We start from the raw sequence: 56,075 nt of genomic DNA, 5'->3' as shown, positions 1-56,075 counted from the left end.
GGCGGTTATCGTGCCCAGCGCGGCCCACGAAGCTGGCAGCCTGGTCACATCGGACGTGGAGACGGTCAAGGCGCTGCTGTCCATAGCCGCGCAGGCAAGGCATTTTCAGTCCTCGTTGCCGTTTGTGGTGGCCGAGATCCAGGACGTCCGCAAACTCCCGGTGATAGAGCGGGCCTACCCCGGGGCCGTGGAGGTCGTGGCAGGCGATGCCACCATCAGTCGCCTGATGGTGCAGAACATCCTTCATCCTGGCCTGTCTGAAGTGTTCAACGAGCTGCTGACAGCCGGTGAGGGTAACGAGATCTATATCCGCGGAGGCGAGTCGCTGGCAGGCATGACGCTGGGCGAGCTGGCGGCCGCCCGGCCCGAAGTCATCGTGCTGGGGCTGTTGAAACCCAGCGGTTCAGGATGGGACGTCCAGTTGCTGGCGCCCTCAGACTCACCCATTGCATCGGCTGATCGGGTGGTCATCATGGCCCGGGATTACTCCGAGACCGAGCCGAATCCCAAAAAGGCGCCCTTGCCTGCCTTGGTGAGAGGGCAGGCGGTGCGGGTTGAGCGGCCCGTGGACCAGATGAATCACCGGGTTCTGGTCTTAGGCTGGAACCGACGCGTGCCCAGCCTGATCGCGGAGTTCCTCAGCTATGGCCACCGTCATTTTGAGGTGGATCTGGTCTCCGTGGTTCCCAAAGCCGAACGGGAACAGGCCATTGCACGCTATGTCGACAATTCGGACCGCCTGACCTGTCGGCATATCGAGGCGGACTACATGGTGGAGGGGGAGCTCCGCCGGATAGGGCCGGCGGGCTACGATACCGTGATCCTGCTGAGCAGTGACCGGCTGGCTTCTGGTGAAGAGGCCGATGCCCGGGCGATGGTGGGGTACCTGCAGCTTGAGGACATCCTGGCCGATTTTGCCCGGAGGCCTCAACTGATCATGGAGTTGAGCGACCCCGACAACCGGCACCTGCTGGATGGGCATCAGAGCGAGATGATGATCAGCCCCATGATTCTCAGTCATGTTCTGGCGCAGGTGGCGTTGCGGCGCGAGCTTCGCATCGTGCTGGATGAACTGTTCACCGTTGGCGGTGCCGAGATCCAGTTCCGGGATCCGGCGGATTACCCTTTGCCCGCCAGTGCGACGTTTCAGGTGCTGGAAAAAACGGTGGCGGCCGAAGGTGAACTGGCACTCGGGATATTTCGGCACCGTGCCAATGAAAGCGAGCGCCACCTGCAGCTGAACCCGCCCCGCAAGGACTACCTTGAGTTACAGCCGGGTGACCGGTTGGTGGTGCTTTGCATGACCTGAATGCCGGTCAGTCGATGCTGTCGAGCAGGGCCGCCATGATGTCGTCCATGACCACAAAGCCTTTGAGATCATTGTCGGCCAGCACCAGAAGGCGCTTTACCCGGTATTTGCTCATCAGGCTGGCAGCGTGTCGGACGTTCAGATTCTCGCCAACGCTGATGACAGGCTTGGCGCAGGCGTCGTAAACGTTCAGAAGGTCGATGTCGCCGTCTTCGGCAATAACCGTTTTTAGCACGTTGGTATAGGTGATCAGACCCCAGGCATCGTGCTCGCTCGTTTTCTCCACCACCAGCGATTTCACAGAGTGCTGTTTCATCTGTGACAGCGCCTCACGGATGCTGGCAAACGGAGAGATGGTCATTACATCCCGCACCATCACATCTTTGACCAGTTTCATGGCTGTTCTCCGGTTACAGTGAATCTTTCAGATGTTGTTCGAATTTTGCGACCTGGGACATGTCGATCCCGCCCAGGTGTTCCAGGGGAAGTGTGAACACCAGTCCCCTGGAATCGTTATGGTCGGGCATGAGTATCTTCTGGATAACCTTCAGAATATCGAGCGAGAGGCCCTTCTCCAGCACCATCAGCAGAACGCTTTGGCTGCCGTCGTAGGTCAGGCCGAAGAAGGTTTTTTTCGCGGTGTTGCTGATGCCGCGGCCGGGAATCACCGTGATACCACCGGCGCCAAGGTCCCTCGCGGCATTAACGCAGTCCTGTTCCTGATCCTCTGGAACAATTGCTACCAGAACCGAAAATTTCATGAGTCTGTTTTCCTCTGCTTGGCAAGCATTTCAACAATGATGGCGTAGCCCATCACCGTCACGATCGGAAAGATGGAGGCGAAGGCAATCAGGCCGAACCCGTCGATCAGCACGTTACGGCCTTCAATGCTGCTGGCCAGACCAATACCCAGTGCGGTTACCAGAGGTACGGTAACCTCGGAGGTGGTAACCCCGCCAAGATCGTACGCCAGCGGGATGATGTATCTCGGGGCCAGCGCGGTCAGGATGATGACCAGAATATAGCCGCCAATGATGTAATGGTGAATGGAGTCGCCACTGATGATCCGGTGGACGCCGAGGGTGATCCCGACAGCGACCCCGACCGCCACGATAATCCTGATGGCATTGCCGTTTATGGTACCGGCCGCGGCCTGTTCCGCCTGGTGTCCGATTGCGATCAACGCGGGTTCGGCCATGGTGGTGGCGAACCCGATCATGAAGGCGAAGAGATAGACAAAGACGAAGCCCTCCATGCTCATCAGTTGCCGGGCCATACTGGTGCCGATCGGGAACAGGCCGAGTTTCAGACCGACCACGAAGGCATAGAGACCGAGCACCACCAGCGCAAACCCGAACAGGATCTTGCGCGGGTTGGTCAGCCCCCGGCGCAACACCAGGTACTGGAAAAAAAGGATGGTGATAATGATCGGAAGTACATCCCGGATCATGCCGGCAAGATCGAGCAGCATCGTCAGCAGAACGGGAGTCTGATCGGCGGTTCCATTGTGTACCAGGGTTGGCACCGTGGTCGGATCGGTGGTAACACCGGAATAGACAAAAATCCCGTAAAGCTGAACGGTAATCATGGGAACCATCACCGCGAGGGCAACCAGTCCGAAGCCGTCCAACAAGGGGTTTCGACCCCGAATGGAAGCCGCGAGACCAATGCCCAGGGCGGCAATCAGGGGAACGGTGACGATGTTGGTGGTCACGCCACCTGAATCGTAGGCAAGACCAACAATCTCGGGTGGCGCGAACCAGGTAATGATCACCACCACGATGTAACCGATGATCATGAACCAGTGCAGCGGGTAACCAAATATGGTTCTGAACACGCCCAGGGCAACGACGAGGCCAACGGAAACGGCCACCAGTATCCTGAGTGTCAGGGCCTTTATCTTGCCCTCGCTGATTTCCTCCGCCTGCTGGGCCACGGCAATCAGTGCCGGCTCTGCCACCACCGCAGAAAAGCCCATTGCGAAGCCGAACGAGAGCAGAACCGGCACAGAGCCCCTGCGGGCAAACTGATTGGACAGACTTTTGCCAACCGGGAAGATGCTCAGCTCAAGGCCCTGGAGGAACAGGGCAACGCCGACAGCCACGATCAGCAGACCCGCTGCCATCGCAAACGTGTTGTCCGGCATTTGCCGGAGAATAACAAGCTGGAAGAAGACAACGACGGCGATGATCGGAAACAGGTTCTTCAGGGCATGCACAAGGGAGTGGCTGAAAGCTCGCAGGTAGAACACTGTTTGCGCCTGATGGGGTCGGGTGATGCTTGCTCACTGTTAACAGTAACAATAGCCACTTTTCCGATGTTGATCCAACTCAAGAATAAGGGGTTCTTACCATTCACCAGGAAAATGCCGAAAATAGATCATATAAATTTCAATTATAAATTTGAAACCACTAAAGTAACCATCAACGTCAGCGCTTCGCTCAAAAAGTGAGCAGGTTGTTGGCTTCGGAAGTGGCTGTACGCTTCTCCGCATCGACTTAGAAAACCAACGTAGAAAGGATTGAGACCATGCCCTACGCACAAGACGTTGACCAGATCGCTTCCCTGTTGAAGCAGCACCCGACCTGGAACGCCATCAACCCGAAGCACGCCGCTCGCATGCGCGCCCAGAACAAGTTCAAGACTGGTCTGGACATCGCCAAGTACACCGCCAAGATCATGCGCGAAGACATGGCGAACTACGACAAGGACACTTCCCAGTACACCCAGTCCCTGGGCTGCTGGCACGGCTTCATCGGTCAGCAGAAGATGCTGTCCATCAAGAAGCACTTCGGCACCACCAAGCGTCGTTACCTGTACCTGTCCGGCTGGATGGTTGCTGCACTGCGTTCCGAGTTCGGTCCGCTGCCTGACCAGTCCATGCACGAGAAGACTGCCGTATCTGGCCTGATCGAAGAGCTCTACACCTTCCTGCGTCAGGCGGATGCCTGGGAACTGAACCACCTGTTCCGTGCCCTGGAAGAAGCCGAGAATGCCGGCGACAACGCCAAGGCTGAAGAGCTGATCAAGCAGATCGACAACCACGAAACTCACGTTGTTCCGATCATCGCTGACATCGACGCTGGTTTCGGTAACGCCGAAGCGACTTACCTGCTGGCCAAGCAGATGATTGAAGCCGGTGCCTGCTGTATCCAGATCGAGAACCAGGTCTCTGACGAGAAGCAGTGTGGTCACCAGGACGGCAAAGTAACTGTTCCCCACGCCGACTTCCTGTCCAAGATCAACGCCGTTCGTCTGGCGTTCCTGGAGCTGGGTGTGGACGACGGTGTTATCGTTGCCCGTACTGACTCCCTGGGCGCTGGCCTGACTCAGAAAATCGCCGTGACCAACGAGCCGGGCGATCTGGGCGACCAGTACAACAGCTTCATCGACGGTGAAGTGATCGAGAAGGCAGAAGACATCAACAACGGCGACGTTGTGATCAAGCAGAATGGTCAGCTGGTTCGTCCGAAGCGTCTGGCGTCTGGCCTGTTCCAGTTCAAGCCGGGTACTGGCGAAGACCGTGTGGTTCTGGATTGCATCACCAGCCTGCAGAACGGTGCTGACCTGCTGTGGATCGAAACCGAGAAGCCGCACGTTGGCCAGATTGCAGCCATGGTTAACCGCATCAAGGAAGTGGTTCCCGACGCCAAGCTGGTTTACAACAACAGCCCGTCCTTCAACTGGACTCTGAACTTCCGTCAGCAGGTATTCGACGCCTGGAAGGAAGAAGGCAAGGACGTTTCTGCCTACGACCGCGCCAAGCTGATGAGCGAAGAGTACGACAACACCGAGCTGGGTCAGCTGGCCGACGAGTGGTGCCGTAACTTCCAGCGTGACGGTTCACGTGAAGCGGGTATTTTCCACCACCTGATCACCCTGCCGACCTACCACACCGCGGCCCTGTCTACCGACAACCTGGCCAAGGGTTACTTCGGTGACGAAGGCATGCTGGCCTACGTGGCTGGTGTACAGCGCAAGGAAATCCGTCAGGGTATCGCAACCGTTAAGCACCAGGACATGGCTGGTTCCAACATCGGTGACGACCACAAGGAATTCTTCGCTGGTGAAGCGGCCCTGAAGGCCGGTGGTAAAGACAACACCATGAACCAGTTCGGTTAATAGAACAGTTCAGTTGTCTCTTCCGGAGTAATCCGGAAGCCACAAAAACCCCGCCTCGGCGGGGTTTTTTCGTTGAGGCGAGGATATTTGGTGTATCGCTCGTGATGTGTTCGATACTGTAACCTGAAGAGAAACAAGCTCGGTGCCAACCGGAGGGAAGGTGTTGAACACGGATCAGGCCATTGTTTTTTCGATACTGGGTATCGCCCTGGTGCTGTTCGTCTGGAACCGAATCCGGTTCGATCTGGTCGCCCTGATCGCGCTTCTTGCTGTCTCGATTGCCGGGATCGTGCCTGTGGATCAGCTGTTCGACGGCTTTGGCCATCCCGCGGTTGTCACGGTGGCGGCGGTTCTGGTGATCAGCCAGGGGCTGGTCAACGGCGGTGTGGTTGACCGCCTGGCCAGGCTGCTTGGAAAGGTCGGGCACAGGCCGACGCTGCAGGTGCTGATGCTGACTTCAGTGGTGGCCCTTTGCTCGGGGTTTATCAACAACGTTGGTGCACTCGCACTGTTGATGCCGGTGGCGGTCTGGATGTCCAGGGAAGCCGGGCGGTCGCCCTCGCTGCTGCTGATGCCCCTGGCATTTGGTTCCCTGCTCGGGGGAACCATGACACTGATTGGCACGCCTCCGAACATCATCATTGCCAGTTATCGGGAAGCTGGTTCGTTCGGCATGTTTGACTTCGCACCGGTGGGCCTTGCCATTACGTTGGCAGGCATTGGCTTTATCACGCTGGTCGGGTGGCGACTGACGCCGCGGCGGGGTAAGCCCGACGACGGTGGCAAGCTGTTCAGTGTGGGCGACTATGTTACCGAGCTTCGGGTGCCTGAGGATTCCTCCCACGTTGGGGCAACCCTTCATGGGCTTCTGACGCGCGCCGATGCCGAGAAGGACGTCGTGGTTCTGGCGCTTATCCGGGATGACAAGCGGTCGCTGGCTCCCTCTACGTTCTCCGTCCTGCGCGGCGATGATCTGCTCCTGGTGGAAGCGGATACCGATGCCTTGCAGGACTTTCTGGACAGCACCGGGCTCGAGTTGGCGAGAGTGGAGGAAGCCTCTTCAGAAGCGTCCGATCAGGAAGAACCAGAGTCGGGAAAGCCGGGCGAAAAGTCCCTGTCTGAGGGCGACGTGCGTTTGATCGAAGCGGTCATCACGCCGGAATCGGGGCTGATCGGAAAAACCGCCAACAGGCTCAATCTTCGCGAGCAGAACGGTCTCAACATCGTTGCGATTGCGCGTCAGGGTCAGCGGTTGCAGCGACGTCTGGGTGATATTCGTTTTCAGGCTGGCGACATCCTTCTGGTCCAGGGCGAGGAGGAAACCTTGAGTGTCACGCTTCAGGGGCTCGGCTGCCTGCCCCTGGCCGAGCGGGGTCTCCGGTTTGGCAGGGAGCGCAACTCCCTTCTGGCTGGCGGCCTTTTTATCGCCGCCATAGCATTGATTGTGGTTGGCTGGTTATCGCCCCCCGTCGCGCTGGTCGCCTGCGCCGTGGTCATGGTTCTCAGCAAGGTTCTTAGCAACCAGGAAGCCTACCGGGCGATTGACTGGCCCGTTATCGTGCTGCTGGCCGCCATGATTCCTGTGGGGCAGGCCCTTGAGACTACCGGTGGGGCAGAATTGATCGCGTCCTGGATGCTGATGCTGGGTTCCGGAGGCGATGCCTGGGTGGTTGTTACCATTGTCCTCACGGGCACAATGCTGCTGTCGAACGTTGTGAACAACGCGGCAGCGGCCATCCTGGTTGCGCCGATTGCCTTGAGTCTTTCTGGGCAGCTTGGCATTGCCGCCGATGCCATGTTGATGGCGGTGGCGGTTGGCGCCTCCTGCGCCTTTCTGACCCCGGTAGGGCATCAATCCAATGCTCTGGTTATGGAGCCCGGAGGTTATCGCTTTGGGGACTACTGGCGGCTGGGGCTGCCGCTGTCTCTCCTCGTGACCGTGGTAGCTGTGCCGGTCATTCTGGCGGTCTGGGCGTGACGCCGTTTAACCGGTGTCTGTACTCTCTGTTATGCTGTTAGTCATCTGTTTTGATGGGTGACTGGCACGATGACAGTGATTGAGCAAATCGATCTGGCAAAGTCGGAATTGCTGGAGCAGCTTGAATGGACAAGGAAGCGAACCGAGACTCTCGTGTGTTCTCTTCCCGAGACCGCGCTGGACGTTCCCTACCATCCGGGCGTCAATCCACCGCTCTGGGAAATGGGGCATGCGGCCTTCTTTTACGAAGTCTTCGTCTTCAACCTGCTGGATGGCACACCGAGCCATGATCCTGCCATGGACGACCTGTGGGATTCGTTCCACATCGAACACCGGGATAGATGGAACCGGGAGTTGTTTCCCGGGTGGCAGAAAACCCTCGACTATTTCAATCTCATCTATGACCGCGTGGCCGAGCGGATTGAGAAGCAACCGTTAACCGACCAGGCCCGTTACCTCTACCGCTACGCAATCTACCACCAGAACATGCACATCGAGTCTATGATCTGGTGCCGTCAGACCGTCGGCTACCCGGCTCCGCCGGGTACTGATTTTTACCGACCGGCGCCAGGTGACTCGCATCAGGGAGACGCCTATGTTCCGGCAGGAGAGTGGTTGATCGGGATGCCGAGTGAGTCCGGGCAGTACGCCAGTGACGATTTTGCCTTCGACAATGAAAAGCCATGGTTTACCGTGACGCTGGAATCGTTCGCAATTTCAAAATGTCTGGTCAGCAACCGGGAATTTATGCAGTTTGTGGAAGACGGTGGCTACCGGCGGCCAGAGCTCTGGTCTTTTGGCGGGCGGAAATGGCTCCAGACCGAAACCGATGTTGCCCTGGTTCACGGCAGTGACGAGCCTCTTTTACGGGCGCCCCGCCACCCGCTTTACTGGCGCTGGCATGATGAGCAGTGGCAGGAGCGGGTGTTCGATCGCTGGCAGCCGCTCAATCCGGATGCACCGGTCACTCATGTGACATTCTGGGAGGCGGAGGCCTGGTGCCGTTGGGCAGGGCGTCGGCTGCCAACGGAATACGAGTGGGAAGTGGCGGCTCTGGGCAATCGCCCGGGCGAGCCCTTCCGGCGTTTTCCCTGGGGCAACTCGGCGCCGACCGAACAGCTGGCGGATCTCAACGGGCGCGCCATGGCGCAGAACCCGGTGTTCGATTTTCCTGCGGGTGACAGTCCGTTCGGCTGCCGGCAGATGACTGGCACGGTCTGGGAGTGGACCAGCGATCAGTTTCTGCCTTATGACGGTTTCAAGGTGGATATGTATCCATTCATGTCCACCCTGCAGTTCGGCGATCACAAAGTCACCAAGGGGGGCAGTTGTGCAACGTCATCCTGCCTTATCCGGGGTACCTATCGGCAGGCCTATCTTCCGCTTCGGAACGACGTATACACTGGTTTTCGAACCTGCGCGCTCGAAAAGCCCTGAACGTCGACTGTAATCGCCGATACCGTTAATCAGGTTTGCCGACAACCAGGGATGGTTTGGCGGGCTTTTTATCGATCAGATGACTGGCAAGGGCCACGCCGGTTTCACTCATGGTCAGGTAGGCTTCATCGGCCCCGGCTTCCCGGATCTGTTTTGCCTCATCTTCATACATGGTGTGGGCCACGATAAAACCCTTGAAACCCAGTTTGCGCAGCATTCGGGCGGCGATCAGTTTGCCCTCGATGTCGCCCATGGCCAGGATCACCGATTCAATGGCGGGCATGTGCAGACCGTTCCAGAAGGAGGCATCCTCGGCGTCCGCGAAGACCACGTTACGCCCTTCCTTCTGGTGCTGGGCGGCCTTTGCCGGATCGGAATCCAGGCCCATCAGTTTCGGCTGCTTCTCCCTCAGCCAATCGTAGGCAGCGGTGCCCGTTCTCCCCATTCCCATGATCAGGACCCGCGTATCGCCCAGCGACAGGGGCTGTTCATCCGGATGGTGTTTGCTGCCCTCATAGCGGCTGAGGCCATGGGCGAAACGCTCGTAAAGCGTGTGGGAGAAGCGGTTGAGTGGCGCGGAAAAGACAAACGAGAGCGACACCGAAATCGCCAGCGGAACCAGCCATTCGGGTAGCGCAACACTCGCGACAATCAGCCCGAACTCGCTGTAGTTGGTCAGGGCTAGCGAACTCAGGAAGCCGCTGCGGGCCCGCAACCGGAACGCCAGTAGCAGGAAAAAGAACAGGATGCCTTTGAGCGGCAGCACCAGGCCAGCGATGACCGCGAACAGGAGGGCCTCCCCATCGGGCAGGCCGCCAATGCCAATCTGCAGGAAGAACCCCACCAGAAAAACCTCTTTTACACTCCAGAGCGACTTGGAGAGTTCCTGGGATCGCGGATGATTCGCCAGCATGGCACCGAACACCAGTGCCCCCAGCTCCGAGCTCAGGCCAACGGATTCGAAGCCCAGCCCGCCAATGACAAGTGCCAGCAAGAGCCCGAGCAGGACCAGCAGTTCGTCGTGGCCGCTGGCATCCAGCAGGCGGAACAGCACAGGGCGTAGCAGGGGCAGGCCAAAGATAATCAGTGCCCATTGCGAGGGCGTCTGCCCGGCGGCCACGCTCATCACGACCAGGGCGATAAGATCCTGCATGATCAGGATGCCAATGGCCACTCGGCCGTGAAAGGCTCGCAGCTCCCGCTTGGATTCCAGGACCTTGGCGGCCAGTACGGTAGATGAGAACGAGAGCGCGATGGCCAGCAGAAAGGCGGTCTTCCAGGACAGTTCCATCAGCAGATAGAGGCCCGGCGTAAAGATGGCGCAGGTGATCCCGAAATGCAGCAGGCTTCCACCAATCACCTCCGGGCTGACCACGGACCGGAGTTTCAGCTTGAGCCCCACCGTGAACAGCAGAAGCAATACACCCAGGTGCGCAATTCGCTCAAGGACGTCGGTCTCTTCGATCACGACGCCGGTTGTTTCGGCAATGCCGCTCAGAACAAAACCCGCGGCCAGGTAACCGACGAGAGGGGGGAGCCCCACAAGCTTGACCAGAAGGCCAAGACCAAAGGCAAAAGTTATCCAGATTGCTTCAGGCATGAGTGGTCAGTTCAGAGGTCAGGGGCATAATGCTTGCTAGGCTACCCTGTTTTGCGGTGCCCTTGTAGTCGCTGAAGGTGGAATGCGGAAACTATTGCTCAAATGAGCCTCACTCGACCGGCTGCCCGATAAAGGTCCGGAACAGTTCTGCGGATTCCGCCGGGGCCTCCACCATCGGTGCGTGGCCGATACCGTCCATCAGTTCCAGCCTGGCATTCGGGATTGCTGCTGCGAACACCTCGCCGTTTCGGTAGTTGATCACCCGGTCTTCCTTGCCCCAGATGATCAGGACCGGGGCCTGAATCCTGGTGATGGCATTGCGGAAGTCCGACTCGAAACCGGCATCACGAATGGCGGCAAAGATGACCTCGTTGACCTCCCGGTTGGCGATGGCGCGCTCCTCCAGCACGCCCATAATGGGCCAGGGCACAAACGGTTTTTTCTCCAGTGCGAAGTCCATCAGGCGTTCAAAGTCACCGGGCTGTTTCGGAATCAGGGGGTTGTCACCGGCCTTAACCAGATCCACCAGTTCGCTCTCGTATTCCAGGATGCCGGCGGGACTGAACAGTACCGCTGATTGCACCTTGTCCGGATGATTGGCGGCGTAAAGCGCGGTAATCGCCCCGCCCATGGAGTTACCCATGACGTGTGCCTCATCAACCGACAGCGCGTCGAGGATGCGTGCGACATAACCGGCCTGATCTTCCAGGCGGTAGCCGATGTCGAGGGGCTTGCTGCTGTCACCATGCCCCGGCAGATCGATCGCATAGACATTGAAGTCGTCGGTCAGGTGGCCGGCCAGACGGGTCCAGTTGTCCTTGTTGGCCCCGAAGCCATGGATCATGACGATGGTGTCGCCTGCGCTCATTTCCTGGTTCCTGAGATAGGCGATGTCAAGGTTGCCCACTGCCACGCTCGCCGCCTCCAGACCCGCCGATGATCGTTCAAAATCAATCGCGGTCTGGTAGATGTCCTGACGAGAGCAGGCACTGAACAGCAGGGAAGCGGCCAGTATGATCAGCAGGTATACCGGTGACGGGCGGCGCATCGAAGGGACTCCTTTGGGCGATGTGGTCGGAACTTTGTGTCCGCAGTCTACCTTACTCTCGGGCCGGAGAATGGGAATTGCTTCCCCTGCCCGGCATAAAAAAAGACCCGGCCAACGGGCCGGGTCTCATCAGTGGGCCATTCACAGCGGGTTCGCCCGGAAACCAGGCCAACCCGGTCATTCGTCAGAAATTAACGCTTAACCCCAGTGAAGCGGTGCGCGGCAGGTTCGCCATGGCGCCATCGGGCAAACGTGAGACAATTTGCTGTTCATCGAACAGGTTGTCCACTTTCAGGAAGACATCGGCACTGGCGGTCAGTGCGTAGCGGCTGATGAAATCGACCAGGAACAGGGACTCGGTCTCGTCCAGTTTCGTGGCGGTGTTGTTGCATCCCGCGCTGACACACATCTCATCGACGTAGGTGGCCACAAGGTAGTTGTCCCAGCCACTCGGGTGTTCCATGCCTGTCCGGAAGCTCATCTGGTTTTCAGGTACGTCCTTGAGCTGCTCGCCTTTTTTCAGGCCCGAAGCGGCATTGTCCTTGCTGATTTCCGCCTGGGTAAAGGTGTAGGTAAGGCTGACCGGAAGGTAGAACTCGCCTGCCCGGGTGCCGGTCTGGAGCTGGAACTCAACACCGGAAATTTCAGCCTCGCCGGTTACAAAACTGCCAGAGGTGGCGCCATTGCTGCACGGCGAGCCCACGGAACAGTTTTCGGCCTTGTTGGAGAAGTCGCTGTAGAAGCCGATCATTTCCGCGAAGAACGCATTGCCAAAGTACCGGAGGCCGGCCTCCCAGTTCTTGCTGGTTTCCGGATCTTCGTTTGCCTTGGCACCACCTCCGAGAGGGGAGAAACCCCGGTGCACGCCACCCAGAACCTGCCAGCTTTGGGACAGGTCATAGGTAAAGGAAGCGCCGGGCAGGAGTTCAGCACTGTCATTGGCGCGGGTGCTGTCGACGGTTGTGCGGCCGGGATCCGCGTATTGGGTGCGGCTGGTCTGTACATCCTCGTAGCGCAGGGCGAGGTTAACGCTGAGCTTGTCCGTCGCCTGCCAGGTGTCGAGCGCCCAGAAGCTCAGGGCTTCGCCGGTCTCAAAGCGATTATTGCTGCCCGTGGGGGCGACAGTGTTCTGGAACACCAGAGAGCCGTTGACCTGGTCATAAACATCGACCGGCTGGAAACGATCCATTTCATCTTCGTGGTAGCGGGCGCCGAAATCAAACTGGTGGCTGCCCATGTCGACATCAAAGTTTACCTGCACGCCCTCGGACAGGTAGTCCCTGGCGTTGTTTTTGTAATCCAGGCCGCTGGCGTCAACTGTGCCGTCCAGAATACCCTGGGCATTGGCGTCGCCGCCGTTTGCCGAGTCGATGATGCTTCCGCCGCCGCTGAGCTTGAACCAGTTCCGCTTGAAGTCGTTGCGATAGAGGGTGGCCGTGCTGCTTACGGTATTACTCCAGTCGAACTGATGGGTCAGGCTGATACCGGAGTGGGTATTGTTCATCTGGTCGATGCTGGACAACCCGTAACGCCGGTTCGGATCCTGGCTGAAGTCCGCATCGGTCAGGCCGAGGTAACTGGAGTTGGAGGTTTCCTCGGAGTATTGCAGCTTGGCTGTCACGCTCTGGCGCTCTCCCTGCCAGCGCAGCTTGCCGACATAGTCTTCGATATCAAAGCCGGTATCGCGGTTACTGCGGTCAATCTCCTTGAAGCCTTTCGCGGAGCGCTGGACGGTCTCAAGCAGGTAGCCCCAGTCGCCGGCCGTGTCACCATAGGTTACATGAACGTCGGTGGAGCCGCGGTCGTTGGTGACTGTCTCAACATAGCCCTGCCGCTGATCGGGAATGGGTGTGGAAATCAGGTTGATGACACCACCGGTGGTTTGCGGGCCATAGCGCAGCAGCGGGGCACCCTTGAGTACTTCCAGCGAGGACATGCGCTTCAGTGTCGGAAAATAATAGGCGGCCGGATTGGAGTAGGGCGCCGGTGCGATCAGAATGCCATCTTCCATCAGGGTAATATTACTGCTGCGCTCGGCCGTGGCGCCGCGGATGCCGATATTGGGGCGCAGGCCCAGGCCTTCTTCTTCCCGCACATAGACGCCCGGGACGGTTTTCAGCACCTGGTTGATGTCGGTCTCAACCTCGGTTTTCAACTGCGCCTCACCAACGACGTAGCCTGACCCTGGCAAGGTCTGGGCTGCGGACGCATCGCCAATGATTTCCATGGGTTCAAGCATCTGGGGCTGATCATCGCCGACTGCCCAACTGGCGCCCGGGGCAAGGCTGACAGCCACGGCCAGTGATAAGCGGGAAGGTTTAAACATGTGGTTAATCTCCATTACCATTTGTTTTTCGAAATGTAAGTGACAATCATTACTATTACGTTCGGGCGAAACTTTACGGTTCCGTAACTATAAAGTCAATAGTCAGTGCTTATGACGCAGGCAGGTGTCAGGTCAGGCGAAGAAATCCCCGGTCGGCCGGGGATTGAGAATAGGATCGGATCGGTCGGCCAGGCTCAGTGGGTCTCGCGGCCGATGGCGCGGTGGCCGATGTCCTTGCGATAAAACACGCCATCCCACCGGATCCGGGAGGCCAGCTCATACGCACGCTTCTGTGCTTCGGTGACGGTATTGCCCAGAGCCGTGGCGCAGAGCACCCGACCGCCGTTGGTAACCACCTGGTCTCCGTTGAGACGGGTGCCGGCGTGAAACACTTTCTCGCCTTCGGTCTCGGTGTCCGGCAGGCCGGAAATGGCGTCGCCCTTGTTATAGCTGCCCGGGTAACCCCCGGCTGCCAGCACGATACCGACGGAGGCGCGGTCATCCCATTCGGAATCGCACTGGTCGAGCTTGCCGTCGATGGCCGCGTCGCAGAGTTCCACAAGGTCCGACTTCATCCGCAGCATGATCGGCTGGGTTTCCGGGTCGCCAAAACGGCAGTTGAACTCGATCACCTTGGGGGTGCCGCTGTTGTCAATCATCAGGCCGGCGTAGAGGAACCCCTTATAGGGATGGCCCTCGGCCGCCATGCCGCGCACGGTCGGATAGATCACTTCATCCATGATGCGCTGATGAACATCCGCGGTCACCACCGGGGCCGGCGAGTAGGCGCCCATGCCACCGGTATTGAGACCGGTGTCGCCGTCGCCCACGCGTTTGTGATCCTGGGAGGTGGCCATGGCCAGAACGTGCTCGCCATCCACCATCACGATAAAGCTGGCTTCTTCGCCTTCCAGAAACTCTTCGATGACGACACGGCTACCGGCATCACCAAACGCGTTCCCGGCCAGCATGTCGCGGATGGCATCTTCGGCTTCTTCCAGGGTCATCGCAACGATCACGCCTTTGCCGGCAGCCAGGCCATCGGCTTTGACGACGATTGGAGCGCCCTGCTGGCGAACATAGGCCAGGGCTTCGTCCACATCAGTGAAGTTGCCGTAGCCGGCTGTCGGGATTTTGTGGCGCGCCAGAAAATCCTTGGTGAAAGCCTTGGAGCCCTCAAGCTGGGCAGCGCCGGCACTCGGGCCGAAAACCCTCAGGCCACGCTGCTCAAATTTGTCGACGATGCCTGCAACCAACGGCGCCTCCGGGCCGACGATGGTAAGCCCGACATGATTGGTGGCGGCGAAGTTGGCGAGACCGTCCAGGTCCATCACGTCGATGTCGACATTTTCCAGGCCGGTTTCCCGTGCCGTGCCGGCGTTGCCGGGCGCCACGAAAACACGGTCTGCCTTGGGGGATTGCGCGGCTTTCCAGGCCAGGGCGTGTTCGCGGCCGCCGGAGCCAATAACGAGAATATTCATGGTGATAACCCCTCAGTGCCGGAAGTGGCGCATGCCGGTGAAGACCATCGCGATGCCGTGTTCGTTGGCCGCATCAATCACTTCCTGATCGCGCATGGAGCCACCAGGCTGGATGACAGCGGTGATACCAGCCGCCGCAGCAGCGTCAATGCCGTCGCGGAACGGGAAGAAGGCATCGGACGCCATGACCGACCCTTTCACTTCCAGGCCCTCGTCGGCGGCCTTGATACCGGCAATCTTCGCGCTGTAAACACGGCTCATCTGGCCAGCGCCGACGCCGATGGTGCGACCCGCCTTGGCATAGACAATGGCGTTGGATTTGACGTATTTAGCCACTTCCCAGGCAAACAACAGGTCGTTGAGTTCCTGCTCGGAGGGCTGGCGCTCAGTGACCACCTTGACGTCCTCCATGGCCACCATGCCCAGGTCCCGGTCCTGAACGAGCAGACCACCGGTTACACGCTTGTAATCCATGGAACGGGCACGGTCGCCGTCAAACTCGCCGCACGCAAGCAGACGCACGTTCTTCTTTGCGGCTACCAGTTCCACTGCTTCCGGAGCAACGGTCGGCGCGATGATCACTTCCACAAACTGGCGATCAATGATGGCTTTGGCAGTTTCCGCATCCAGCTCACGGTTGAAGGCGATGATGCCACCAAAAGCCGATGTGGGGTCCGTGGCGAACGCCAGGTCGTAGGCCTGACGGATATCGGCGCCGATCGCCACACCACAGGGATTGGCATGTTTGACGATCACGCAGGCCGGATCCGCGAAAGGCTTCACGCATTCCAGGGCGGCATCGGTATCGGCCACGTTGTTGTAGCTGAGCTCCTTGCCCTGAAGCTGTTTGGCCGTGGCCACGCAGGCTTCCTTGGGGTTGCGCTCGGCGTAGAATGCGGCGCGCTGATGCGGGTTTTCGCCATAACGCATGTCCTGGACCTTCACGTACTGGGCGTTGAAGGTGCGGGGGAAATCAGCGTTGTCGTTATCCGGCGTGCGGCCGCCCAGATAGTTGGCGATGGCGCCATCGTAGCCAGCGGTGTGCTCAAACGCTTTTACGGCCAGATCGAACCGGGTGCTGTAGGTCAGTTGGCCATCGTTGGCCTCCAGTTCCTTGAGGACCCGGCTGTAATCACTGGCGTTGACCACGATGGCGACGTCGTTGTGGTTCTTGGCAGCAGCGCGAACCATGGTCGGACCGCCGATATCAATGTTCTCGATAGCGGTCGCCAGATCACAGTCCGGCTTTGCAACGGTCTCCTCGAAGGGGTAGAGATTGACCACAACCATATCGATAGGGCTAATGCCACGCTCGGACATCACCGCATCGTCAGTGCCCCGGCGCCCGAGAATCCCGCCATGAATCTTCGGGTGCAGGGTTTTTACACGGCCATCCATCATCTCGGGAAAGCCGGTGTAGTCGGAGACTTCGGTTACCGGGATGCTGTTTTCTTTCAGGAGCCGGTAAGTGCCACCGGTGGAGAGCAGCTCAACGCCGCGTTCGGTCAGGGCACGGCCGAAATCGACGATGCCGGTTTTATCACTCACGCTGATCAAAGCGCGACGGACGGAGGTGTTAGCCTGGTTTGCCATGGGTCACTTTCTTCGCTGGAGATGAACGAATAAGGGCCTCGCGAATGGTGTCCGGGAGGCCCTCTTCAAATCAGGGTGTCTGGATTATAGCAGACCGTACTGCTTCAGCTTTTTGCGCAGGGTCCCGCGGTTCAGGCCCAGCATGGTGGAGGCCTTGGTCTGGTTGTTGTGGGTGTATTTCATCACCTGTTCAAGCAGCGGGGCTTCCACTTCGGAAAGCACCAGCTGGTAGACCTCGGTCACCGGAGCGCCGTCCAGTTGGGCGAAGTAGTTTTTCAGGGCGACCTCAACGCTGTCGCGCAGGGTGACGGTGTTGCCGCTGCTGTTCACCGTCTGCAACTGATGGATATCATCGTTGGCCGGGGTGCTCAGGTTGTCGTTTGCCAAAGTCTCAGCGCTCATGCTGCGAATACCTCTCCATTTCGTAAGCCTGCAAAATACCGTTGAATCGTGTCTCTCTGCTCCAGCGCATCGTCGATCGCGTTGAAGCGTTTGCGGAACTGTTTACCCGGATCGTGGGACTGCAGGTACCAGCCCACGTGTTTTCTGGCAATACGCACGCCCATGGTCTCACCATAGAAAGCATGCAACGCCTGGAGATGCTCGGTCAGAATTTCCTCGACCTCATCAAGCTCCGGTGCGGCCATGTGGCTACCGGTTTCCAGGAAATGCCGGATTTCCCGGAAAATCCAGGGGCTGCCCTGGGCAGCGCGGCCAATCAGCAGGCCGTCGGCGCCGGTATGGCGAAGGACGTCCCGGGCTTTCTCAGGCGATGTAACATCCCCGTTGGCAAACACCGGAATGCTGATGCGGGATTTCACATCGGCGATGGTGTCGTACTCGGCATTGCCCTCGTATTTGTCCGCACGGGTCCGACCGTGAATGGCCACTGCCTGAATGCCGGCATCCTCCGCCATTCGGGCAATAACCAGTGCATTGCGGTTTTCCCGGTCCCATCCGGTTCGCATCTTGAGGGTGACTGGGACATCAACCGCCTGAACCACCGACTCCAGAATGTCGCGAACCAGGGCTTCATCTTTCATCAGGGCGGAACCGGCGGCCTTGTTACAGACCTTCTTGGCCGGGCAGCCCATATTAATGTCGATGATCTGGGCGCCGAATTCCGCATTCTGACGGGCGGCATCGGCCAGCATTTGCGGATCGCCGCCGGCAATCTGCACCGAGCGGGGCTCAGGCTCGCCTTCATGGTTCAGGCGGGTCTGTGATTTGCGCGTATGCCAGAGTTTGCTGTCCGCTATGACCATCTCCGACACCGCCAGACCCGCGCCCAACCTCCGGCACAAAAGACGGAAAGGGCGGTCTGTCACGCCAGCCATGGGCGCAACAATCAAGGGGTTGGGCAAAGTGTACGGCCCGATTTTTGCCGTTGGCAGCATGATCTGAGTCCGTGTCACAGCGGGTTAAGCAAAGGTCGGGCTGAGCGGTTGTTCAATAAGTAACCGATCCAGCATCCGAAGGGCGGTAATGATACCGCCGGGTGGACAATGATTGAAGGGGCTGGGCGGTGAAAAAACTGATTATTTTTCGCCCTTTCTGGTTGACTTTTGTTCTGTACGATGACCGTCGGGAATGGCTGTCGAGTGAATACTTGCTTACGGCATCAGGGTGCGTGGGGGCGGAAGAGGATGTTGTAATTCACCGCGTCACGGCCCGGATCCCGAATGTTGATGGCAATGCGAACGGGAGTATCCGTGGGCATGGCGTCCAGCTCCCGACCTTCGCCGGCCAGGTACTCCTCAGGCGTGAACAGACTCTGTGCCACCACATCGCCATTCAGGTTGGAAAAGGTGAGGGCAATGGCGGGAAAGGGTTGCTCGAAGTCGGCCCGGTTAATGATCACGGCATCGACCACCAGTTGCGAGCGATTATCCGGATCGGTCCGCACCACCAGTTTCCGGCTCTGGATGGCTTCCACATTGGTCAGCGGTTTGAGTTCGCAGCCGGCCAGTTCACAGCCTTTCTCATAGAAGGGGCGCAGCTCGGGGATGGCCGACAGTCGATCGAACTGGAACCAGGTTACCTGGGCGATCAGAACACCGATCAGACCCAGTACAATCACGCTCCACACGATCGTGCGGACGCCACTTCCACCGGAATCGACAGCAACCGGCTCCCGGCGTAGATCCCGGAAGGGCGGGTCGGCATGGAACGCGTCGGCCGGTCGCTCCGGCTCATCAAAATCGAAACCGGATTCGTCCACAAAGTCATCGAACGGATCAGAATCTTTGGCCGGCCCGGTCGCCGCGGAGGAGGGTGTTCCGGTCTGCTCAAACACCGGTTCTTCCTCCAGGCTCAGCTCAGGGCGAGGTGCTGGCCTCGGCTCCGGTTCGGGAGAGGTGTCTTCAGGTTCCGGTTCGGGGGCAGGCTCGGGGCGCTGGGGGGCAGAAGGTTTTCGGGATGCTGGCTCGTCATCCTGAAGAATGGCTTCGGCCCAGCTCTCATCGACTTGCTCATCGGGGCCGTCGGTGTCAGCGTCTTTGTAATCTGTTTCGTCGCGCTCATCAAAGCTGCGGAAACTATCGCTTAACTCGTCATCGGAGAAGGTCAGCTTGGTGCCGGCGTAAGGCCCTTCCGCCGCATCTTCTTCCGGGTTATCGGCGAAGACAAAATCCTCCTCGCTGACGCCGGAGCCGGAGGTAGAGCCGGCAGGCGATGATGCACCTGCGGGTTGTGCCGGGGTGGCGGGGGTTCGTGGTTTCTCGCCACCGCCTGGGATAACCTGGTGCTCAATGGCATTGAACACCTTCATGCAGTTCCCGCAGCGCACTTTGCCCTTGGCAATGCCAAGCTGTTCTTCGGTTACCCGGAAGCGGGTCTGGCAATTCGGGCACTGTGTCTGCAGGCTGCTCTGGGTCATGCTTCTTCCTGAAAGCGACTAGGCTACGAGTTTCGGAGTTTAGTCGTTAAGACCGGTTTCGTCATCTGTCGTGGCGCCGTCCTGTGAGGCGTATCCACTCTTCCCGCTGCTCGGGCTCGTCCATGACGAACCATGGCTCATAGGCGGCCATTACTTCCCGGGCCTGGTTAGACAGGATGCCGGACAGCACCAGATCGCCGCCGGGCCTGGTCCGCGAGGCAAGATGGGGAGCAAGGCCGATCAGGGGCTGGGCCAGGATGTTGGCAAGCATGATGTCGGCTTTGGTCTCGGGCTCGTTGTCTGGCAGGAACAGGTCCAGCTTGCTGTCTTCGACACCGTTGCGGCGGGCGTTTTCCCGGCTGGCTTCGAGGGCCTGCGGGTCGGTATCGACACCAATCACATGGTCTGCGCCAAGGAGCAGGGCCGCAAGGCCGAGAATGCCGGAGCCACAGCCGTAATCGATCACCTGCTTGCCATGGGGATCCTGGCCATCAAGCCATTCGAGGCAGAGGGCCGTGGTTGGATGGGTGCCGGTACCGAAGGCCAGACCGGGGTCCAGCATCAGATTCGCCGCATCCGGGTCAGGTGCGTCATGCCAGCTCGGGACGATCCAGAGCCGCTCGCCGAATTTCAGGGGCTGGAAATCGTCCATCCAGGCCCGTTCCCAATCCTTGTCCTCAACCAGAGTGACGTCGATTTCCGGAAGGGCCTGCTGGGTTTGCTGGTGCCAGGCATCCCGGATATCGGCGCAGAGCTGCTCGATATCCCGGCCGGAATCGAACAGCCCGGTCACCGTTGTCTGGCTCCATAAAGGGGTGGTGCCGGGGTCCGGCTCATAGAGGGGCTGGTCGGCGGCATCTTCCATGGAGACGGCGTCAGAGCCCATCTCCATGAGCAGATCCTCCAGCTGATCCGCGTTGTCCGGATCAGCCGGGATCTGGAGTTGTATCCAGGGCATGATTAATCCCGCATCAGTTTCTCAAGGTAGTGGATGGTGAAGTCTACCTGTTTAAAGCCACCATCGCGTACCAGTTTCCGATGCAGTGGTTGATTGGTCTTGATGCCCTCGACCACCAGTTCGTCCAGCGCGTTCTTCATCCGGCGCCGGGCAATGTCCCTGTCGTCGCCCCAGGTGATCAGTTTGGCCACCAGGGAATCGTAGTAGGGGGGAACCGTGTAACCGCTGTACAGGTGAGAATCCACCCGCACACCATTACCGCCCGGGGCATGGAAGTGTTTAACCTTGCCGGGGCTGGGGATAAAGGTTTTCGGATCCTCGGCGTTGATCCGGCACTCCATGGCGTGGCCGGAAATCCGGATGTCGTCCTGGGTGTATTGCAGCGGAAGGCCGCTGGCAATGCGGAGCTGTTCGCGGACGATATCAACACCGGTGACCATCTCGGAGACCGGATGTTCTACCTGGACACGGGTGTTCATTTCGATGAAATAGAACTCGCCGTCCTGATACAGGAACTCGAACGTACCGGCGCCCACATAACCGATTTCCTTACAGGCATCGGTACAGGCTTTCAGGGTGCGTTCCCGGGATTCCGGATTGATGTTCGGAGCCGGTGCTTCCTCTATTACCTTCTGGTTCCGGCGCTGCATGGAGCAGTCGCGATCGCCCAGGTGAATGCAGTTGCCATGCATGTCGGCAAGTACCTGCACTTCCACGTGACGCGGGGCTTCCAGGAACTTCTCGAGGTAAACCGTCGGGTCGCCGAAGGCATTTTTGGCCTCGCTCTGGGTGATCTGGACACCCTTGAGCAGGGCCGCTTCAGAATGGACCACCTGCATCCCGCGGCCGCCGCCACCGGAAGCCGCCTTGATCATGACGGGGTAGCCAATTTCCTTGGCAATCCTCAGGGTCCGCTCTTCATCGTCGTCCAGCGGGCCATCGGAGCCCGGCACGGTCGGAACGCCGGCCTTGATCATGGCGTTGATGGCGGACACCTTGTTGCCCATCAGCCGGATAGTCTCGGCCTTGGGGCCGATGAAGCGGAACCCGCTCTTTTCCACCTGTTCGGCAAAATCGGCGTTCTCGGCAAGGAAGCCGTAGCCGGGGTGAATACCCACGGAATCGGTTACCTCGGCGGCGCTGATGATGGTAGGGATGTTCAGGTAGCTGTCGGTCGCGCTGTTCGGGCCAATACAGACAGACTCGTCGGCAAGCCGTACGTGCATCAGGTCGCGATCGACCTGGGAATGCACTGCCACTGTCTTGATGCCCAGCTCCTTGCAGGCGCGCAGAATCCGGAGGGCAATTTCACCCCGGTTTGCGATCAGAACTTTTTCTAACATGGCCATGAGTAGCTATCACCGCGTTCAGGAAATGACGACCAGGGGCTGGTCAAACTCAACCGGCTGGCCATTCTCGACCAGGATGTCCTGGATGGTGCCGCTCTTGTCGGCCTCAATCTGGTTCATCATCTTCATGGCTTCCACGATGCAGATGACATCACCCACATTGACGGTCTGGCCAACTTCCACAAACGCCTTGGCGGTGGGCGAGGGTGAGCGATAGAAAGTGCCTACCATGGGAGACTTCACGCTGTGTCCGGCCGGGGCCGCTGGCGCAGAGGACTCTTCCGAAGCCGGAGCGGACGCTGCCGGCGCCGGAGCTGGCTGCTGGGCAGGCGCTGGCGCAGGGTAGTGGCTCACGTACTGGGTGCCGGCAGCCGGTTCACGCCGGCGGGAGATGCGTACCGAATCGTCGGCCTCGTGAATCTCCAGCTCCTCGACGTCAGATTCCTCGAGCAGCTCAATCAGTTTCTTGATTTTACGAATATCCATAGTCAGTCCAGTCCCGTTTTGTCAGGTCTATCGGTGAATGCGTTTCAGGGCTGCCTGGAGTGCGAGGTCGTACCCCTGGCTACCCAGCCCACAGATAACGCCTTCGGCGATATCCGAGAAATAGGAGTGATGCCGGAACGGTTCCCGGGCATGCACGTTCGAAAGATGCACTTCTATAAATGGAATTCCCGAGGCCAGCATGGCGTCGCGCAGGGCAACGCTGGTATGGGTGAAGGCGGCGGGGTTGATGATGATGAAGTCCACGCCTTCCGCCCGGGCCTCGTGAACCCGCTCAATCAGTTCGTATTCGGCATTTGATTGCAGGTGCAGCAGATGATGCCCATGCTCTGCTGCCAGTGAGCGCAACCGGTCGTCGATGTCTGCCAGTGTCTCGTAACCATAGACCTCCGGCTCGCGGGTACCGAGCATGTTGAGGTTGGGTCCGTGGAGCACGAGAATTGTCGACATGGTTCTGTCTGCCTTGATGTCTTTTTACAGGATCGCCGATTTTAACGGCATGTTCCCCCAATGGTGCGTGCTTGTTTTGTTCAGATCAACACTTTTTGACAATCGTTCCTGTTGTCCATTGGTCGTAAAAAGCCGGCAAATGAATCGAAACGGGATCTTTCCGCTGATGACAATCATTGTCGTGAACGGCGGAACGAACTTCCATACGACGTTGGTTTCATAAAAGGTAGCAGCCGGGCAGTGACTGAGCCATGCCCGACCGAAAATTGTCTGAAAAGTCTGGGGGGAGGGATTCGGGCCGCGGCACGGCCCGGATTCAGGAATCTGCCAGGGTTACGCAGTTGCGGCCAAGCTCCTTGGAGCTGTACAGCGCACGGTCGGCCCGCTCGCACAGTGCCTGGGAAGTGTCGTCGTCCCAGGCTGCGATGCCACAACTGAAGGTGACATTGAATTCCCGGTCGCCGGCCGGTTGCTGCAACTCGGAGAATCGCTCCCGGATTTCATTGAGAACGTTCCGGGCATCGCTCGGACGGGTGTTGGGCAGGATGATGGCAAATTCCTCACCACCGTAGCGTCCGATGTGGTCGGTCTTGCGCAGGCGTTGTTTGAGGAACATCGACAGGCTGCGCAGTACCCGGTCGCCGATCGGGTGGCCAAAGGTATCGTTCACCTTCTTGAAATAGTCGATGTCGATCATCGCAAAGCACAGCGGCTGTTGTTTCTGGCGCGCCCGCACGATCTCCTGGTCCAGCAGGTGGAGGGTGTGGGTGTGGTTGAACAGGCCCGTCAGGCTGTCGCGAATCATCAGGGCCAGCAACGAGCGGGCGCGTCGCCCGCGATTGTGGATCGTGGCAATCAGGTGTTTCGGGTCGATCGGTTTGGTCAGGAAGTCGTCGCCGCCCAGGCTCATGGCATGGAGCTGTTTCGTCACGTCTTCCTCGGCCGAGAGGTAAATGATGGGCACGCTGTGAAAACGGTCCTGCTGGCGGATCACCCGGGCGATTTCCATGCCCGTACAGCCCGGCATATACATGTCCAGGATGATGATCTCCGGCGAGAACTCCTCCAGGGCGTGGATGATCTGCATCGGGTCGGTGATGATGTGGGCGGTCATACCCGCTTTCTTCAAAACCGTTTCCATATATTTCGCCTGGGCCCGGGAATCATCCAGAACCAGGACCTTGTAGGGCTCCACGGTGTTGCCGTGGGTGTAGGTCTCGATCTTTTCGATCAGTTGCCCCGGATCGACAGCAGGGTAGAAGAACTCTTCCCCGCCGCAGCGGGAAGCCTGCAGACGGGTCTCGATAGAACCGTCCTCGTCACTCATGAAAATAATCGGAATCGGCGTATCGTGTCGTTCCTGCAGGCGTTCGATGGTGGTAATGCCGGCATTGGGCGAGCCGCCAAAATTGACGTCTACCAGGATGGTTTCCGGCTTGTGCAGTGCGCAGGCTTCGGTCAGTTCATCGGCATTGGCAAAAGCGGATGCCCGGAAGCCGAAGAATTCCAGCTGCCGGATCAGGCGGGCTGCCATTTCCTGGTTGGCCAGGGCAATGTAAACCGGGGTTCGACGAAATTGGTGGGGCGCTTCAGAACTGTTGAGGTCGGTCCTGCGCAGAGTGCTCTGGGACAAGGTCTCGATGGCATCCTGCAGTTGTCGCTCGAGGCTCTCGTTCAGGGCAGATCCGGGTTCCCACTGGTTGATCAGCGCCAGCGTGGTCTGACCGGCCCGGGCGTGGCTGTCCATTTCAAACCGCTGGGCGTAGCGCACCAGTTTGTCCGTAGCCGCGGCGAACTCGTTGCGGTGGGCCGAAGCCTTGTCCCGGTCCTCGTGAATTTTCTGCCAGGTATCCAGAACAACCCGGGCCTGGGTTGTCACACGGCGTGCGAAATGCTGCCTGAGTTTTTCTTTCTGGCTTTCGTCGTTCATGTTGCTCGGGCCTGTCTCTTTTTCATTATTGGTCGTCCTTTCCCGGTGTGGACGATTTTTCAACCTTAGTCCTTTTGCAGAGTCTATAGTGTTTAATGTTGTCGGCGTAGGTTGCGCTATGTAAATGTTTGTCAACTCTGCGGTGCAGGTCACAAACACCTGGCCGGCTGGCTCACAGCCAATGCGGAGAAGCTCCCCATGGCACGGAAGCACATCCCCCTGAAGCAGACGCAACAGGGTGCGGTCACATTGCGAACCCTGCTTCTGGTGTTGACCGGAAGTCTGCTGGTTACCCTGTTGGTTGCGGTGTTTATCACCAGCTACGGTTATTTCCGGGACTATGTCTCGGATCAGCTGGCAGGTCATGCCCGTGACGGGGCCACGGCCATCGGGTTGTCCCTGTCCAATGCCATCGACGGCCGCGATCCGGTCGCCTCCGCCTCCCTCATTGATGCGGTGTTTGATAGTGGCCGCTACCTGTCAGTCAGCTATCTGAATCATCAGGGCGAGCAGGTTGCCGGTCGGGCCATGACGCTCAATAAAGTGGCTGTCCCCGCCTGGTTCCGCGACCTCGCAGATCTTCCGCTGCCAGTTGCCGAGGCAGAAGTCGTCCGTGGCTGGAGCCGTCTGGGAACCGTGCAGGTAATCAGCCATCCCGGTCGCGCCTATGAGGACCTCTGGCGAATCACCGTCGGGTTGACTGCCAGTACTGCCGTCATCGGGGGGATTGGACTGTTTGCGGTTTTCCTTCTGCTTCGTCGTACCCTGCGCCCGCTTCATGCACTGGAGGATCAGGCAAAGGCCCTCGGGCAGCGGGATTTCAGGAGGCGGGTCTCTATCAAGTCGACCCGCGAGATCAATCAGGTGACCGACGCCATGAACCGGATGGCGGATGACCTCGGCCAGCTCTTCGAAGGCCAGGCGAAACTCATTCAGCACCTGCGCCGGGTAAACAACGAGGATTCGGTCACCGGGCTGGCCAGCCGGAGTGCCTTCGACCAGCGCCTGAAGGTGGAGGTGGAGTCCGAGGAAAAGGCGGCACCCGGAATTCTCATGCTGATTCAACTGGCCGACTTTTCGGGATATAACCAGGCCTATGGCCGGAGCGAGGCCGACCGCCTGCTGCTGCGGGTGGCAACCTGGATTGGCGAATTCGTCATGCAGCATGCCGGGTCGTTTGCCGGGCGCCGAACGGGCGCCGAATTTGCCATTTTTCTGCCCGGTGCGATGCCGGCTGATGCCGGTGTCTGGTGTCGTCAGCTGGTCACGGACCTCGATGGGGTCTATGCAGATCTTGCTTCGCCGATGGATACCGCTGTTCATGCCGGGCTGGCGAGAACGCTGGACGGCCGTGGTGCCCGGGATCTGATGGCGGCCGCGGACGAAGCATTGCGCGCTGCCCAGAGCAGGGCCGAGAGTGGCTGCCATCTGGCTGACCCTGAAAAGGACGGCCATCACAACCTCGAAACCTGGCGGGTGATTATCAGTCAGGCGATCCGCCGGCAGGCCCTGTCGCTGTGGCTCCAGCCTATGGTGAACGAGGGCCGGCTCATGCCGGTCTATCATCAGGTGTTTTCCCGGATCGATTCCGCCGAAGGGGCCTTGAAGGCAGGCACTTTTGTACCAATGGCTGAGCGTTTCGGGCTGATCTCGGAACTTGATCGTCTGCTGGTCCAGCGGGTGCTCGATTGCCTGAAACAGAGCCCGGATCAGCCGCTGGCGGTCTCGCTTGGCAATGCCTCCGTGGCCAGCGAGGCATTTCGCACGGATTTGCTGGACCAGCTGCGGCAGGCTGGTTCGCCGGCACGGAATCTCTGGATCGGTATTTCAGAACAGGCAATCCATCACCACCGGACCGCGGTGGGCCTACTGGTCCGGGCGTTGGGGCGACTCGGTGTTCCGGTACTGGTCGACCGCTTCGGGGTGGGAGGCGTACCGTTCAGTTACCTGAGAAATCTGAGGTTTCAGGCCCTGCGTATCGACAACAGCTTCATCCACAATATCGACACCCATGAAGATAACCGCTTCTACCTTGAGTCTGTGGTGGCCATCGCTCACAGTCGTGGCGTGAAAGTCTTCGCCACAGGAGTGGAAACTGCCGCGGAATACTCGGTACTCTGTAAACTGGGTATCGACGGGGCCATGGGTTACCATCTGGGCAGGCCGTTTGCCGCTGACAATCAACAGACAGGGGATTAAAAGTCATATGCCAGGCAAAATCAGACAGTACTTCAAGGACAAGAAAGACGATGTTCAGGATTATGCCGGCGGCAGCGGCGTAATTGGCAAACTGATTCTGGCGTTGGTTGTGGTCTACCTACTGGTGGCGCTGGTGCTCGGCATGATCTGGAGCAGCGAGCCGGACACCTTCTCGGTGCGCGAGCACACGAGGTCGGTGGCCAACACGATGGAAAGGGAGCCCATTACCGGCTTTGCCACCACGGTCACCATGATTCGTATCGCAGAAACCCTGTTAGACAAGCCTGGTGGCTATATTTCCAACGACATTTTCCCGCCTGGACTCTGGCTGGATAACATGCCGAACTGGGAGTACGGCGTTCTGGTTCAGCTTCGGGATCTTTCGCGCGCCATGCGCAAAGACATCAGCCGCTCGCAAAGTCAGTCCGCGGAAGATCGGGATCTGACGATCGCCGAGCCCCAGTTCCATTTCGACAGCGAGAGCTGGGCAATCCCGTCTACCGAGGCCGAGTACCGTCGGGGTATTACCGCTCTGAAGCGTTACCTTGACCGGCTGTCGAGCCCGGAACAGGCCGACGCCCAGTTTTTCGCCCGAGCGGATAACCTGAGCAACTGGTTGGCGGACCTGGAGACTCGCCTGGGAAGTCTGTCCCGTACACTTGGTGAGAGTGTCGGCAAGGCATCGGTATCAGACTCGGTGATCACCATGAACTCCGGTGATCCTCTTGCTGAGGAAGCGACCGGAGAAGACGTGAAGACACCCTGGACCAAAATTGATGACGTTTTCTATGAGGCCCGCGGCAGCTCCTGGGCGCTTCTGCACATCTTCCGGGCAATTGAAGTGGATTTCCGGAAAGTGCTGCAGGACAAGAACGCCATGGCCAGCGTACGGCAGGTGATCATCGAGCTTGAGGGCGCTCAGGGCGAAATGTGGAGCCCGGTGATTCTCAATGGCAGCGGCTTTGGCGTACTGGCCAACCACTCGCTGACCATGGCCGCCTACCTTTCCCGCGCCAACTCGGCGATCAGTGACATGCGGGACCTGCTGTCCCGGGGCTGATGACAGGAGAGTTCGATCCAGAAACAAAAAAACCGGGCGCTAAGCCCGGTTTTTTTATGCCATCAAACCAAGAAGAGTCCGGCTTAGCCTTTGTAGGCGTTAACGGAATCCACGATGGCTTTCCTGGCGGCGTCGGCGTTGTCCCAGCCTTGCACTTTTACCCACTTGCCGGGCTCGAGCGTCTTGTAGTTCTCGAAGAAATGCTTGATCTGGTCGCGCAGCAGCTCGGGCAGATCGTCAATTTCCTTCACGTCATGGTAAGTGGTGGTCAGCTTGTCATGGGGAACTGCAACCAGCTTGGCGTCGCCACCGGCTTCGTCTTCCATGTTCAGCACACCCACGGGGCGGCAGCGAATCACGGAACCGGCCTGGATCGGGTAGGGGGTTACAACCAGTACGTCCAGGGGGTCACCGTCGTCGGCCAGGGTGTGCGGGATGAAACCGTAGTTGGCCGGGTAGAACATGGGGGTCGCCATGAAGCGGTCTACCAGCAGGGCGCCCATGTCTTTGTCCAGTTCGTACTTCACCGGGGAGCTGTTGGCCGGGATTTCGATAGCAACGTAGATGTCTTCAGGCGGGTTCTTGCCTGCGGGGATGTTGTCGAATTGCATGTGCGATCCTTCCTGGTACGTTAAAGGTACGTTTAACTGCGGTTAAAAAGTGGGCGCAATTATACGGGAGTATCCTGCAGTTCGAAACTAAACCTTGGTCGTTGAGTTGGGTGCACGCGGCTATCTGGCGGGGCTTTCCGAAAAACGCCCGTGAATACGTCCCTGTAGGGCTCGGTCGCGCCATCCCTGGCGCTCCACGTTTTCGGAAAGCCCCGCCAGATACCCGCCCGAACCTTTGAGGAAAACCGTTGAAGTAAACCCGAAACAAAGAACGCAATATTCAACACGAGGATTGCAAAGTGTTCGAACGGGGCGTGTCAGTGGCTGTTCCAAAACTGTAGAGGGCCATGGATGGCCCGAAACAAGCGCACATGGATGTGCTCGTAGCGTGTTTTGGAACAGCCACTGACATGCCCCGCCACCAAAACCCAGCAAGCTGGGTCAGGACAAGAGGGCGAACGCGGAACCCACAGCTCAGAGCTTGATCTGCTTGGCAATGAGTTCCTTCATGATCTCGGTGGTGCCGCCGCCGATGGAGAGAATCTTGGCATCCCGATAGAGGCGCTCGACGACGGTTTCCCGCATATACCCCATGCCACCGAACAGCTGCACCGCTTCCCGGGTGACCTTTTCGCAGACATCCACCGAGAAGTTCTTGGCCATCGCCACTTCCTTGATGGGGTTTTTGCCCGCCTGCATCAGGGCGGCGCAGCGGTAGGTGTATTCCCGGGCTACGTCGATCTGGGTCGCCATATCCACAAGCTTGTGGCGGGTCACCTGGAAGCCCGTGATATTGCGGCCGAACGCCGTGCGTTGTTGGGTGTATTCCAGCGCCGCTTCGTAGGCCAGTTGGGCGGTCATGTAGGCCATGATGGCCAAGCTGAGACGCTCGAACAGGAAATTGCTCATGATGGCGATGAAGCCGGCGTTTTCGGCGCCGATCAGGCGGTCGGCCGGCACGCGGCAGTCCTCGAAAAACAGCTCGGCGGTATCGCTGGCCCACCAGCCCATTTTTCGCAGTTTCTTGCCGGTGGAGAATCCGGGCATGTCCCGGTCGATCAACAACAGGCTGATACCGCCGTGGCCTTCTCCACCGGTGCGTACAGCAACCGTATAGTGGTCGGCGCGGATGCCGCTGGTGATGAAGGTTTTGCTGCCGTTTACAATGTAATGGTCGCCATCGCGGACGGCCCGGGTTTTGAGGTTGGCGACATCGGAACCTCCGCCGGGTTCGGTCACTGCCAGGGCGGCAATTTTTTCGCCCCGCAGCACCGGCGGCACGATCTGTTCACGGATGTCCTTTTTTGCCCATCTGGCGACTGGCGGCAGCCCGATATCCAGAGACCCCAGGCCAGCGACGAGACCGCCTGATGTGGAGCGCATAAGCTCTTCAGAAACGGCTACTTTCAGGAAAATGTCGCCCTCTCCGATGCCCCCCAATGCTTCCGGAAAGCCAATGCCCAACAAACCTGCATCCCCGGCTTTTTTGTAGAGATCCCGGGGAAATTCACCCGCTTCTTCCCAGTCGTCGATGTGCGGCAACACGTGGGTTTCGATGAACTTGCGGGCGGTCGCGCGGACCTGCTGATGGGTTTCGTTGAAGTATTCGGACACGGTCTGGCTCTCCCTGATCGGAATCAATGGGAAGCAGTGTCGCCTAAATATTATTACCAAGCAAGCGCTTGGTTGTTCGTTCATTCAGGCAATAAAAAAGCTGGCCCGAAAGGCCAGCTTCGACATCGAGGAGCGACAGAAGTCGGTCAGGCGCCTTCGCTGGAGATGCTTTTCACGCCGTCCTTTGTTCCCAGCAGCAGGAGATCAGCGCGGCGGCGGGCGAACAGGCCATTGGTGACCACGCCGACGATGTTGTTAAGCTTTTCTTCGACTCGGATCGGTTGGGAAATGTCCATGTTGTGGACGTCGATGATAATGTTGCCGTTGTCGGTCACTACCCCTTCCCGATAGACCGGATCACCGCCCAGTTTCACGATTTCCCGGCCAACATGGCTCCGGGCCATGGGAATGACTTCGACCGGAAGCGGGAATTTGCCCAATACGCCGACCATCTTGGAGTCATCGGCAATGCAGATGAAGGTCTTGGCAACCGCGGCCACGATTTTTTCCCGGGTCAGCGCGGCACCGCCGCCTTTGATCAGTTCCAGGCGGTCGTTGGTTTCGTCAGCGCCGTCCACATAGAACTCCAGTTCTCCGGCACTGTTAAGGTCGTAAACCGGGATGCCGTGGCTTTTCAGACGCTCGGCGGTGGCCTCCGAGCTGGCAACGGCGCCGTCAAACTCGGTCTTGAGTTCCGCGAGCATGTCGATGAAGAAATTGGCCGTGCTACCAGTGCCCACACCGATCACGCTCTCGCTATCAAGACGAGGAGCAATGTAATCAATGGCGGCTTTGGCGACGGCTTTTTTCAGTTCGTCCTGGTTCATCATTGGCTCCGGCTGTAAATCAGGTTGGCTTTGCCGGCATTATAGCGCTTAAGAGCCCTCTGCTTATAGACGGCTGCCGTGCAAACTTTCTACACTGTGGGTTTTTCTCAGCCAGTCATCACTCACACATCGACCAAAAGCCGGAACTGCTATGCCGCAACGCTACATCAAGAAGATTCTCGATGCGCGCGTCTATGACGTGGCCATCGAAACACCCCTGACTGAAGCCCGCAGTCTGTCCAAGCGCTTTGGCAACAATATTCTGCTCAAGCGTGAAGACCTTCAGCCGGTGTTTTCCTTCAAGATTCGTGGTGCCTATAACCGGATTGCGCAGCTTTCCGAGGAGCAGAAGGCCAAGGGTGTCATTTGTGCGTCGGCCGGAAATCATGCCCAGGGTGTGGCGCTGGCTGCCAAGAATCTCGGGATCAAGGCGGTAATTGTGATGCCGCAGACCACGCCGGAGATCAAGGTGCGTTCGGTACGGGATCACGGTGCCAAGGTGGTTCTCAAGGGCGATGCCTTCGACGAGGCGGCGGCCCACGCTCAGGAGTTGATCGCAAAGCACGGCTACACCTACATTCCGCCGTACGATGATCCCGATGTGATCGCCGGCCAGGGCACGGTGGCCATGGAAATCATGTGGCAGTTCAGCAAGCCGATCCACGCCATCTTCATCTGTGTTGGTGGCGGCGGGCTGATTGCCGGCATGGCCGCTTACATCAAGTATCTGCGCCCCGAGATCAAGGTGATTGGTGTCGAACCGGAGGACTCCAACTGCCTCCAGGCCGCCATGAAAGCGGGCAAACGCGTGGTGCTCGATGAAGTGGGCATCTTTGCTGATGGTGTGGCAGTCAAGCAGATTGGTAAGTACCCCTGGGAGATCTGCAAGGGCCACGTGGACGAGGTGATCACCGTATCCACCGACGAAATCTGCGCGGCCATCAAGGATGTGTTCGAGGATACCCGCTCCATTGCCGAGCCGGCCGGTGCCCTGGGTGTGGCCGGCATCAAGAAATACATCGAGCGCGAGAAAGTCGAGGGCGAGAACCTGATTGCCACCCTGAGCGGTGCCAACATGAACTTCGACCGTCTGCGCTACATCTCCGAACGCACGGAAGTGGGCGAGAAACGCGAGGCCATCCTGGCGGTGACCATTCCGGAGAAACCGGGCGCGTTCAAGACCTTCATCAACGCCCTGCACAAGCGCAGCATCACCGAGTTCAATTACCGCTACGCCGATGCTACCAATGCCACGATTTTCGTTGGCATCCAGATTGCCGCGGGTGGTCACGGCCGCGAGGATCTGGTTCAGGATCTTCGGGAGAGCGGATACTCGGTGGTCGATTTAACCGACAGCGATCTGGCCAAGCAGCACATCCGTCACATGGTGGGCGGCCACGCGCCGACCATCACCAACGAAAAGGTGTTCCAGTTCGAGTTCCCGGAGCGTCCGGGGGCGTTGCTGAAGTTCCTGATGTCTCTTGGTACCCGCTGGAATATCTCCATGTTCCACTACCGCAACCACGGTGCAGCCTACAGCCGTGTTCTGCTGGGCGCCCAGGTGGACGACGATGAAGTGCAGGATTTCGAGAAAATGCTGGATAAGGTTGGCTTCCGCTATGACAACATGACGGACAACGAGGCCTATCAGCTGTTTCTTGGGCAGGGCAACGCGCGTTCAAGTTAACTCTGGGTAGGGCAGGGTCTGGCAGGGCTTTCCAAAACTGTGCGGAGCCATGGATGGCGGAGCCAAGCGTACAGGGATGTATCCACAGCGTGTTTTGGAAAGCCCTGCCAGACCCTGGCCGGTCCCCGAATGCAAAGCTTACTGAATTTTAATCTGTGAAAAATTGTAAAAGTACAGATAGGTGTTAGTCTTTCTTCTGATTCTTGAAGTCAAGAATAGCTATCTGATTTCCCGACACTTTTAAAACCGCATTTTGAGGAACTGAAGCCATGGGCGGCAAGCCTGACATCATCAAAGCCATTGTGCTGATTTTTGCCATCGGCCTTGTGATTACTGGTTTCACATCCATCCACGCCTCCGAAGATAAAGACGCACGAGCGGCCAATCTGGTTGGCTCCGTTCAAGTCATGAATCAGCCGCTGAACCGGTAACGTCGCTTATCGGTCACTACGCTGTGAAGGGGCACGTCCCAGGGCTCTATTGGCAGCTTCTTAACTTTCTGGAAATCGTGGGCCAGGCCAATCAGCTTCGGCGCCAGCCTTGGCCGTATCCGGCTGAAGGCAAATGTTCTGTCGTAAAAGCCTCCTCCCATCCCCAGTCTTCCGCCCTGTTCGTCAAACCCCACTAACGGAAACAGTACTGCATCCAGTGCCCAGGCCGGGCGCCGCAGGCCTTTGCTGAACCCTGGCTCGGGAATGCCAAACCGGTTGGCGGTGAGTTCCACGCCATCGTAGTAGGGGCTGAACACCAGCCTGCCTTCATGAATCGGATGGAGTACCGGCAGGTAGAAGCGGATGCCCTTGCGCCGGGCGATGTCCAGGTATACGTGGGGATCAATTTCGCCGTCGTTGGGCAGATAGATGGCAATGTGCCGGGCCCGGTGCAGGTCTGGATTCTTCAGCAGATTGAGGGCCAGGTGCTCGGCGGCCTGTTGCTGTTTTTCAGCGCTCAGGTCGCGACGATTCTGCCGCAGGCGTTTGCGAAGTTCACTGCGCGACAGGGTATCAGGGTGGGACTGGAACGGTTGAGGCTCGATAAACTGGCTCAAAATAAAGCTTCCCGGGCTGCCGTTATCGGATGTGGCCCTTGAACCCAAAGTTCAAGGTCGGTGGCCGCTGTGACATATTAGGCTTTCCCCTGTCGGGGACGTGCTCACAATGCCCTGAAGTAGCCACCTGGGTAGTGCGCATCGGCTCGAGGACGTATCCGACTATCCCGAACAGCCCAGGAAGTTGTTCTCATTATACGGGCAGTGTCGGGGCCGATTGCAACACCTGTCTGAGATTCTCCGGGGATTTAACGACCGGAGCCATCACCCAGCGCTCCGTCCAGTTTGTTGTCCATGGCTCGCAGCAAGGTGCTGGTGGCATCGGACATGGTGTCGCGCTCGAGCAGTTCGTGGGTTATGTTGAGAGCGGCCATTACAGCAATGCGCTCGGTACCAAAAACCTTGCCGCCGGCGCGGATTTCCCGCATTTTGCTGTCCAGATGCCGGGCGGCACGCAGCAGTGCCTCCTGTTCTTCCTCGGGGCAGGCGACCAGGTATTCCTTGTCGAGGATTTTCACCTCAACCGTGGTGGATTGCTGTGCCATCAGTGATGCTCCAGGGCCCTAAGGCGGCTGATCATGGCTTCGATCTTGTGCTTCGCGTGATCGTTCTTCTGCACCAGCTGGGCCCGTTCCCGGTTCCAGTCGTCCTGCAGTTCCCGCAATGTGGCGTTGTCCCGCTCAAGTTTCTGACAGCGTTCAATCAGCCTGTCCAGCTTGTCCGCTAATGCCTGTACTTCGGACTGTTCCATGACGTGCCCAGCAGTGGTTTTATGATATTAAGCTCAACTATAAGTGTGGACGCTAAGTCGGTCAATTTACAGGCTTGTCATTGCGTTCCCTGCGTGATGCCCATCACTGATCTGCTGCCTCGCCAAAGCCCAGCCGGCGGATCTGGCGCCATGTGTTGAAGGCGGGTATCAGCGCCACGGTGAAGGCGGCAACCGGAACCAGGGCCATTAAAGTCCATTCCTCGGGCGTTAATGGGCGAAGCTCAATCTGCAGGCCATAGTTGGCCAGTAACCATGGGCTCGCCAGTGCAAGGCCCGCCATGCCAAGGGCCAAAGCCATCACGCAGGCGGCAAGGGCAAGAACCACGCACTCGAGGATGTAAAGTGAGGCAATCAGCGCCGGAGAGGCACCGGTTGCCCGCAGCACCGCAATTTCATGGGCCCGCTGGGCCTGGAGGGTCAGAAGTACGGCAATCAGCCCGATCAGGCTGGTTACCACGACAAAACCGGTTATGCCCAGCAGTGCTCGCTCAAACTGGCCCATCAGCCGCCAGAGTTCACTGAGGGCGACTCCCGGAAGTATGGCCGAGAGCGGCTCGCCGGCAAACTGGTTGATTTCCCGCTGTATGCGGAAGGTCAGGATTTGCCGGTCGATACCAACGAACACGGCGGTAATGGCATCGGGTGTGAAATCTCGGCCCTTTGCCTGCTCCGGTGTGATTGTCCGTCCGGGGATGGCGACCCCGGATTCCCAGCCTACGTGCATGGCCTCCATGCCATCCAGGCTGATATACACGGCCTGGTCCACCGGCGTGCCAGTGGGCGCCAGTATGCCGGTGACGGTAAACGGCGTGTCTTCGTGGTTGGAGAAACTGGTGCGTCCACCGCCATGGGATAGCACGATCTGCTCGCCCACCTGATGCGCCAGCGAGCGGGCAACGCCGGCACCCAACACTACATCAAAGACGCCTTCAAACCACTGGCCTTCATCCAGTTCGAGGGGCAGGTCGCGGCCGTAGCGGAAGTGCTTGAAAAAGTTCTCATCTGTGGCGACCACACGATTACCCCGGTAGCTGTCTCCCAGGGAAATCGGAATCAGCCAGGCCAGGCGGTTATCCTGTTTCAGGCCCTGATAGGTCGACCAGCGAATGTTGTTGGTGGCATCGCCAATATGAAACACGGTGTACAACAGCAGGTTCAACTGGCCACTTCGGGCGCCGATGATCAGGTCTGTACCGCTGATGGTGCTGGTGAAGGACTGCTTGACCTCCGTGCGGAGGTATTGGATGCCCAGCAACAGGGAAACGCTCAGGGTCAGGGTCAGGCACACCAGGGCCAGTACTTTTTTCCGGTGCCAGAGGCTGGCCAGGGCGAGTGTCAGGGCCAGGCGTGCTTTCATGTCCGGTCACCCTGCAGTTCCAGCTGATTATCGAAATGGCGGGCCAGGGACTGGTCGTGACTGACGAACAGAACCGAGGTGTTGTGCCGGTGCGCAAGAGTTAGAAGCAGTTCCAGGAAACGGTCCCGGTTGTCGGCATCCAGTGCGGAAGTCGGCTCGTCCGCGAGAATCAGGCCGGGCGCGCCAATCAGCGCCCGGGCGGCTGCGATACGTTGCTGCTGGCCAATACTCAGCCTGGTGACTTTCCTCTGCCAGTGGTCCGCGGGGATGGACAGGGCGGCAAGCAATCTCTCAGCCTCGTCTTCGACGGTCGGTTCGGTGCGCTCTCTGCGCAGTTCAGAAAGTCCGCAGGGCAGGGTGACGTTGGCTCGTGTGCTCAGGTAGGGCACCAGATTGAACTGCTGGAAGATCACGCCCATGTGGTCGGCCCGGAACTGGTCGCGGGCGCCGGCACCGAGCCGGTGGATATCGGTTCCGAGTACGCGGACAGTGCCAGAGGCCGGCCGAAGCATGCCTGCCAACAGGCTGAGCAGCGTGCTTTTGCCACTGCCGCTCGGGCCGTGGAGGAAAAGGTGTTCGCCGCGTTTCAGTATGATGTCCGGAAAGCTGAGGCGGGGCTGGACAGGATCCCAGGAAAAGGCGAGCCCGCTGACTTCCATCGCAGTTTCTGTGCTTCGGGAACTGTTGCTGGCTGAGTCTGTCTTGCTGGTCATGTTGGTTGCCGTCGGCCCGGTGTATGATGGCGGTTTCCGGATAGTAATCTCAGGAGTCTTTGGTCCAATGATGTCTGCCCCGGCACGTTCGCGCTTTGCGCTGCCTTTTTTCATCGCGCTTACCCTGGTGTGTGTACTTCCATCAACAGGCCGGACTGAAACCCGGGAGATCGACTGGCTTGAACTGATGCCCGCCGAGGATCTGGCGCTGCTGGAGAATATGCCAGAGATTGAGCACGAGGGCGATGGCCCGCCGCTGTTGCCGGACGAGATCATGACCGGTCGGGTTGTGCCGGAGATGGGCGGTGTGGAAGGGCGCATCCCCGGCTTCGTGGTGCCCCTGAAGACGACCGAGGATATGCGCATCCTGGAGTTTTTCCTGGTGCCCTACTACGGCGCCTGTATTCATGTGCCGCCACCGCCTCCGAATCAGATCATTCACGTCAAGTACAAGGAAGGTTTCACGCTTGAGGCCCTGTATGATCCGGTCTGGATCGAGGGCAAACTGGTGATTGACCGTACCGAGAACGACATTGGCACCTCTTCGTACTCTATGGTGGCAACCGGGGTTGAGCCCTACGAGGAATAATTGGCGAGCCCCATTATCGGCCGTCTGGCCTGAAGCTGGTCTCTCCACGCTCCAGGCGGCCTGAACCCTGGCCTCCTGACCAGACCCACTCGACATTCAGGTGTTCAATCTCGGGAAAGCGCACTGTGAGCGGTGTAGAGAGTGCCTCGGAAGCATTCAGTCTGGCGCAGGTCAGGGTCTGGGTGACTTCGAAATCCGAGTGGGTGGAGCCGTTCTCGCCCGAGTGCTTGTCATCGTGGTCGTGGGCGTGACCATGATCGTGTCCGTGATCATCACTGCCGGCCTGATGGTGTACCACCGCACTCATGACTGTGCAGCCGGCCTCGGCGGTGTCCACCAGTGGCGTCTCTCCGAGCCAGGTGGTGGTCTGGTTGACCAGTGCCTTTTCCTCTTCCGTGCGAGCGCGGTGTTCGAATCCCAGCAGGTTGTAGGCCGGTGATGTGAAAATCAGGTCGATCTGGTTGCCATCAATGGCCAGTTGCAGTTCGGCATGACCGTGCTGGTGAGCGCCGGGGTTGTCGCTGGCGAACGTGGAGCCGGCAGTCAGAATGGTCGCGGCCAGGATGGCGTTGGTTACCTTTGAAGAAGTCATGGCAGTGTCTCGCAGGATCAATTGTTACGTTATAACATATTGTTCTCTGTCCGGATAAAAATCAACAGGCAGTGCCTTGGCATCGCCTGAATGCTAAAGTAGGCCTCTAATTCACCAACACAGGATCCGCCTGTTTCATGTCAGAAACCGACACTTCCGGTGCCGCCCGCGCTGCAGAATTCGAGCGCTGGGCCAACGTTTTTACTGCTCACAAGGCATTCAGCCACCCATCCGAGTTGCACGGCGCGCTCTGTGGTCGACTGGCGGCCGGATCCCGTATTGAAGAGCCGGAGTGGCTGGCAATGGTGTGTGAGCACATGGGGCTGGCTGAGGACGCGGCCGAGGAGTCTGACGATCTTGCTCCGTTCATGAACCGGGCCTATGAGCAGACCCTGGAGCTCTTGAAATCAGCCGACATGAGTTTCCATCCTTTACTACCGGATGACGACTACGCCATCGAGCAGCGGCTGGAGGCCCTGGTTTCCTGGGTGCGGGGATTTCTCGAGGGTATGGCATTGTCGGCCGGCGAGTCGCTTGGCCAGGCGCCCGACGAGATCCGGGAGCTGATCGAGGATATGGTGGCCATCAGTCAGCTATCCGAAGAGGAAGAAGCGGACGACGAGAGCGAGCAGCAGTTGCTGGAAATTACCGAATACATCCGGCTGGGGGCACTCGCCGTGTTTACCGAATTCAATGCCCCCGAACCGCCGAAGTCTGATTCGCCGACCCTGCACTGAGCCGGGTCCTGATTGCAGGAGAGACTATGAACTCCATGATTCCCGTGAAGGAGTTTGCCGAGCGCCGTCGCAAGCTGATGGAGCGTATGGCGCCAGACAGTATTGCGATAATCCCGGCCGCTCCGGAGCGTGTCCGTAATCGGGACGTGCTGCATCCGTTCCGCCAGGACAGCGATTTTCATTACCTGTCCGGTTTTGGTGAGCCGGAGGCCGTCCTGGCGCTGATTCCGGGCCGTGAACACGGGGAATCGGTACTGTTCTGCAAAGAGCGCAATCCGCAGAAGGAGCTCTGGGACGGTTTCCTGGTTGGCCCGGAAGGCGCCATCGAACGCTACGGCCTGGACGATGCGTTTCCGATTGCAGACATCGACGATATCCTGCCGGGCATGATCGAGGGTCGCAGCCGGGTGTATTATCCCCTCGGCAAGGATGATCATTTTGACGCCCGTGTCATGGACTGGGTGAAGATGATTCGCAGCAAGGTTCGCAGCGGCGCCCATCCGCCGGGCGAGTTCGTAGCCCTGGAGCACCTGCTTCATGATCTGCGGCTATACAAGAGCGCCAATGAGATCAAGATCATGGCCAAGGCCGGCCAGATCAGTGCCGAGGCCCATTGCCGGGCCATGAAACGGGCCCGCAAGGGCGGCTTCGAGTACAACCTCGAGGCCGAGCTTATCCACACCTTTATGGAGCATGGCGCACGGTCTACGGCCTATCCCTCCATCGTGGGCGGGGGCGCCAATGGCTGCATCCTGCATTACATCGAGAACAGTGCACCGCTGAAGGACGGCGATCTGGTGCTGATTGATGCCGGCTGTGAATACCAGTGCTACGCCTCCGACATAACGCGCACCTTCCCGGTCAGTGGAAAGTTCAGCAATGAACAGCGGGCCCTCTACGAGGTGGTGCTGGCGGCGCAGTATCGGGCCATCGAGGCGGTCTCGCCTGAAAATCACTGGAACCGGCCCCATGAGGCTGCGCTGGAAGTACTGACCCAGGGCCTGATTGATCTGGGGCTGTTGTCCGGCACCCTGGAAGATGCCATTGCCAACGAAACCTACAAGCCCTTTTTCATGCACCGAACCGGCCACTGGCTGGGGCTGGATGTACACGACGTCGGCGATTACAAGGTCGGTGACGCCTGGCGCCAGCTGGAACCCGGCATGGCCCTGACCGTCGAGCCAGGCCTCTACATTGCGCCAGATAACACCGACGTGGATGAGAAATGGCGCGGCATTGGCATACGCATCGAAGACGATGTGGTGGTGACCAAAGACGGCTGCCGGGTCCTGACCGAAGCGGTGCCGAAAACCATTGCCGAAATCGAAGCCCTGATGGCGGACTGACAGCCTGTGACCAAGCCTGATACCGATCTGATCATTGCCGGCGGTGGCCTCGCCGGAGCGACCCTGGCTCTGGCGCTGGCACGGATGGTGCCGTCACTGCGCGTGACCGTGGTCGAGGCCTTCCCGCTCTCGCCCGACGCCCTGCCGGAGAGTTACCAGCCGAGTTACGATGCCCGTTCAACCGCACTGGCGTGGGGCTCCCGGTTAATCTTTGAGGAGCTGGGGCTGTGGCAAAGGCTGGCCGAACATGCCACACCCATCGAACATATCCATGTTTCAGATCGGGGCCATTTCGGCGCCACACGGTTGCATGCTGCCGAGCATGGCCAGGCGGCGCTCGGGTACGTGGCTGACAATCGCTGGATGGGGCTGTGTCTGATGCGTGAGCTTCTGGATACCAACGTCCAGTGGCGGGCGCCGGCAGAAGTAACGGACATGACGCCCATTCCCGGCGGCGTCCGTGTTCAGCTCTCAGAAGAAGGTGAAGAGACCGCGGAACTGAAGGCCCGTTGCCTCGTCGTTGCAGATGGCGGTCGTTCCGGTCTGCGGGAAAGGCTCGGGTTCCGGCCGGATCGTCACAGCTACGGCCAGAACGCACTGATCGCAAATGTCTCTACCAGTGACAGCCACGGATTCACTGCCTTTGAACGATTTACCGATGCCGGTCCCATGGCTCTCTTGCCCCATGGATCACCGACCAGAGCCGGACATCAATCGGCACTGGTCTGGACGCTATCCGATGAGGTTCTGCAGCAGGTTCTGGCGCTGCCCGACGACGAGAAATGCCGTTGGCTTCAGGACCGGTTTGGCTGGCGTCTGGGCCGGTTTACCCGCATCGGCGCCTGTCACCATTACCCGCTGACCCTGACGACGGTGGACGAGCCGGTACGCCCTGGGGTTGCCCTGGTGGGCAATGCGGCCCATGCCCTGCATCCGGTCGCCGGGCAGGGCTTCAATCTCGCGCTGAGAGGGCTCATGACGCTGGTCGAACAGTTTCGCCTGGCTGAAGAGCAGGGCAGGTCGATTGGCGATCTCGAGGTCCTGAAGGGCTACCAGGCACTGCATCGGGAAGACTGGCAACAGACGGTGCGCTTCTCCGATTCGCTTGTGCGTTTGTTCGGGCATTCCATGCTGCCGGTTGCGGCGGCCCGCGATGCCGGCCTGGTGGGTCTTGATCTGTTGCCTGGGGCAAAACGCTGGTTTGCCCGCAAGGCCATGGGCCTGGGCGGCCGCCGGGCCGTGATTGAGCGGCCGGGTAAGCTGAAGCGGGAGGCGCCGGCTGATGAGTGAGGCGCAAACGTTCGATATTCTTGTGGCTGGCGGTGGCATGATCGGTTCCGCCCTGGCTCTCGGGCTGTCACGACAGGGTTGGCATGTGGGGCTGGTGGAAGGTTCCGGCCATGAGTCTCTGGTTGAGGCGCCGGACTCCGCCACCACCGTTGCCGATTTTGAACCACGGGTCAGTGCCATTTCGGTGGCGAGCCAGCAATTGCTGGAGCAACTCGGAGTCTGGTCCGAGGTGACCGCCGGTCGGCACTGTCCTTACCAGACCATGACGGTCTGGGATGGCGACGGCACGGGGCGAATACAGTTTGAGGCAGCCGAGCTGCAGGCGAGAGCCCTCGGAACGATTGTCGAGAACCGCAGCATCGTCCGATCACTGTTCAGGGCTTTGGAACAAAGTCCGGTCGAACTGATTGATGGCGCGAGGATTACTGGCTGTAAACAGTTGTCTGGAACTTATACGGTTGAGCTGGAGGATGGTCGATCTTTGTCGGCGGGGCTATTGGTCGGTTGTGACGGTGCCAATTCCCGTCTGCGCCACTGGGTTGGCCTGCCAACGCGTGAGTGGGACTACGACCAGCAGGCAATCGTATGCACGGTGAAGACCAGCCAGAGCCACCGTTTCACCGCGTGGCAGCGATTTTCGACGACCGGGCCGCTGGCGTTTTTGCCCTTGCTGCCAGAGTCCGGAGATGAGCATTACTGTTCCATTGTCTGGTCCCAGGATACCGGGGAAGCGCGGCGTCTGATGGCTTTGGACGACACCGACTTTGCCGCTGAACTTGAGCGTGCGATTGAGCGCGAGCTGGGATCGGTGGAGTCCATTTCCGGCCGCTTCGCCTTTCCGCTTCGACAGCGCCACGCGAAGGACTACATTGCCCCCGGTTTTGCCCTCGTCGGCGATGCGGCCCATACCATCCATCCGCTGGCGGGACAGGGTGCCAACCTTGGCTACGGAGATGTACGGGCTCTGCTCGATGAGCTTTCGCGAGCCAAAAAGGCGGGCCTGAGTCCAGCCAATGAGCTGGTTCTGGCGCGCTATCAGCGCCGCCGGAAAGGCGAGAATCTCGCCATGATGGCCGCCATGGAGGGCTTCAAGCAGCTGTTCGGCCGTGAGGAGCTGCCGGTCCGCTGGCTGCGAAATACCGGCCTGCGCTGGCTCAACCAGATGGGGCCGGTGAAAAATCGTATAGCTGCCGAGGCCATGGGGCTTAACGGCTGAATAAAAAAGGAATTGTCCAATGGCAGGAAGCAGCCTTCTGGTTCTGATCGATGACATCGCCACCGTTCTGGACGATGTTGCCCTGATGACAAAAGCCGCCACCAAGAAAACCGCAGGTGTTCTGGGGGATGATCTGGCGCTCAACGCCCAGCAGGTGACCGGTGTAAAGCCTGCCCGGGAACTGCCAGTGGTCCTCGCGGTTGCCCGCGGCTCCATGATCAACAAGGCCATCCTGGTGCCGGCGGCCCTTGCGATCAGTTTTTTCATGCCCTGGCTGGTAACGCCTCTGCTGATGCTCGGCGGTGCGTTCCTGTGTTTTGAGGGCTTCGAGAAGCTGGTGCACAAGTTTTTGCACCGGGAGCAGGACCAGAAGCGCAAAGGCGAGCTGCGTGAAGCCCTGAAGAGCCCGGACGTCGACTTGCGGGCGATCGAGAAAGACAAGATCAAGGGCGCCATCCGCACCGACTTCATTCTGTCTGCCGAGATCATTGCCATTACCCTTGGAACGGTAACGACCCAGACCATCGGCATGCAGTTCATGGTGCTGGCGGTGGTCGCCATCCTCATCACGGTCTGTGTTTACGGTCTGGTGGCGGGGATCGTGAAACTGGACGACGGCGGTCTCTACCTCAGCCAGCAAGAGAACCCGGTGCTCCAGCAGTTGGGTTCAGGCATTCTCTGGCTGGCCCCCTATCTGATGAAGACACTCTCCATTCTGGGCACTCTGGCAATGTTTCTGGTGGGCGGTGGCATTCTTACCCACGGACTGACGCCGGTATACGACGCTATTCATCACTTTGCCGAGGGGTTCAGTGGTGTGGCTGGTGTGCTCGTGCCAACGGTGGCCAATGGCCTGTTCGGTGTGCTGGCAGGTGCGCTACTGGTGGCCATTATCACGCCACTGACGCGATGGTGGCAGGCGAGGAACGCCTGAGAAGGCCGGGGCTCTAGAGGCAGGCGTCGAACAGCCGACTCACCAGTACCGGTACCGCGGTTTCGACCCGCAGAATACGGGGGCCGAGATGCACGCTCTGGCAGCCGGCTTCTTCCAGTTTGCCCACTTCGTAAGCCGTGAAGCCACCCTCCGGGCCAATGCAGAGCACGGTCGGCTGGTTGAGGTGCACAGGGCAGGGGGTGCTTGTGCCGGGATGCGCTACCAGGGCTCGTTTATCCGCCAATAGCGCCGGCAACTCATCTTCCACGAAGGGTTTGAACAGCTTGCGGATATGCACCTGTGGCATCAGGGTATCTTTTGCCTGTTCCAGCCCCAGCGTGAGGTTCTCCCGAAGCTGTTCGTCTGAGAGCCATGGCGTCTGCCAGAAGCTTTTCTCGACCTTGTAGCTGTTGATCAGCCAGAGATCCTTCACACCGAGGGCAGCGCAGGTTTGCAGGATACGGCGGAACATCTTGGGCCTGGGCATGGCGAGTATCAGGGTGAGCGGTAGAGGCGGCGGCGGAGCCTGATCCAGCGTCACCCGCAGCTCCGCCTCGGTATCGGTAAGCCGGATCACTTCGCCGGTTCCCAACTGGCCATCCGCGCGGCCGACGGGCACGGTGTCGCCAGCAACCACTTTGATCACGGACTGCAGGTGCGCCAGGCGTCGACCGCGCAGAACGGCACGGTCAGTTGCCACGAAATCCTCGTCAAACAGTAACGCCAGATTCATTCGCCGGCGGGCTCATCGCTTTCCGGGTCTGCGACTTCCCGTTTTGCCAGCCGCCCGAACAGGATACCGACCTCGAACAGGATCCACATGGGAACCGCGAGAAGGGTCTGGGAAATAATATCCGGCGGCGTCAGCAGCATGCCGATGATGAAACAGCCCACCACCACGTAGGGGCGCTTGGCTGCAAGATCGGCGGGCGTGGTGGCGCCGGTGAGAATCAACAGCACCGTGGCGATCGGAATTTCGAAGGCCACACCGAAGGCGAAGAACATCTTGAGTACAAAATTGAGGTAGCTGGTGATGTCCGGAAGTTCGACGATGCCTTCGGGGCCTATCGCAGTAAAGAAGCCGAACACCAGCGGGAAAACCACGTAATAGGCAAACGCCGCGCCCGCGTAAAACAGGATGACCGAGGTAAACAGCAGCGGAAAGGCCAGGCGTTTTTCGTGGGCGTAGAGGCCCGGCGCAATAAAGCTCCAGAGCTGGTAGAGAATGATCGGAATGGCAGCGAACACAGCCAGAACCAGGGCCAGCTTCAGCGGTGCGAAGAAGGGCGACGTAACATCCGTTGCGATCATGGTCTGGCCAACGGGCAACAGGGAACGGATGGGCTCCGACAGCCACAGGTAAAGTTCGTTGGCAAACGGATAAATGGCAGCGAAGCAGACCAGCACCGCAAGAACCATTTTCAGAAGGCGATTACGCAGTTCGAGCAGGTGCTCGATCAGTGGCATTTCCTGCTGCTCCGGAGGCAGCTGGTTGCCGTCGGGTTTTGCATTCATGAACGATTATCCGGCGGACTTTGCGGGGTTTCGCGTTTGGGTTGTTCGTTTCCGTCAGAGCCGGAATCTGGCGTCTGCGAGGAGCTACCAGCATCGGGCTGATCCTGCGCTGGAGCCTCAGAGGCCTTTGGCTGGCCGGATACCCGCCGTGTCGCAGGTGCAGGCCTTGGCTTCTGGGTCTCGTTCTCGGGCAGGATCATGTGCTCGTATTTCCTGGCTTCGTCCAGGGCGCCACGCACGGTTTTCTGAACGTCGTCGAGGCCAACATCTCCTGCCTTGCGAAGCTCGTCGCGGAGTTCGCCGGCTTTTAGCTCCCGGTCCAGTTCCGAGGTGAACTGGCCAACCATGCGCCGTGCACCACCCACCCAGCGGCCAGCCGCACGGGCGGCCGCAGGCAGGCGCTCGGGGCCGAGTACCAATAGCGCTATGACGCCGCAGATCAGCAGCTCAAGAAAGCCGATATCGAACATTCAGCCTGGTCTCAGCTGTGGGACTTGTCCCGGGGCTTGTCTTCGGCCGCCGCTTGTTGCTGTGGCTGCTCCCCTTCCTTGCCTTCCAGGGATTCCTGGTTCTCGGCCTTGGAGTCCTCATCGCTCATGGACTTCTTGAAGCCGCGAATGGCACCACCGAGGTCGCTGCCGATGTTGCGAAGCTTCTTGGTTCCGAACAACAGAATGACAATGCCGAGTACGATAAGTAATTGCCAGATGCTGATACCCATTACGGGGTCCTCATTTTAATGTTTCTGTTCAATGACATTGTACGTTACCAGAACCGTTACGCGGAAACCCCTTTAGAGGTATTACCGCTCACTTGTTCCTCGACGCTTTTTCTTCCAGGCCTGACAGATCGAACCGGCTGGCCAGTTCGTCCAGGATGTCCTTCGGGCCAAGGCCCAGTCTCGACAGCATGACCATGCTGTGGAACCAGAGGTCGGCGGTTTCATAAACCACGTCCCGGGTTTCCCCGGAATGCTCTGCGTCCTTGGCTGCCAGCAGGGTTTCCGTGCACTCTTCCCCCACTTTTTCCAGGATCTTGTTCAGGCCCTTGGCGTGGAGGCTGGCTACATAGGAGGTTTCCGGGTCTGCCTCTTTCCTGGCCTCCAGAACCCTCGCCAGGTTTTCCAATACATCGCTCACAGTCCGTGCTCCTCAGTTGCTGCCGTAAATAGTGCCGGGGTCCTTGATCACCGGGTCAACGCTGACCCACTGACCGTCTTTCAAAGTCCGGTAGAAGCAGCTGCGTCTGCCAGTATGGCAGGCGATGCCGCCTTTTTGTTCTACTTTCAGCAGGATGACGTCCTCGTCGCAGTCCAGTCGAATGTCCCGGATGACCTGTTGGTGCCCCGAGGTTTCCCCTTTGCGCCAGAGCTTGCCCCGGGAGCGCGACCAGTATACGGCGTGGCCTTCTTCGGCGGTCAGCCTGAGCGACTCGCGGTTCATCCAGGCCATCATCAGGATGTCGCCGGTGTCGGCGTCCTGGGCGATGGCCGGAACCAGGCCGTCCTCTGTCCAGCGAATGGCATCCAGCCAGTCAGGGGTCTCGACGTTATCCGAGCTATTTTGCATTTTTGTGAATCCTGAAATCTTTATCGGTTATCGGCTGCCCCGGAGCATGAGCCCGCCGGCGACGGCAAACAGGGCCCAGCTCCAGGCAGGCACGCTTTCAATCCACTGCCGGCTCTCGGGCTGAGTGCCCAGAAAGCCGCCGGCAATGAGCAGTACCGCCAATGTCGCCCGCCGCCAACGCCGCTCGGTACGGATCTGCTGCTCCCGGAGCAACGCCAGTGTTGCCCGGTTCTGGGGCTCGGTGGGCCCCGCCTGCCGCAGTTGCAAGAGCGCATCGTGCACCAGCTGGGGCATTTCCGGCGACTGTTCCAGCCAGGAGGGAAGGTGCGACTGCAGCGACTTGATCAGCCCCGAAGGGCCAATGCGTTTGCGCATCCAGGTCTCGAGGTAGGGTTGCGCGGTGCTCCACAAATCCAGATCCGGATACAGCTGTCGGCCCAGACCTTCAACGTTCAGGAGGGTTTTCTGCAGCAGAACGAGCTGGGGCTGCACTTCCATATTGAACCGCCGTGCCGTCTGGAACAGGCGCAACAGGAAGTGGCCGAACGAGATATCCTTCAACGGCTTCTCGAAGATGGGCTCGCAAACAGTACGTATGGCCGCCTCAAACTGGTTCACTGGCGTGTCGGGCGGTACCCAGCCGGACTGAATATGCAGCTGCGCAACCTGCCGATAATCCCGGCGGAAAAAGGCCAGAAGGTTTCGGGCAAGATAGCTCTGGTCATCCGGTGCCAGGGTGCCAACGATGCCGAAATCGATGGCGATATATCGGGGATCCGAGGGATTGGACGTATCCACAAAGATGTTGCCCGGATGCATGTCGGCATGGAAGAAGCTGTCCCGGAACACCTGGGTAAAGAAAATTTCCACGCCTTTTTCAGCCAGTACCTTCATGTCGACGCCGGCGGCCTTCAGAGCCGCAGTATCGGCAATGGGGATGCCGTGAATCCGCTCCATCACCAGCACGGATTTGCGGGTGTAGTCCCAGTCGATAAAGGGAATGTAGATCAGCGAGGAGTTTTCGAAATTCCGGCGCAGCTGGCTGGCGTTGGCGGCCTCGCGCTGGAGATCCAGCTCATCGTGAATGGTGGAATCGTAGTCGGCTACCACTTCCACCGGGTGCAGGCGCTTGCCTTCGGACCAGTATTTTTCCAGCAGGCCAGCCATCAGGTACATCAGGGCCAGATCCTGACGGATTACCTTCTCTATGCCCGGTCGCAGAACTTTCACGACTACCTTCTGGCCGTTGCGCAGGGTGGCTGCATGCACCTGGGCAACCGATGCCGAGGCAAGCGGGTCCGGACTGAATTCGGCAAACAGGTCCGAAACCGGGGCACCGAGGGAGGTTTCGATAATGCTCCGGGCTTCATTGCTCGGGAACGGCGGTACCCGGTCCTGGAGATTCTTCAGGGATTCCGCCATGTCGTCCGGCAGAAGATCCCTTCGGGTAGAGAGGATCTGGCCGAACTTTACGAACACGGGGCCCAGTTCCTCCAGCGCCAGCCGAAGGCGGTCGCCACGATCGAGCTTCGGTTGCGGGAACAGGTGCCAGGGCGCCAGCAGGAAAAACACCTTCAGGGGCGCGGGCAGTTCTGCGATTGGCAGGAACGTGTCCAGCCGGTAACGGCAAAATACCCAGGCAATTCGGAACAGGCGTTGCAGGCGGGTCACAGGTTCTCCGATTCGTCAGTCTTGCCGCGGTTTTCAATCAGATTAAGCCGCGCTTCCAGTCTTTCCGTGCGCAGGTTCAGTTCGTCGATATCCTCGAACGTAGCTTCCAGCTCCCGCCGACCGGGCAGGGCGCGACTTTCCTCGTGCACATACTCTTCGATGTTGGCATTCAGGGACTGAAAGGCCTGTCGACTCCATCGGATAGCGCCGCGAACCCGTTGGCCCAGGAAGTGTGCGGGCACATCGCCGATGTGCCGGGCCATGGCGGCTTCCCAATCCGGTTCAAGCTGGTTCAGGGCTCGTTGCAGCTGATGGGCCAGCGCTGTGTCGCCGGTCACGTCAAGACGGCCGTCGGCAAAGACCCGGTCATCGCCGGTGGCCAGCGCTGCAAAGGCGATGGGTTTGCCGGTGATCTCGAGCGCTGGCTGTTCGACCGGCTGGCTGCCGACGCGGACGCGGTTTCCGGCCCGGTCCAGGGTGTAAGTCAGGGCAATCGGGTCGGTGATATTGAACTGAACCGGCCCCGCCAACGCTTCCATCAAGGCACTATGCCCCGCAGGATCCAGTTCCAGTGCCCGGTTCAGGGCGCTTTCCAGGATAGCGGAGACAGCGGAAAGCAGGGTGGGGCCGGGAAACATCAGGGCTTGATTCCCACATGCAGGGCGACGATACCGCCGGTCATGTTGTAGTACTTGCAGTTCACCAGGCCGGCGTTCTCCATCATGCCCTTGAGGGTGTCCTGGTCGGGATGCATGCGGATGGATTCGGCCAGGTACTTGTAGCTTTCACTGTCGCCGGCGATGAGCTGGCCCATCAGGGGCAGGGCGGAAAACGAGTAGGTGTCGTAGGCCTTGCTCAGCAATGGATTGGTCGGCTTGGAGAATTCCAGGATCATCAGCTTGCCGCCGGGCTTGAGAACCCGGGTCATGTCGCGCAGGGCCTGGTCTTTATCGGTGACATTGCGCAGACCGAAGGCGATGGATACCGCATTGAAGTTGTTGTCCGGAAACGGCAGATGCTCGGCATCCGCCTGTACGTATTCAATGTTGCCGGCATAGCCGCGATCTGTCAGCCGGCTGCGGCCCACCTGCAGCATGGAGGCATTGATGTCGGCCAGCACCACCTTGCCGGACGGACCCACAAGGTCTGAAAACTTCATGGTGAGATCGCCAGTGCCGCCGGCAATGTCCAGCACCTGGTGGCCGGGACGCACGCCCGAAAGCTCAATGGTGAAACGTTTCCAGAGCCGGTGAATTCCCATGGACATCAGGTCATTCATGAGGTCGTACTTGCCCGCCACACTGTGGAACACCTCGGCCACCTGGCTCGCTTTCTGGCTCTTGGGCACATTGCGGAAACCGAAATGGGTTACGTCGTCCTGGCCGTTGCTGTTTGCGGCCTGGTTGGCTGGCGTTTGCTGCTCGCTCATGGGGCATGTCCTGTCAGAATCTGAACCCCGTATTCTAACCGCTGACGGGGTTGCTACAAGGGTGGCGGTGAGTTAAATAGCGCCCTAAACTGTAAATCTATCCAAATCCGAGAGAAAACCGCTTCATGTCTGTAATTGATGTACATCGCCCGCACACCCTGGATCAAGAACACGCAAGGCAGGCCGCAGAATCCCTTGCCAAAGACCTGTCCAGTCAGTTTGACGTGAATTATGAGTGGGAAGGCGACCACCTGAAGTTCAAGCGCAGTGGCGTCAAGGGACACCTGAACATCACCCCGACAGATCTGCACATTCACCTCGAGCTGGGCATGATGCTGCGGCCCTTCAAATCGCGGATCGAGCAGGAAATCCACTCCCAGCTGGACCAGATCATCAAGGCCTGAGCCAGCCAACTATCCCCGGCTCAGAGGTTTTCCGGCAGGCTGAACGGGTCCGGGTGATGGTCGAGAATGTTGCGCATTACCCGCTGCTCCCGGGAAACCAGCCGGTCGATCAGTAGCTCCACATCGTCCATCTTCCGGAAGGCGGAATAGCCCCGGTGCAGGAAGCTGTGCAGATCCGTCAGATCGGCCATCTCTGCCGGGCCCCGGGTCATCGATAGCAGCCATCCAAGGGTGCGGTTGCGGACATAGCGATCAAGTTGCTGGCCAACGTCTGCCACCAGGGTAATCTGTTTCTCTCTCTGCGCCAGCCGTCGGCTCTCCCGGTAGGCTGCACAATAGGCGTCCGTGGTGATTGCCCGCGCAGACACACCTTGCTGATGGAACAGTTCGGCGAGCTCCAGGTCCAGCTGTTGGGTGATCAGGTTCAGTTCCACGAGGCCGGCGAAGGTGTCCAGCAGATTATCTGGCAACCACTTCACCATTTTGGGAAACACCCGATCAATATTGTCGTCCCGGCGGGTCATGCCGGCCGGGGCGTAGAGGTCGGTCAGCAGAAATTCGAGGCCGTGGTGATATCCGGGATGGCGATAAAGATCCTCATGGGTCGACTTCAGCCGCTCCGCCTGCCAGTCGGCGACGGAGACGGCGTGTTCCATCAGCGGATGCTCGGCTTTCAGGCGCCGGAAATCATGGTAGTCCAGAAGCAGTTGCTGCAGCCGGCGAGCGCTTTCAGAGCGGGCTTCGGTAGCGACGAGGCGCTCACGGTACATGGGCGATGGCTCCACTAAACCTGAGGAAAAGAGCGTAGTTTAGCGGAGCTGCAGTGGTCTTGCAGCAGGGTGCAAGCCGGGCGTCAGCCCTGCGCGGCTGTCGGGAGCGTTTCGAACCCCGGAACCCATTCCTTGCTGTCCAGCGTAATGAAGTGGCTCGGTGCCTCGGTTTCCACGATGCGCATGGTGGTCGGGCTCTGGCGGGCGCTGGCCAGCATGGATGAGCGATCGAGAATGCGATCCACGGCAGGGATCAGGAAGGTGCCGTGGCGCACATGGCCGTAGACACTGCTGTCCGTCCGCGCCATCCAGTCCATGATGTTCTCGATGTTACGAACAATGGTCAGGTGATCCTTGGTGGCTGAGAACAGCTTGCTCAACAGCTGCTTCTTGCGCGGATTCATCTTGCCGAAAAAGGTCTGGCCATAGGCCGACGACGGAGCGCTGTTGATCAGACGGATCAGCCAGGGCCACATGCCGTGACTGACCGGTTCCAGAATGGTGGTTACCAGAGCTGAGAGCTTGCCGTTGGGGAGTACCGGTGCCTCCAGAACCACTTCCACGTCATCATAGAGCTCGGGCCATTGCTTGATGGCCTCGAGAATGACCGCTCCGCCACGGGAATGTCCATGAACCCGGATGTTCTGAGTAGTCGGGAGGCTGGAGAGCGCCTGGTTAAGAATGCAGGCGTCGTACTCGATCGTGCCTTCCAGCTGCTTGATCGGCACTTCCCATTCCGGCGTTTCCGGCGTAACGCCGTTTACCGGGATGTGGTAGTTGCTGCAGGTGAGCAGGATCAGTTCAGTGGTCGGCGCTTCATAGGCCTGGGTGAAGTAGCAGTGATTTTCCAGAAAGCCGTGCACGCCAATTACGGTCTGCTCCGCTTTGCCGCTGTGGTTGCGAACGGAAACAGCGCCCTTGCCGACGCGATACACATGCCCGGAAAACATTTCCGAGTAGGCGCTTTCAATCGGTTTGATCAGCTTGCGAACATGGCTCGCTTTCATAACTGTTCTCCCACCCAGCACGGCAATGGCCTGTTGTTGGAATTTGGTTGTGCTGGTAAGCCTTTTGTACCCCGATCATCTCGTTATGTTACTGGCTCTGAGTACGGATTTTTTGATGTCCCAGGGCCAATCGATCACGGATCGGCAGCGTTTAATAACCATTGCACCAAGGCTTATAACCAGTATAGGACTGAACAGTTACTCACGTGTAATTTTTTGTAACAGCGTGCGCTGGTGCCGCATATGGAGACGGCGCGGCTTGTCTGGCACAATGCGGAGTTCGGTTTTTACTTAGGGCGCCTCGTGCTTGGCATTGGATCCAGGGCCCCTTTCTTCATTACTTCTCCAGGGACGTTCGGGTTTGAGTCACGAGCAATCGCATCTCCTGCTACCTGCTGATTCGGCCTGGCTGGCCCTGGAGCGCCCGGAAAACCCCATGACCATCACCGTGATGTTGCGGGTTGATGGGCTTACTGCGCCCCGTTTCAGGGAGTTTCTGCGGGTGTACTGGATGGCCTGGGAGCGTTTCTGGTACATGCCCGTCAAGCGCTCACCTGCCTGGTGGTGGGAGCAGGATCCGACGTTTGATGTTAGCCACCACCTTGATGTGGTTGTGGATCGTTTCACGCCCGACAGCCTTCAGGAATGGGTGTCCGCGCGTCTGAACCAGCCTCTGCCCATGTATCGCCCGCGCTGGAAATTCTGGCTTGCGCCCAATGCCGAGGGTGGGGCGGTGCTACTGCTGCGCATTCACCACTGTTACGCCGATGGCCTGTCTCTGCTGGGCATCTTTGACCGACTGTGCCCGCCCTCTCCCCAGCAGCATCCCGCCATTTACGGCGCCCCCGAAATCGCGGAGCTGTCACGCTGGACGGCTGCGGCAAAGGCCTGGTTCGGGCAACTGATGGCATCCGAAGAGCCTTCTGAAGAATCCCACGGTGCTGGCAATGCAGACCGGTCCGCCGGTAATCAATGGCAGGACGCGGGTCGCTTGCTGGAGCGGGTCGCCCAGAAGAGCCTGAAGCTGGTCAATGAATTTTCGGAGTTCCTGGTGGAGCCGGAAGACACGGCGACGGATCTCAGGCAGCCGTTGCTGGGGAGGCGACATTGTCGCTGGTCCGAGCCGGTGCCCCTCGACCGCTTCAGAAACATTGTCCGAGCTACCAATGTAACCATCAACGATGTGTTGCTGAGCTGTGTGGCGGCGGCTGTGCGCACCCGCCTGGGCATTGAAGGCGAGGACCTCGATGAAGCCGTGCTGCATGCCGCCGTACCGGTGGATATTCGCAGTCGCCTGCCCGAGGAGCTCAAGCCGGCACCCGGCGCGCTGGGCAATTATTTTGGCACCGTGTTTGTACCTTTGCCGGTGGATGGTGAAAGTCCCCTCGAGCGACTTTTCCGCATCAAGCACGAAACCCGCCGTCTTAAGAAAAGCTGGCAGCCCGGCATTGCCTGGGGTCTCGCGGCCAGCGCCACGATTGTTCCAGAGCCTTGGCGGGAGCCGTTGGCCGAGGTGTTCTACCGCAAGGCCAGTGCCGTGGTGTCCAACGTGCCCGGCACTCCGGAGGCCCGGTATATTGCCGGCTGCCGGATAACCGAACAGATGTTCTGGGTGCCCCAGGCCGGGGATATCGGTTTGGGTATCAGCATTGTCAGCTACGCCGACCAGGTGCAGTTTGGCGTCGTTGCCGATGAGGCGGTGATGGCCGACCCCGAAGACTTCCTCAACGACTGCCTGCAGGAACTGGCTCAGTTCCCCGGCGACTGATCCGCCGGGTCGTACTCCCAAAGTTTCAATTCAAGTGCCTCCCAAATGAGCAGAAAACCTGCTCCGTCGAAGCATTTTCCCCCTCCCTTGCATCACCGACCATGGAATTCAGGCGACAGACCGCGCCTGGGGCGTCCGGATGATCCGGGCCTCCGATCCCAGATTTCCAAAAACAACCGGGGGAACTATGAAAAACAATAACGTCAGAAAGTCAGGGTTAGCGATTGCCATGGCAGCGGCCATGGGCGCCAGCGCAGGAGCCAATGCCGCTGTTGAGCTGTATAACCAGGACGGCACCAGCTTTTCCGTGGATGGCTACTTCAACGCATTCTACGTAAACCGTGACGACAAGCAGAACGACGTTCGGGATTCCCGCATCAAGATGGGCTTCCTGCCGAACACCATCGGCTTCAATTTCAGCAAGGATATGGGTGATCTGACCCTGGGCGGACGTTCTTCGTTCTGGACCACCATCAATGACAGTCTTGATTCACCCACAGACACCGCCATCGACGTGCGTCAGTTCTATGCCACGGTAGACGGCGATTTTGGTCAGGTGCTGATTGGTAAGGACTTCGGCCTGTATGCCCGCTCCAACATTTTCCTCGACGAAATCCTGATGGGATTCGGTTCCCCGGGCGTCGCCGGTGGCGTTTCCTTCGGCAATATCCGCGCAGGCTATCCGTACCCGACACCTTCCGCCCAGATTACCTATCGCTCGCCGGATATGGGCGGCCTCAAGGTCGCGGCCGGTGTTCTGGATCCCGCCGATACGGTGACCGGTGCCAATGACGAAAATGCCGCACCCCGCTTCGAGTCCGAGGTAACCTACAACGCCAACCTGAACGATGTGGCCCTGACCGGCTGGGTGAACGGGCGCTATCAGTCTGCTGAAAATGGCAGCACGACCGTCGACAGCACAGGCCTCGGCTACGGTATCAAGGCGTCGGTCGCGGGACTGACCCTGGCTGCTTCCGGTTTTACTTCCAAGGGTGACAACCCGGTTCTGATCGGCAACGGTGCGGTGACCGAAGACGATGCCGACGGCTTCCTGGTTCAGGGCTCCTATGCCTTCGGTGCCAATCGCGTTGTGCTTTCCTACGGCGAGACGGACGCTGAAATCCTGAATCTGGAAACCGAGAGCACAACGCTCGGGTTCTTCCACGATGTAAACAGCAACTTCAAGCTGGTTGCCGAGTACAACATGTACGAAGACAACAACCGCACCACCGGTGCAACCACCACTGAGGCGGACACCATCGCCCTTGGCGCCATCGTGATGTTCTAAGCCCTACCTGGCGTTGCGGGTGGCAGGAGGCCTCTCGCTGCGCTGGTTTGTCTAAGACTAAAGTGCCGGTTTGCCTTGAGGCAAACCGGCAGCGCCACCAGGCATTGATTCAGGAGGCAGTTTAATCAATGGCTTACGATCATTTTGGCGCGCCGATTAAAAGCACTGAAGTCGCATTGGCTGCGTTTGCGGATGCCGTAGAATCGGTGAAAAGTCATCCGTTTTCGGGAACCGCGTTTATGAAGCCAGCGACGACCCTGCCTGCGGTCCGGGTAGCGAGCTCCAGCGTTCGCGATCCCATGTTGGCCGCCACCAATCTCGCCAGCCAGCTCAGCCACGAGCATCTTGGCTGTGTACTCTTCTTCTGTTCTGCGGAATACGACCTGGGTCGACTTGGTAGTGCCCTTGAGCACAGTTTTCAAGGTGCGCGTGTCTGCGGCTGCACTTCGGCCGGGGAGATCACTCCGGACGGCTACGGACGTGGATGCATCACCGCCATCGGGTTTGACAGCCGCTATTTCGCCATCGATTGCGCACTGATCCGGGAGCTGGACCGATTCACCCTGCAGGATGCCCAGGGGGTAATCGACGGCCTGCTTTCGACCTGTCGGGATGCCAGACTCGCGCCGGTCAAAGGCAACACCTTTGCCATCACGCTGCTGGACGGCCTTTCGAGTCGTGAAGAGCTGGTGCTGGCAACGCTCAACTCGGCCCTTGGCACCATTCCCCAGTTTGGCGGTTCTGCCGGCGACGACGAGCGCCTGGCCAACACCCATGTGTTCTACGACGGCCAGTTCCATACCGGAGCCGCCACGGTGTTGCTGGTAAATACACCGCTGGATTTCCGGGTGTTTTCCACGCACCACATGGTCGAACGCAGTGAAAAGCTGGTGGTGACCAACGCCTGCGCGGAAAGTCGCACGGTATACGAGCTCAACGCCGAGCCGGCGGCCGATGCCTATGCCCGAGCCGTTGGCGTGGATGTCGAAGCACTGGATCGCAAGGTGTTTGCGCTACGGCCCATGGGGGTGAAAATCGGCGGCCACTATTTTGTCCGCTCGGTGCAGCGGGTAAACCCGGACAAGAGTCTGACTTTCTAT

The 56,075-nt window shown here is 59.1% G+C and carries 54 protein-coding genes and 1 other RNA gene (2 of these 55 running past the window's edge); 18 read left to right on the top strand and 37 right to left on the bottom strand.

The window, feature by feature from the left end; genetic code table 11:
• Nucleotides 1-1,309: the 3' portion of a CASTOR/POLLUX-related putative ion channel gene (locus ACP86_RS06735; protein ID WP_053113141.1), read on the top strand. Its footprint begins 638 nt before the window's first position; 1,309 of the gene's 1,947 nt are visible here — the last part of the coding sequence; its start codon lies beyond the left edge, outside the window; it ends in the stop codon at nt 1,307-1,309.
• A 7-nt stretch (nt 1,310-1,316) separates the two neighbouring features.
• Here ACP86_RS06735 and ACP86_RS06730 read toward each other — a convergent pair whose 3' ends face one another.
• From ACP86_RS06730 to ACP86_RS06720, 3 genes are read right to left on the bottom strand one after another with little or no spacing between them, the layout of a single operon-like run.
• Nucleotides 1,317-1,706 carry a CBS domain-containing protein gene (locus ACP86_RS06730; protein WP_014578444.1) on the bottom strand — a complete coding sequence of 130 codons (390 nt, stop codon included), beginning with the start codon at nt 1,704-1,706 and terminating at the stop codon, nt 1,317-1,319.
• Between the two features lie 13 nt (nt 1,707-1,719).
• Nucleotides 1,720-2,070: a hypothetical protein gene (locus ACP86_RS06725; protein WP_014578443.1), complete on the bottom strand. Its 351-nt coding sequence runs from the start codon at nt 2,068-2,070 to the stop codon at nt 1,720-1,722.
• Nucleotides 2,067-3,560, bottom strand: coding sequence for a DUF1538 domain-containing protein (locus tag ACP86_RS06720; protein ID WP_053113140.1), 1,494 nt, complete (start codon nt 3,558-3,560; stop codon nt 2,067-2,069). The genes ACP86_RS06725 and ACP86_RS06720 overlap by 4 nt, the downstream gene beginning before the upstream one ends.
• Nucleotides 3,561-3,838: 278 nt before the next feature.
• On the opposite strand from ACP86_RS06720, the gene ACP86_RS06715 reads away from it, so the two are divergent.
• The 3 genes from ACP86_RS06715 (at nt 3,839) to senA (ending at nt 8,846) form a co-directional block, all read left to right on the top strand.
• Nucleotides 3,839-5,431 (top strand): isocitrate lyase, encoded by a 1,593-nt coding sequence (locus tag ACP86_RS06715; RefSeq protein ID WP_014578440.1) that lies wholly within the window; start codon nt 3,839-3,841, stop codon nt 5,429-5,431.
• 163 nt (nt 5,432-5,594) lie between these two features.
• Entirely contained in the window at nt 5,595-7,409 is a 1,815-nt protein-coding gene (locus tag ACP86_RS06710; protein WP_082220614.1) for an SLC13 family permease, read from the top strand.
• 69 nt (nt 7,410-7,478) lie between these two features.
• Nucleotides 7,479-8,846, top strand: a complete 1,368-nt coding sequence (gene senA / locus ACP86_RS06705) for a selenoneine synthase SenA (RefSeq protein ID WP_176443042.1) — start codon at nt 7,479-7,481, stop codon at nt 8,844-8,846.
• Nucleotides 8,847-8,871: 25 nt separating this feature from the next.
• Here senA and ACP86_RS06700 read toward each other — a convergent pair whose 3' ends face one another.
• The 13 genes from ACP86_RS06700 to ACP86_RS06640 form a co-directional block, all read right to left on the bottom strand.
• Nucleotides 8,872-10,446: a cation:proton antiporter family protein gene (locus tag ACP86_RS06700; RefSeq protein ID WP_053113139.1), complete on the bottom strand. Its 1,575-nt coding sequence runs from the start codon at nt 10,444-10,446 to the stop codon at nt 8,872-8,874.
• A 109-nt stretch (nt 10,447-10,555) separates the two neighbouring features.
• On the bottom strand, nt 10,556-11,494 hold the full coding sequence (locus tag ACP86_RS06695) for an alpha/beta fold hydrolase (protein WP_053113138.1): 939 nt from the start codon (nt 11,492-11,494) through the stop codon (nt 10,556-10,558).
• Between the two features lie 184 nt (nt 11,495-11,678).
• Nucleotides 11,679-13,820: a TonB-dependent receptor family protein gene (locus ACP86_RS06690; protein ID WP_053113137.1), complete on the bottom strand. Its 2,142-nt coding sequence runs from the start codon at nt 13,818-13,820 to the stop codon at nt 11,679-11,681.
• A 194-nt stretch (nt 13,821-14,014) separates the two neighbouring features.
• Entirely contained in the window at nt 14,015-15,301 is a 1,287-nt protein-coding gene (gene purD / locus ACP86_RS06685; protein ID WP_008170931.1) for a phosphoribosylamine--glycine ligase, read from the bottom strand.
• Between the two features lie 12 nt (nt 15,302-15,313).
• Nucleotides 15,314-16,894 carry a bifunctional phosphoribosylaminoimidazolecarboxamide formyltransferase/IMP cyclohydrolase gene (gene purH / locus ACP86_RS06680; protein WP_053113136.1) on the bottom strand — a complete coding sequence of 527 codons (1,581 nt, stop codon included), beginning with the start codon at nt 16,892-16,894 and terminating at the stop codon, nt 15,314-15,316.
• Between the two features lie 84 nt (nt 16,895-16,978).
• Entirely contained in the window at nt 16,979-17,296 is a 318-nt protein-coding gene (gene fis, locus ACP86_RS06675; protein ID WP_053113135.1) for a DNA-binding transcriptional regulator Fis, read from the bottom strand.
• Nucleotides 17,293-18,291 carry a tRNA dihydrouridine synthase DusB gene (gene dusB / locus ACP86_RS06670; protein ID WP_008170935.1) on the bottom strand — a complete coding sequence of 333 codons (999 nt, stop codon included), beginning with the start codon at nt 18,289-18,291 and terminating at the stop codon, nt 17,293-17,295. The genes fis and dusB overlap by 4 nt, the downstream gene beginning before the upstream one ends.
• 224 nt (nt 18,292-18,515) lie before the next feature.
• Complete coding sequence (locus ACP86_RS06665; protein WP_053113134.1) at nt 18,516-19,772, bottom strand: DUF3426 domain-containing protein; 1,257 nt, start codon at nt 19,770-19,772, stop codon at nt 18,516-18,518.
• Between the two features lie 61 nt (nt 19,773-19,833).
• Nucleotides 19,834-20,730, bottom strand: coding sequence for a 50S ribosomal protein L11 methyltransferase (gene prmA, locus ACP86_RS06660; RefSeq protein ID WP_008170937.1), 897 nt, complete (start codon nt 20,728-20,730; stop codon nt 19,834-19,836).
• Nucleotides 20,731-20,732: 2 nt separating this feature from the next.
• Nucleotides 20,733-22,079, bottom strand: a complete 1,347-nt coding sequence (accC, locus tag ACP86_RS06655; protein WP_014578428.1) for an acetyl-CoA carboxylase biotin carboxylase subunit — start codon at nt 22,077-22,079, stop codon at nt 20,733-20,735.
• Nucleotides 22,080-22,097: 18 nt separating this feature from the next.
• On the bottom strand, nt 22,098-22,565 hold the full coding sequence (gene accB, locus ACP86_RS06650) for an acetyl-CoA carboxylase biotin carboxyl carrier protein (RefSeq protein WP_008170940.1): 468 nt from the start codon (nt 22,563-22,565) through the stop codon (nt 22,098-22,100).
• 27 nt (nt 22,566-22,592) lie between these two features.
• Entirely contained in the window at nt 22,593-23,033 is a 441-nt protein-coding gene (gene aroQ, locus ACP86_RS06645; RefSeq protein ID WP_008170941.1) for a type II 3-dehydroquinate dehydratase, read from the bottom strand.
• Between the two features lie 316 nt (nt 23,034-23,349).
• Entirely contained in the window at nt 23,350-24,963 is a 1,614-nt protein-coding gene (locus tag ACP86_RS06640) for a diguanylate cyclase (protein ID WP_008170942.1), read from the bottom strand.
• Between the two features lie 198 nt (nt 24,964-25,161).
• On the opposite strand from ACP86_RS06640, the gene ACP86_RS06635 reads away from it, so the two are divergent.
• Nucleotides 25,162-27,162, top strand: a complete 2,001-nt coding sequence (locus ACP86_RS06635; protein WP_053113133.1) for an EAL domain-containing protein — start codon at nt 25,162-25,164, stop codon at nt 27,160-27,162.
• Between the two features lie 7 nt (nt 27,163-27,169).
• Nucleotides 27,170-28,222, top strand: a complete 1,053-nt coding sequence (locus ACP86_RS06630; protein ID WP_014578424.1) for a DUF2333 family protein — start codon at nt 27,170-27,172, stop codon at nt 28,220-28,222.
• Between the two features lie 83 nt (nt 28,223-28,305).
• On the opposite strand, the gene ppa is transcribed toward ACP86_RS06630, so the two are convergent.
• From ppa to rpiA, 3 genes are all read right to left on the bottom strand, one after another.
• Nucleotides 28,306-28,833, bottom strand: coding sequence for an inorganic diphosphatase (gene ppa / locus ACP86_RS06625; protein ID WP_008170949.1), 528 nt, complete (start codon nt 28,831-28,833; stop codon nt 28,306-28,308).
• Between the two features lie 474 nt (nt 28,834-29,307).
• Nucleotides 29,308-30,447: an acyl-CoA dehydrogenase family protein gene (locus ACP86_RS06620; RefSeq protein WP_053113132.1), complete on the bottom strand. Its 1,140-nt coding sequence runs from the start codon at nt 30,445-30,447 to the stop codon at nt 29,308-29,310.
• A gap of 146 nt (nt 30,448-30,593) precedes the next feature.
• Nucleotides 30,594-31,274 carry a ribose-5-phosphate isomerase RpiA gene (rpiA, locus tag ACP86_RS06615; RefSeq protein WP_053113131.1) on the bottom strand — a complete coding sequence of 227 codons (681 nt, stop codon included), beginning with the start codon at nt 31,272-31,274 and terminating at the stop codon, nt 30,594-30,596.
• Between the two features lie 151 nt (nt 31,275-31,425).
• Between rpiA and ilvA the strand changes: the two genes are divergently transcribed.
• Nucleotides 31,426-32,961 carry a threonine ammonia-lyase, biosynthetic gene (ilvA, locus tag ACP86_RS06610; RefSeq protein ID WP_053113130.1) on the top strand — a complete coding sequence of 512 codons (1,536 nt, stop codon included), beginning with the start codon at nt 31,426-31,428 and terminating at the stop codon, nt 32,959-32,961.
• A 269-nt stretch (nt 32,962-33,230) separates the two neighbouring features.
• A complete protein-coding gene (locus tag ACP86_RS22985; protein ID WP_008170953.1) occupies nt 33,231-33,392 on the top strand; it encodes a hypothetical protein in 162 nt (53 codons plus the stop codon).
• Here ACP86_RS22985 and ACP86_RS06605 read toward each other — a convergent pair.
• The 6 genes from ACP86_RS06605 to ACP86_RS06585 form a co-directional block, all read right to left on the bottom strand.
• Nucleotides 33,374-34,009: a 5-formyltetrahydrofolate cyclo-ligase gene (locus tag ACP86_RS06605; RefSeq protein WP_008170954.1), complete on the bottom strand. Its 636-nt coding sequence runs from the start codon at nt 34,007-34,009 to the stop codon at nt 33,374-33,376. The genes ACP86_RS22985 and ACP86_RS06605 overlap by 19 nt on opposite strands.
• A gap of 4 nt (nt 34,010-34,013) precedes the next feature.
• Nucleotides 34,014-34,195: non-coding RNA, 6S RNA (ssrS, locus tag ACP86_RS22055), on the bottom strand.
• Between the two features lie 62 nt (nt 34,196-34,257).
• Complete coding sequence (locus ACP86_RS06600; RefSeq protein WP_014578418.1) at nt 34,258-34,554, bottom strand: cell division protein ZapA; 297 nt, start codon at nt 34,552-34,554, stop codon at nt 34,258-34,260.
• Nucleotides 34,554-34,760, bottom strand: a complete 207-nt coding sequence (locus tag ACP86_RS06595) for a TIGR02449 family protein (RefSeq protein ID WP_008170964.1) — start codon at nt 34,758-34,760, stop codon at nt 34,554-34,556. Before ACP86_RS06595 ends, ACP86_RS06600 begins: the two co-directional genes overlap by 1 nt.
• A 103-nt stretch (nt 34,761-34,863) precedes the next feature.
• Entirely contained in the window at nt 34,864-36,138 is a 1,275-nt protein-coding gene (locus tag ACP86_RS06590) for an ABC transporter permease (protein WP_053113129.1), read from the bottom strand.
• Nucleotides 36,135-36,851: an ABC transporter ATP-binding protein gene (locus ACP86_RS06585; protein ID WP_053113128.1), complete on the bottom strand. Its 717-nt coding sequence runs from the start codon at nt 36,849-36,851 to the stop codon at nt 36,135-36,137. Before ACP86_RS06585 ends, ACP86_RS06590 begins: the two co-directional genes overlap by 4 nt.
• A 67-nt stretch (nt 36,852-36,918) precedes the next feature.
• On the opposite strand from ACP86_RS06585, the gene ACP86_RS06580 reads away from it, so the two are divergent.
• Nucleotides 36,919-37,440 (top strand): DUF3299 domain-containing protein, encoded by a 522-nt coding sequence (locus ACP86_RS06580; protein ID WP_094182492.1) that lies wholly within the window; start codon nt 36,919-36,921, stop codon nt 37,438-37,440.
• Nucleotides 37,441-37,453: 13 nt separating this feature from the next.
• Here the strand turns inward: ACP86_RS06580 and ACP86_RS06575 are convergent, their stop codons facing one another.
• Nucleotides 37,454-38,032 carry a ZrgA family zinc uptake protein gene (locus ACP86_RS06575; protein WP_053115481.1) on the bottom strand — a complete coding sequence of 193 codons (579 nt, stop codon included), beginning with the start codon at nt 38,030-38,032 and terminating at the stop codon, nt 37,454-37,456.
• A 137-nt stretch (nt 38,033-38,169) separates the two neighbouring features.
• On the opposite strand from ACP86_RS06575, the gene ACP86_RS06570 reads away from it, so the two are divergent.
• Genes ACP86_RS06570 through ACP86_RS06550 form a run of 5 tightly spaced genes read left to right on the top strand, consistent with a single transcriptional unit; the run spans nt 38,170 to nt 43,555 of the window.
• Entirely contained in the window at nt 38,170-38,769 is a 600-nt protein-coding gene (locus ACP86_RS06570) for a UPF0149 family protein (protein WP_053113127.1), read from the top strand.
• Between the two features lie 26 nt (nt 38,770-38,795).
• Nucleotides 38,796-40,115: a Xaa-Pro aminopeptidase gene (pepP, locus tag ACP86_RS06565; protein WP_014578412.1), complete on the top strand. Its 1,320-nt coding sequence runs from the start codon at nt 38,796-38,798 to the stop codon at nt 40,113-40,115.
• Between the two features lie 6 nt (nt 40,116-40,121).
• Nucleotides 40,122-41,405, top strand: coding sequence for a 2-octaprenyl-6-methoxyphenyl hydroxylase (gene ubiH, locus ACP86_RS06560; RefSeq protein ID WP_053113126.1), 1,284 nt, complete (start codon nt 40,122-40,124; stop codon nt 41,403-41,405).
• The gene (locus ACP86_RS06555) at nt 41,398-42,621 is read left to right on the top strand and encodes an FAD-dependent monooxygenase (protein WP_053113125.1); all 1,224 of its coding nucleotides are present in this window, start codon (nt 41,398-41,400) and stop codon (nt 42,619-42,621) included. Before ubiH ends, ACP86_RS06555 begins: the two co-directional genes overlap by 8 nt.
• A 19-nt stretch (nt 42,622-42,640) precedes the next feature.
• Nucleotides 42,641-43,555: a DUF808 domain-containing protein gene (locus tag ACP86_RS06550; protein WP_053113124.1), complete on the top strand. Its 915-nt coding sequence runs from the start codon at nt 42,641-42,643 to the stop codon at nt 43,553-43,555.
• A 13-nt stretch (nt 43,556-43,568) separates the two neighbouring features.
• Here ACP86_RS06550 and ACP86_RS06545 read toward each other — a convergent pair whose 3' ends face one another.
• The 9 genes from ACP86_RS06545 to ubiE all read right to left on the bottom strand — a co-directional run bounded on the left by ACP86_RS06545 (nt 43,569) and on the right by ubiE (nt 49,738).
• The gene (locus ACP86_RS06545) at nt 43,569-44,288 is read right to left on the bottom strand and encodes a 16S rRNA (uracil(1498)-N(3))-methyltransferase (RefSeq protein WP_053113123.1); all 720 of its coding nucleotides are present in this window, start codon (nt 44,286-44,288) and stop codon (nt 43,569-43,571) included.
• Nucleotides 44,285-45,070 carry a twin-arginine translocase subunit TatC gene (gene tatC / locus ACP86_RS06540; RefSeq protein ID WP_014578407.1) on the bottom strand — a complete coding sequence of 262 codons (786 nt, stop codon included), beginning with the start codon at nt 45,068-45,070 and terminating at the stop codon, nt 44,285-44,287. Before tatC ends, ACP86_RS06545 begins: the two co-directional genes overlap by 4 nt.
• The gene (gene tatB / locus ACP86_RS06535) at nt 45,067-45,540 is read right to left on the bottom strand and encodes a Sec-independent protein translocase protein TatB (protein WP_014578406.1); all 474 of its coding nucleotides are present in this window, start codon (nt 45,538-45,540) and stop codon (nt 45,067-45,069) included. Before tatB ends, tatC begins: the two co-directional genes overlap by 4 nt.
• A gap of 11 nt (nt 45,541-45,551) precedes the next feature.
• The gene (gene tatA / locus ACP86_RS06530; RefSeq protein ID WP_014578405.1) at nt 45,552-45,791 is read right to left on the bottom strand and encodes a Sec-independent protein translocase subunit TatA; all 240 of its coding nucleotides are present in this window, start codon (nt 45,789-45,791) and stop codon (nt 45,552-45,554) included.
• A gap of 88 nt (nt 45,792-45,879) precedes the next feature.
• Nucleotides 45,880-46,209 (bottom strand): phosphoribosyl-ATP diphosphatase, encoded by a 330-nt coding sequence (locus tag ACP86_RS06525; RefSeq protein WP_014578404.1) that lies wholly within the window; start codon nt 46,207-46,209, stop codon nt 45,880-45,882.
• A 12-nt stretch (nt 46,210-46,221) separates the two neighbouring features.
• Complete coding sequence (hisI, locus tag ACP86_RS06520) at nt 46,222-46,638, bottom strand: phosphoribosyl-AMP cyclohydrolase (protein WP_008170988.1); 417 nt, start codon at nt 46,636-46,638, stop codon at nt 46,222-46,224.
• A 27-nt stretch (nt 46,639-46,665) separates the two neighbouring features.
• A complete protein-coding gene (ubiB, locus tag ACP86_RS06515; protein WP_053113122.1) occupies nt 46,666-48,309 on the bottom strand; it encodes a ubiquinone biosynthesis regulatory protein kinase UbiB in 1,644 nt (547 codons plus the stop codon).
• On the bottom strand, nt 48,306-48,947 hold the full coding sequence (locus ACP86_RS06510; protein WP_053113121.1) for an SCP2 domain-containing protein: 642 nt from the start codon (nt 48,945-48,947) through the stop codon (nt 48,306-48,308). Before ACP86_RS06510 ends, ubiB begins: the two co-directional genes overlap by 4 nt.
• The gene (gene ubiE, locus ACP86_RS06505) at nt 48,947-49,738 is read right to left on the bottom strand and encodes a bifunctional demethylmenaquinone methyltransferase/2-methoxy-6-polyprenyl-1,4-benzoquinol methylase UbiE (protein ID WP_014578401.1); all 792 of its coding nucleotides are present in this window, start codon (nt 49,736-49,738) and stop codon (nt 48,947-48,949) included. Before ubiE ends, ACP86_RS06510 begins: the two co-directional genes overlap by 1 nt.
• Nucleotides 49,739-49,863: 125 nt before the next feature.
• Between ubiE and ACP86_RS06500 the strand changes: the two genes are divergently transcribed.
• On the top strand, nt 49,864-50,142 hold the full coding sequence (locus tag ACP86_RS06500; RefSeq protein ID WP_053113120.1) for a polyhydroxyalkanoic acid system family protein: 279 nt from the start codon (nt 49,864-49,866) through the stop codon (nt 50,140-50,142).
• A 20-nt stretch (nt 50,143-50,162) separates the two neighbouring features.
• On the opposite strand, the gene ACP86_RS06495 is transcribed toward ACP86_RS06500, so the two are convergent.
• Both ACP86_RS06495 and ACP86_RS06490 read right to left on the bottom strand, forming a co-directional pair.
• On the bottom strand, nt 50,163-50,912 hold the full coding sequence (locus tag ACP86_RS06495; RefSeq protein ID WP_053113119.1) for an FFLEELY motif protein: 750 nt from the start codon (nt 50,910-50,912) through the stop codon (nt 50,163-50,165).
• Nucleotides 50,913-50,995: 83 nt separating this feature from the next.
• Complete coding sequence (locus ACP86_RS06490; protein ID WP_014578398.1) at nt 50,996-51,919, bottom strand: alpha/beta hydrolase; 924 nt, start codon at nt 51,917-51,919, stop codon at nt 50,996-50,998.
• Between the two features lie 361 nt (nt 51,920-52,280).
• Between ACP86_RS06490 and ACP86_RS06485 the strand changes: the two genes are divergently transcribed.
• From ACP86_RS06485 to nosP, 3 genes are all read left to right on the top strand, one after another.
• Nucleotides 52,281-53,687, top strand: coding sequence for a WS/DGAT domain-containing protein (locus ACP86_RS06485; protein ID WP_053113118.1), 1,407 nt, complete (start codon nt 52,281-52,283; stop codon nt 53,685-53,687).
• A 187-nt stretch (nt 53,688-53,874) separates the two neighbouring features.
• A complete protein-coding gene (locus ACP86_RS06480; protein WP_053113117.1) occupies nt 53,875-54,975 on the top strand; it encodes a porin in 1,101 nt (366 codons plus the stop codon).
• A gap of 239 nt (nt 54,976-55,214) precedes the next feature.
• On the top strand, nt 55,215-56,075 hold the 5' portion of the coding sequence (nosP, locus tag ACP86_RS06475) for a nitric oxide-sensing protein NosP (protein ID WP_053115480.1). The gene runs 309 nt beyond the window's last position; the window shows 861 of its 1,170 coding nt (coding positions 1-861); its start codon is at nt 55,215-55,217; its stop codon lies off the right edge, out of view.

Origin of the sequence: Marinobacter sp. CP1, from assembly GCF_001266795.1 — a bacterium.
Taxonomy (GTDB): domain Bacteria; phylum Pseudomonadota; class Gammaproteobacteria; order Pseudomonadales; family Oleiphilaceae; genus Marinobacter; species Marinobacter flavimaris.
The sequence above is the reverse complement of the archived record's forward strand: the minus strand, read 5'-3'. Positions and strand labels throughout refer to the sequence as shown.

What these genes read in the sequence shown, in the direction of transcription:
- aroQ (WP_008170941.1), bottom strand. Translation starts at nt 23,033, where the DNA reads ATGTCGACAATTCTCGTGCTCCACGGACCCAACCTCAACATGCTCGGT.
- tatC (WP_014578407.1), bottom strand. Translation starts at nt 45,070, where the DNA reads ATGAATGCAAAACCCGACGGCAACCAGCTGCCTCCGGAGCAGCAGGAA.
- ACP86_RS06480 (WP_053113117.1), top strand. Translation starts at nt 53,875, where the DNA reads ATGAAAAACAATAACGTCAGAAAGTCAGGGTTAGCGATTGCCATGGCA.
- ACP86_RS06555 (WP_053113125.1), top strand. Translation starts at nt 41,398, where the DNA reads ATGAGTGAGGCGCAAACGTTCGATATTCTTGTGGCTGGCGGTGGCATG.
- senA (WP_176443042.1), top strand. Translation starts at nt 7,479, where the DNA reads ATGACAGTGATTGAGCAAATCGATCTGGCAAAGTCGGAATTGCTGGAG.
- accB (WP_008170940.1), bottom strand. Translation starts at nt 22,565, where the DNA reads ATGGATATTCGTAAAATCAAGAAACTGATTGAGCTGCTCGAGGAATCT.
- ACP86_RS06630 (WP_014578424.1), top strand. Translation starts at nt 27,170, where the DNA reads ATGCCAGGCAAAATCAGACAGTACTTCAAGGACAAGAAAGACGATGTT.
- ACP86_RS06490 (WP_014578398.1), bottom strand. Translation starts at nt 51,919, where the DNA reads ATGAAAGCGAGCCATGTTCGCAAGCTGATCAAACCGATTGAAAGCGCC.
- tatB (WP_014578406.1), bottom strand. Translation starts at nt 45,540, where the DNA reads ATGTTCGATATCGGCTTTCTTGAGCTGCTGATCTGCGGCGTCATAGCG.
- pepP (WP_014578412.1), top strand. Translation starts at nt 38,796, where the DNA reads ATGAACTCCATGATTCCCGTGAAGGAGTTTGCCGAGCGCCGTCGCAAG.
- tatA (WP_014578405.1), bottom strand. Translation starts at nt 45,791, where the DNA reads ATGGGTATCAGCATCTGGCAATTACTTATCGTACTCGGCATTGTCATT.
- ACP86_RS06575 (WP_053115481.1), bottom strand. Translation starts at nt 38,032, where the DNA reads ATGACTTCTTCAAAGGTAACCAACGCCATCCTGGCCGCGACCATTCTG.
- ACP86_RS06585 (WP_053113128.1), bottom strand. Translation starts at nt 36,851, where the DNA reads ATGACCAGCAAGACAGACTCAGCCAGCAACAGTTCCCGAAGCACAGAA.
- hisI (WP_008170988.1), bottom strand. Translation starts at nt 46,638, where the DNA reads ATGCAAAATAGCTCGGATAACGTCGAGACCCCTGACTGGCTGGATGCC.
- ilvA (WP_053113130.1), top strand. Translation starts at nt 31,426, where the DNA reads ATGCCGCAACGCTACATCAAGAAGATTCTCGATGCGCGCGTCTATGAC.
- fis (WP_053113135.1), bottom strand. Translation starts at nt 17,296, where the DNA reads ATGAGCGCTGAGACTTTGGCAAACGACAACCTGAGCACCCCGGCCAAC.
- ACP86_RS06665 (WP_053113134.1), bottom strand. Translation starts at nt 19,772, where the DNA reads ATGACCCAGAGCAGCCTGCAGACACAGTGCCCGAATTGCCAGACCCGC.
- ACP86_RS06695 (WP_053113138.1), bottom strand. Translation starts at nt 11,494, where the DNA reads ATGCGCCGCCCGTCACCGGTATACCTGCTGATCATACTGGCCGCTTCC.
- ACP86_RS06590 (WP_053113129.1), bottom strand. Translation starts at nt 36,138, where the DNA reads ATGAAAGCACGCCTGGCCCTGACACTCGCCCTGGCCAGCCTCTGGCAC.
- purD (WP_008170931.1), bottom strand. Translation starts at nt 15,301, where the DNA reads ATGAATATTCTCGTTATTGGCTCCGGCGGCCGCGAACACGCCCTGGCC.
- ACP86_RS06730 (WP_014578444.1), bottom strand. Translation starts at nt 1,706, where the DNA reads ATGAAACTGGTCAAAGATGTGATGGTGCGGGATGTAATGACCATCTCT.
- ACP86_RS22985 (WP_008170953.1), top strand. Translation starts at nt 33,231, where the DNA reads ATGGGCGGCAAGCCTGACATCATCAAAGCCATTGTGCTGATTTTTGCC.
- ACP86_RS06635 (WP_053113133.1), top strand. Translation starts at nt 25,162, where the DNA reads ATGGCACGGAAGCACATCCCCCTGAAGCAGACGCAACAGGGTGCGGTC.
- ACP86_RS06510 (WP_053113121.1), bottom strand. Translation starts at nt 48,947, where the DNA reads ATGTTTCCCGGCCCCACCCTGCTTTCCGCTGTCTCCGCTATCCTGGAA.
- ACP86_RS06500 (WP_053113120.1), top strand. Translation starts at nt 49,864, where the DNA reads ATGTCTGTAATTGATGTACATCGCCCGCACACCCTGGATCAAGAACAC.
- ACP86_RS06580 (WP_094182492.1), top strand. Translation starts at nt 36,919, where the DNA reads ATGATGTCTGCCCCGGCACGTTCGCGCTTTGCGCTGCCTTTTTTCATC.
- accC (WP_014578428.1), bottom strand. Translation starts at nt 22,079, where the DNA reads ATGGCCATGTTAGAAAAAGTTCTGATCGCAAACCGGGGTGAAATTGCC.
- dusB (WP_008170935.1), bottom strand. Translation starts at nt 18,291, where the DNA reads ATGCTGCCAACGGCAAAAATCGGGCCGTACACTTTGCCCAACCCCTTG.
- ACP86_RS06595 (WP_008170964.1), bottom strand. Translation starts at nt 34,760, where the DNA reads ATGGAACAGTCCGAAGTACAGGCATTAGCGGACAAGCTGGACAGGCTG.
- rpiA (WP_053113131.1), bottom strand. Translation starts at nt 31,274, where the DNA reads ATGAACCAGGACGAACTGAAAAAAGCCGTCGCCAAAGCCGCCATTGAT.
- ppa (WP_008170949.1), bottom strand. Translation starts at nt 28,833, where the DNA reads ATGCAATTCGACAACATCCCCGCAGGCAAGAACCCGCCTGAAGACATC.
- ACP86_RS06545 (WP_053113123.1), bottom strand. Translation starts at nt 44,288, where the DNA reads ATGAATCTGGCGTTACTGTTTGACGAGGATTTCGTGGCAACTGACCGT.
- prmA (WP_008170937.1), bottom strand. Translation starts at nt 20,730, where the DNA reads ATGCCCTGGATACAACTCCAGATCCCGGCTGATCCGGACAACGCGGAT.
- ACP86_RS06640 (WP_008170942.1), bottom strand. Translation starts at nt 24,963, where the DNA reads ATGAACGACGAAAGCCAGAAAGAAAAACTCAGGCAGCATTTCGCACGC.
- ACP86_RS06495 (WP_053113119.1), bottom strand. Translation starts at nt 50,912, where the DNA reads ATGTACCGTGAGCGCCTCGTCGCTACCGAAGCCCGCTCTGAAAGCGCT.
- ubiE (WP_014578401.1), bottom strand. Translation starts at nt 49,738, where the DNA reads ATGAGCGAGCAGCAAACGCCAGCCAACCAGGCCGCAAACAGCAACGGC.
- ACP86_RS06600 (WP_014578418.1), bottom strand. Translation starts at nt 34,554, where the DNA reads ATGGCACAGCAATCCACCACGGTTGAGGTGAAAATCCTCGACAAGGAA.
- ACP86_RS06570 (WP_053113127.1), top strand. Translation starts at nt 38,170, where the DNA reads ATGTCAGAAACCGACACTTCCGGTGCCGCCCGCGCTGCAGAATTCGAG.
- ACP86_RS06715 (WP_014578440.1), top strand. Translation starts at nt 3,839, where the DNA reads ATGCCCTACGCACAAGACGTTGACCAGATCGCTTCCCTGTTGAAGCAG.
- ACP86_RS06550 (WP_053113124.1), top strand. Translation starts at nt 42,641, where the DNA reads ATGGCAGGAAGCAGCCTTCTGGTTCTGATCGATGACATCGCCACCGTT.
- ACP86_RS06700 (WP_053113139.1), bottom strand. Translation starts at nt 10,446, where the DNA reads ATGCCTGAAGCAATCTGGATAACTTTTGCCTTTGGTCTTGGCCTTCTG.
- ACP86_RS06725 (WP_014578443.1), bottom strand. Translation starts at nt 2,070, where the DNA reads ATGAAATTTTCGGTTCTGGTAGCAATTGTTCCAGAGGATCAGGAACAG.
- ACP86_RS06690 (WP_053113137.1), bottom strand. Translation starts at nt 13,820, where the DNA reads ATGTTTAAACCTTCCCGCTTATCACTGGCCGTGGCTGTCAGCCTTGCC.
- purH (WP_053113136.1), bottom strand. Translation starts at nt 16,894, where the DNA reads ATGGCAAACCAGGCTAACACCTCCGTCCGTCGCGCTTTGATCAGCGTG.